This window comes from Enterococcus sp. DIV1375a (genome assembly GCF_051712205.1).
Taxonomy (GTDB): domain Bacteria; phylum Bacillota; class Bacilli; order Lactobacillales; family Enterococcaceae; genus Enterococcus; species Enterococcus faecalis.
Genome location: NZ_JBIOOM010000001.1, coordinates 613,701 through 671,371, shown reverse-complemented (window position 1 = coordinate 671,371; position 57,671 = coordinate 613,701). Strand labels below are relative to the sequence as shown.

The 57,671-nt window shown below is 37.1% G+C and carries 55 protein-coding genes and 1 other annotated feature (2 of these 56 cut by a window edge); of the genes, 16 read left to right on the top strand and 39 right to left on the bottom strand.

The features are described from left to right. Positions 1-1,340, top strand: partial view of a HelD family protein gene (locus IGJ63_RS03260; protein ID WP_002379191.1) — the 3' portion only. It extends 883 nt beyond the left edge of the window; the window shows 1,340 of its 2,223 coding nt (coding positions 884-2,223); its start codon lies beyond the left edge, outside the window; its stop codon occupies positions 1,338-1,340. Between the two features lie 120 nt (positions 1,341-1,460). Next, positions 1,461-2,066 (top strand): hypothetical protein, encoded by a 606-nt coding sequence (locus IGJ63_RS03255; RefSeq protein ID WP_282860372.1) that lies wholly within the window; start codon positions 1,461-1,463, stop codon positions 2,064-2,066. A gap of 58 nt (positions 2,067-2,124) precedes the next feature. On the opposite strand, the gene IGJ63_RS03250 is transcribed toward IGJ63_RS03255, so the two are convergent. The 9 genes from IGJ63_RS03250 to IGJ63_RS03210 form a co-directional block, all read right to left on the bottom strand. Beyond that, positions 2,125-2,400, bottom strand: coding sequence for a hypothetical protein (locus IGJ63_RS03250; RefSeq protein ID WP_002361374.1), 276 nt, complete (start codon positions 2,398-2,400; stop codon positions 2,125-2,127). A 99-nt stretch (positions 2,401-2,499) separates the two neighbouring features. After that, entirely contained in the window at positions 2,500-4,509 is a 2,010-nt protein-coding gene (gene metG / locus IGJ63_RS03245; protein WP_002355813.1) for a methionine--tRNA ligase, read from the bottom strand. A gap of 187 nt (positions 4,510-4,696) precedes the next feature. Then, complete coding sequence (locus IGJ63_RS03240; protein WP_002355812.1) at positions 4,697-6,088, bottom strand: amino acid permease; 1,392 nt, start codon at positions 6,086-6,088, stop codon at positions 4,697-4,699. Positions 6,089-6,128: 40 nt separating this feature from the next. Then, the gene (locus IGJ63_RS03235) at positions 6,129-6,992 is read right to left on the bottom strand and encodes a GRP family sugar transporter (protein WP_002355811.1); all 864 of its coding nucleotides are present in this window, start codon (positions 6,990-6,992) and stop codon (positions 6,129-6,131) included. A gap of 147 nt (positions 6,993-7,139) precedes the next feature. Further along, positions 7,140-8,165: a two-component system sensor histidine kinase SapS gene (gene sapS, locus IGJ63_RS03230; RefSeq protein ID WP_002361370.1), complete on the bottom strand. Its 1,026-nt coding sequence runs from the start codon at positions 8,163-8,165 to the stop codon at positions 7,140-7,142. A gap of 13 nt (positions 8,166-8,178) precedes the next feature. Continuing rightward, positions 8,179-8,853 (bottom strand): two-component system response regulator SapR, encoded by a 675-nt coding sequence (sapR, locus tag IGJ63_RS03225; protein ID WP_002358841.1) that lies wholly within the window; start codon positions 8,851-8,853, stop codon positions 8,179-8,181. Positions 8,854-8,941: 88 nt separating this feature from the next. Continuing rightward, positions 8,942-9,166 (bottom strand): hypothetical protein, encoded by a 225-nt coding sequence (locus IGJ63_RS03220; protein ID WP_002355808.1) that lies wholly within the window; start codon positions 9,164-9,166, stop codon positions 8,942-8,944. Positions 9,167-9,439: 273 nt separating this feature from the next. Further along, the gene (locus IGJ63_RS03215; RefSeq protein ID WP_010826431.1) at positions 9,440-10,312 is read right to left on the bottom strand and encodes a VOC family protein; all 873 of its coding nucleotides are present in this window, start codon (positions 10,310-10,312) and stop codon (positions 9,440-9,442) included. A 64-nt stretch (positions 10,313-10,376) separates the two neighbouring features. Further along, positions 10,377-11,207 carry a LysR family transcriptional regulator gene (locus tag IGJ63_RS03210; protein ID WP_002358839.1) on the bottom strand — a complete coding sequence of 277 codons (831 nt, stop codon included), beginning with the start codon at positions 11,205-11,207 and terminating at the stop codon, positions 10,377-10,379. A gap of 112 nt (positions 11,208-11,319) precedes the next feature. Here IGJ63_RS03210 and IGJ63_RS03205 point away from each other — a divergent pair, with 112 nt between their 5' ends. Next, positions 11,320-12,348, top strand: coding sequence for a YeiH family protein (locus IGJ63_RS03205; protein ID WP_284955300.1), 1,029 nt, complete (start codon positions 11,320-11,322; stop codon positions 12,346-12,348). A gap of 93 nt (positions 12,349-12,441) precedes the next feature. Continuing rightward, a complete protein-coding gene (locus tag IGJ63_RS03200) occupies positions 12,442-13,617 on the top strand; it encodes a SulP family inorganic anion transporter (protein WP_174090984.1) in 1,176 nt (391 codons plus the stop codon). 15 nt (positions 13,618-13,632) lie between these two features. Here the strand turns inward: IGJ63_RS03200 and IGJ63_RS03195 are convergent, their stop codons facing one another. From IGJ63_RS03195 to IGJ63_RS03185, 3 genes are all read right to left on the bottom strand, one after another. Then, positions 13,633-14,148 (bottom strand): GrpB family protein, encoded by a 516-nt coding sequence (locus IGJ63_RS03195; protein ID WP_174090985.1) that lies wholly within the window; start codon positions 14,146-14,148, stop codon positions 13,633-13,635. Between the two features lie 17 nt (positions 14,149-14,165). Then, entirely contained in the window at positions 14,166-14,660 is a 495-nt protein-coding gene (locus IGJ63_RS03190) for a GNAT family N-acetyltransferase (RefSeq protein ID WP_002394917.1), read from the bottom strand. Between the two features lie 67 nt (positions 14,661-14,727). Beyond that, the gene (locus tag IGJ63_RS03185) at positions 14,728-15,087 is read right to left on the bottom strand and encodes a DUF1304 domain-containing protein (protein WP_002358829.1); all 360 of its coding nucleotides are present in this window, start codon (positions 15,085-15,087) and stop codon (positions 14,728-14,730) included. Positions 15,088-15,154: 67 nt separating this feature from the next. Between IGJ63_RS03185 and IGJ63_RS03180 the strand changes: the two genes are divergently transcribed. After that, positions 15,155-15,535 carry an MmcQ/YjbR family DNA-binding protein gene (locus tag IGJ63_RS03180; protein WP_002385048.1) on the top strand — a complete coding sequence of 127 codons (381 nt, stop codon included), beginning with the start codon at positions 15,155-15,157 and terminating at the stop codon, positions 15,533-15,535. Positions 15,536-15,580: 45 nt separating this feature from the next. Here the strand turns inward: IGJ63_RS03180 and rplT are convergent, their stop codons facing one another. From rplT to opp1B, 8 genes are all read right to left on the bottom strand, one after another. Further along, positions 15,581-15,940, bottom strand: a complete 360-nt coding sequence (rplT, locus tag IGJ63_RS03175; RefSeq protein WP_002355799.1) for a 50S ribosomal protein L20 — start codon at positions 15,938-15,940, stop codon at positions 15,581-15,583. A 60-nt stretch (positions 15,941-16,000) separates the two neighbouring features. After that, positions 16,001-16,201: a 50S ribosomal protein L35 gene (rpmI, locus tag IGJ63_RS03170; protein WP_142959904.1), complete on the bottom strand. Its 201-nt coding sequence runs from the start codon at positions 16,199-16,201 to the stop codon at positions 16,001-16,003. Between the two features lie 113 nt (positions 16,202-16,314). After that, entirely contained in the window at positions 16,315-16,836 is a 522-nt protein-coding gene (gene infC, locus IGJ63_RS03165; RefSeq protein WP_002355797.1) for a translation initiation factor IF-3, read from the bottom strand. Positions 16,837-16,890: 54 nt separating this feature from the next. Continuing rightward, positions 16,891-17,021: a sequence feature (ribosomal protein L20 leader region), on the bottom strand. Between the two features lie 212 nt (positions 17,022-17,233). Continuing rightward, positions 17,234-18,304: an RNA-guided endonuclease TnpB family protein gene (locus IGJ63_RS03160; RefSeq protein ID WP_033596027.1), complete on the bottom strand. Its 1,071-nt coding sequence runs from the start codon at positions 18,302-18,304 to the stop codon at positions 17,234-17,236. Between the two features lie 40 nt (positions 18,305-18,344). Next, complete coding sequence (gene opp1F / locus IGJ63_RS03155) at positions 18,345-19,301, bottom strand: oligopeptide ABC transporter ATP-binding protein Opp1F (RefSeq protein ID WP_002361357.1); 957 nt, start codon at positions 19,299-19,301, stop codon at positions 18,345-18,347. Continuing rightward, the gene (gene opp1D, locus IGJ63_RS03150; protein ID WP_002355794.1) at positions 19,301-20,359 is read right to left on the bottom strand and encodes an oligopeptide ABC transporter ATP-binding protein Opp1D; all 1,059 of its coding nucleotides are present in this window, start codon (positions 20,357-20,359) and stop codon (positions 19,301-19,303) included. Before opp1D ends, opp1F begins: the two co-directional genes overlap by 1 nt. Before the next feature lie 9 nt (positions 20,360-20,368). Beyond that, positions 20,369-21,421 carry an oligopeptide ABC transporter permease Opp1C gene (opp1C, locus tag IGJ63_RS03145; protein WP_002355787.1) on the bottom strand — a complete coding sequence of 351 codons (1,053 nt, stop codon included), beginning with the start codon at positions 21,419-21,421 and terminating at the stop codon, positions 20,369-20,371. Next, on the bottom strand, positions 21,421-22,362 hold the full coding sequence (gene opp1B / locus IGJ63_RS03140; RefSeq protein ID WP_002381304.1) for an oligopeptide ABC transporter permease Opp1B: 942 nt from the start codon (positions 22,360-22,362) through the stop codon (positions 21,421-21,423). Before opp1B ends, opp1C begins: the two co-directional genes overlap by 1 nt. 90 nt (positions 22,363-22,452) lie before the next feature. Between opp1B and IGJ63_RS03135 the strand changes: the two genes are divergently transcribed. Beyond that, positions 22,453-22,803: a DUF3899 domain-containing protein gene (locus IGJ63_RS03135; protein ID WP_002355784.1), complete on the top strand. Its 351-nt coding sequence runs from the start codon at positions 22,453-22,455 to the stop codon at positions 22,801-22,803. A 78-nt stretch (positions 22,804-22,881) separates the two neighbouring features. Here the strand turns inward: IGJ63_RS03135 and opp1A are convergent, their stop codons facing one another. Beyond that, positions 22,882-24,552, bottom strand: a complete 1,671-nt coding sequence (gene opp1A, locus IGJ63_RS03130; protein ID WP_002381303.1) for an oligopeptide ABC transporter substrate-binding protein Opp1A — start codon at positions 24,550-24,552, stop codon at positions 22,882-22,884. 243 nt (positions 24,553-24,795) lie between these two features. Between opp1A and IGJ63_RS03125 the strand changes: the two genes are divergently transcribed. The 6 genes from IGJ63_RS03125 (at position 24,796) to fni (ending at position 30,845) form a co-directional block, all read left to right on the top strand. Further along, positions 24,796-25,869, top strand: coding sequence for an FUSC family protein (locus IGJ63_RS03125; RefSeq protein WP_002355782.1), 1,074 nt, complete (start codon positions 24,796-24,798; stop codon positions 25,867-25,869). Beyond that, the gene (locus tag IGJ63_RS03120; RefSeq protein WP_002355781.1) at positions 25,866-26,501 is read left to right on the top strand and encodes a pentapeptide repeat-containing protein; all 636 of its coding nucleotides are present in this window, start codon (positions 25,866-25,868) and stop codon (positions 26,499-26,501) included. The genes IGJ63_RS03125 and IGJ63_RS03120 overlap by 4 nt, the downstream gene beginning before the upstream one ends. A gap of 268 nt (positions 26,502-26,769) precedes the next feature. Continuing rightward, the gene (gene mvk, locus IGJ63_RS03115; RefSeq protein WP_284955303.1) at positions 26,770-27,714 is read left to right on the top strand and encodes a mevalonate kinase; all 945 of its coding nucleotides are present in this window, start codon (positions 26,770-26,772) and stop codon (positions 27,712-27,714) included. Next, a complete protein-coding gene (gene mvaD / locus IGJ63_RS03110) occupies positions 27,714-28,709 on the top strand; it encodes a diphosphomevalonate decarboxylase (protein WP_284955321.1) in 996 nt (331 codons plus the stop codon). Before mvk ends, mvaD begins: the two co-directional genes overlap by 1 nt. A 2-nt stretch (positions 28,710-28,711) precedes the next feature. Continuing rightward, the gene (locus IGJ63_RS03105; protein WP_284854263.1) at positions 28,712-29,818 is read left to right on the top strand and encodes a phosphomevalonate kinase; all 1,107 of its coding nucleotides are present in this window, start codon (positions 28,712-28,714) and stop codon (positions 29,816-29,818) included. Then, on the top strand, positions 29,802-30,845 hold the full coding sequence (gene fni / locus IGJ63_RS03100) for a type 2 isopentenyl-diphosphate Delta-isomerase (RefSeq protein ID WP_284955304.1): 1,044 nt from the start codon (positions 29,802-29,804) through the stop codon (positions 30,843-30,845). Before IGJ63_RS03105 ends, fni begins: the two co-directional genes overlap by 17 nt. A gap of 44 nt (positions 30,846-30,889) precedes the next feature. Here the strand turns inward: fni and adhE are convergent, their stop codons facing one another. The 5 genes from adhE to IGJ63_RS03075 all read right to left on the bottom strand — a co-directional run bounded on the left by adhE (position 30,890) and on the right by IGJ63_RS03075 (position 37,078). Beyond that, on the bottom strand, positions 30,890-33,487 hold the full coding sequence (gene adhE / locus IGJ63_RS03095; RefSeq protein WP_279446176.1) for a bifunctional acetaldehyde-CoA/alcohol dehydrogenase: 2,598 nt from the start codon (positions 33,485-33,487) through the stop codon (positions 30,890-30,892). A gap of 154 nt (positions 33,488-33,641) precedes the next feature. Continuing rightward, a complete protein-coding gene (locus tag IGJ63_RS03090) occupies positions 33,642-33,947 on the bottom strand; it encodes a post-transcriptional regulator (RefSeq protein ID WP_438745927.1) in 306 nt (101 codons plus the stop codon). A 261-nt stretch (positions 33,948-34,208) separates the two neighbouring features. Then, on the bottom strand, positions 34,209-34,607 hold the full coding sequence (gene yajC, locus IGJ63_RS03085; protein WP_025189494.1) for a preprotein translocase subunit YajC: 399 nt from the start codon (positions 34,605-34,607) through the stop codon (positions 34,209-34,211). Between the two features lie 60 nt (positions 34,608-34,667). Further along, positions 34,668-35,813, bottom strand: coding sequence for a tRNA guanosine(34) transglycosylase Tgt (gene tgt, locus IGJ63_RS03080; RefSeq protein WP_002355772.1), 1,146 nt, complete (start codon positions 35,811-35,813; stop codon positions 34,668-34,670). Between the two features lie 158 nt (positions 35,814-35,971). Beyond that, positions 35,972-37,078, bottom strand: coding sequence for an iron-containing alcohol dehydrogenase family protein (locus tag IGJ63_RS03075; RefSeq protein ID WP_002358821.1), 1,107 nt, complete (start codon positions 37,076-37,078; stop codon positions 35,972-35,974). 170 nt (positions 37,079-37,248) lie between these two features. On the opposite strand from IGJ63_RS03075, the gene IGJ63_RS03070 reads away from it, so the two are divergent. From IGJ63_RS03070 to IGJ63_RS03060, 3 genes are read left to right on the top strand one after another with little or no spacing between them, the layout of a single operon-like run. Continuing rightward, positions 37,249-38,712, top strand: a complete 1,464-nt coding sequence (locus IGJ63_RS03070; protein ID WP_002355770.1) for an ABC transporter substrate-binding protein/permease — start codon at positions 37,249-37,251, stop codon at positions 38,710-38,712. Then, positions 38,705-39,427: an amino acid ABC transporter ATP-binding protein gene (locus tag IGJ63_RS03065; protein WP_002355769.1), complete on the top strand. Its 723-nt coding sequence runs from the start codon at positions 38,705-38,707 to the stop codon at positions 39,425-39,427. The genes IGJ63_RS03070 and IGJ63_RS03065 overlap by 8 nt, the downstream gene beginning before the upstream one ends. Positions 39,428-39,442: 15 nt before the next feature. Continuing rightward, positions 39,443-40,597, top strand: coding sequence for a pyridoxal phosphate-dependent aminotransferase (locus IGJ63_RS03060; RefSeq protein ID WP_438745925.1), 1,155 nt, complete (start codon positions 39,443-39,445; stop codon positions 40,595-40,597). A 46-nt stretch (positions 40,598-40,643) separates the two neighbouring features. Here IGJ63_RS03060 and IGJ63_RS03055 read toward each other — a convergent pair whose 3' ends face one another. Genes IGJ63_RS03055 through IGJ63_RS03045 form a run of 3 tightly spaced genes read right to left on the bottom strand, consistent with a single transcriptional unit; the run spans position 40,644 to position 43,860 of the window. Next, positions 40,644-40,955: a hypothetical protein gene (locus tag IGJ63_RS03055; RefSeq protein ID WP_002355767.1), complete on the bottom strand. Its 312-nt coding sequence runs from the start codon at positions 40,953-40,955 to the stop codon at positions 40,644-40,646. A gap of 15 nt (positions 40,956-40,970) precedes the next feature. Beyond that, positions 40,971-41,831, bottom strand: coding sequence for a hypothetical protein (locus IGJ63_RS03050; RefSeq protein WP_002385041.1), 861 nt, complete (start codon positions 41,829-41,831; stop codon positions 40,971-40,973). Beyond that, on the bottom strand, positions 41,821-43,860 hold the full coding sequence (locus IGJ63_RS03045) for a cellulose biosynthesis cyclic di-GMP-binding regulatory protein BcsB (RefSeq protein WP_438746617.1): 2,040 nt from the start codon (positions 43,858-43,860) through the stop codon (positions 41,821-41,823). Before IGJ63_RS03045 ends, IGJ63_RS03050 begins: the two co-directional genes overlap by 11 nt. Before the next feature lie 73 nt (positions 43,861-43,933). Between IGJ63_RS03045 and IGJ63_RS03040 the strand changes: the two genes are divergently transcribed. After that, on the top strand, positions 43,934-45,112 hold the full coding sequence (locus IGJ63_RS03040) for an IS256-like element ISEf1 family transposase (protein WP_070363926.1): 1,179 nt from the start codon (positions 43,934-43,936) through the stop codon (positions 45,110-45,112). A 135-nt stretch (positions 45,113-45,247) separates the two neighbouring features. Here the strand turns inward: IGJ63_RS03040 and IGJ63_RS03035 are convergent, their stop codons facing one another. From IGJ63_RS03035 to polA, 10 genes are all read right to left on the bottom strand, one after another. Further along, entirely contained in the window at positions 45,248-46,510 is a 1,263-nt protein-coding gene (locus IGJ63_RS03035; protein ID WP_438745922.1) for a glycosyltransferase, read from the bottom strand. Further along, a complete protein-coding gene (locus IGJ63_RS03030; protein ID WP_002361342.1) occupies positions 46,507-48,090 on the bottom strand; it encodes a hypothetical protein in 1,584 nt (527 codons plus the stop codon). The genes IGJ63_RS03035 and IGJ63_RS03030 overlap by 4 nt, the downstream gene beginning before the upstream one ends. Next, positions 48,080-49,585, bottom strand: coding sequence for a glycan biosynthesis hexose transferase WsfD (gene wsfD / locus IGJ63_RS03025; RefSeq protein ID WP_438745921.1), 1,506 nt, complete (start codon positions 49,583-49,585; stop codon positions 48,080-48,082). Before wsfD ends, IGJ63_RS03030 begins: the two co-directional genes overlap by 11 nt. Before the next feature lie 13 nt (positions 49,586-49,598). Then, the gene (locus IGJ63_RS03020) at positions 49,599-50,807 is read right to left on the bottom strand and encodes a hypothetical protein (RefSeq protein ID WP_180758868.1); all 1,209 of its coding nucleotides are present in this window, start codon (positions 50,805-50,807) and stop codon (positions 49,599-49,601) included. 81 nt (positions 50,808-50,888) lie between these two features. Beyond that, complete coding sequence (gene dnaI, locus IGJ63_RS03015) at positions 50,889-51,818, bottom strand: primosomal protein DnaI (protein ID WP_002355760.1); 930 nt, start codon at positions 51,816-51,818, stop codon at positions 50,889-50,891. Continuing rightward, positions 51,818-53,227: a replication initiation and membrane attachment family protein gene (locus IGJ63_RS03010; protein WP_016614039.1), complete on the bottom strand. Its 1,410-nt coding sequence runs from the start codon at positions 53,225-53,227 to the stop codon at positions 51,818-51,820. The genes dnaI and IGJ63_RS03010 overlap by 1 nt, the downstream gene beginning before the upstream one ends. A gap of 15 nt (positions 53,228-53,242) precedes the next feature. Next, positions 53,243-53,725 carry a transcriptional regulator NrdR gene (gene nrdR, locus IGJ63_RS03005; RefSeq protein WP_002381296.1) on the bottom strand — a complete coding sequence of 161 codons (483 nt, stop codon included), beginning with the start codon at positions 53,723-53,725 and terminating at the stop codon, positions 53,243-53,245. Positions 53,726-53,904: 179 nt separating this feature from the next. After that, a complete protein-coding gene (gene coaE / locus IGJ63_RS03000) occupies positions 53,905-54,504 on the bottom strand; it encodes a dephospho-CoA kinase (RefSeq protein WP_002364728.1) in 600 nt (199 codons plus the stop codon). After that, entirely contained in the window at positions 54,501-55,343 is an 843-nt protein-coding gene (mutM, locus tag IGJ63_RS02995; protein WP_002355756.1) for a DNA-formamidopyrimidine glycosylase, read from the bottom strand. Before mutM ends, coaE begins: the two co-directional genes overlap by 4 nt. Before the next feature lie 99 nt (positions 55,344-55,442). Then, positions 55,443-57,671, bottom strand: partial view of a DNA polymerase I gene (gene polA / locus IGJ63_RS02990; RefSeq protein WP_002361339.1) — the 3' portion only. Its footprint extends 420 nt past the window's final position; the window shows 2,229 of its 2,649 coding nt (coding positions 421-2,649); its start codon lies beyond the right edge, outside the window; it ends in the stop codon at positions 55,443-55,445.

The following is a 57,671-nucleotide window of genomic DNA, read 5'->3' as shown; positions in this document are numbered from 1 at the left end:
ATTTGACTCTTTTACAATTTTTGCGCTTCACTACCAAAGAAGCATGGCCAATGGAAGAAGAAACGGACTATTTCGAACGCATTACTCGCTCTGAGGCAACGGAGCAAGAGCACGTTATTCGTTCAAAAGAATTTGCAACGTTTCTTTTAAGCAATCCTGAAAAAGCGGTTGTGCAGCCACATTTTTTCCGTCCTTTAACTTTTAAAAAGCAGACCTTATTTACTTCAGAAACAATTTTTAAACTTTATCAAGAAACACCAGCTGACTTGAGTATTCGCCAACGAATTTCAGCCACAAAAGAAAAATTAACCAGTCTTTGGACACGTTATCTATTAAAACAAGCCCATTCTAAAAAAATGTTGGATCAATTCCAAGATTTAACAGAAGCTGAACAAGTTCGTTATTTTGGCACAGTGATTACCGAAGATAATGAAAAACATCTGGCTGATTTTGCTTTAAAACGTTTGAAGAAAAAATATCGCTCTATCACTGCCGCTATCAAAAATGATGCTTGGCTAGATCAATGGGCCTTTTTTGAAACGTTTTATTCTTTATTCACTGAAAAATCGTATCAAAAAGAGACAGCTGTTTTCACAGCCGATGAAATTGTGGCCCTTATTTTGGTGAAACATGCATTTATTGAAAACCTCGCCAACCAGCAAATGGCTTTTATCCTAGTCGATGAAGTCCAAGATTATACAGAAGCCCAATTATTATTACTGCTGACACTTTTCCCTAAAGCTAGTTTTACTTTAGCTGGTGATGAAAATCAAGCCATTTTTAATACAGCCATTGAATTTTCTGAAGCTCATGATTTATTGGTTAACGAAACTAGCCGTTCTGTTGGAACGTATCAATTATTAAACAGTTACCGTTCAAGTAAAGAAATTACACGACTCTTCCAAACATTAGGCACTCAACCAGAGCAATTAACCATTGTGCCCATCCGGCATGATGGAGAAAAGCCGACATTTATTCCTTGTGACTCTGCGTCTGACTATCTTAAAGCAATCGTCACTTCCATTGCAACTTTTGATCCGAAAGAAAGCACCGCCATTATTACTAAAACATTTGCAGAAAAAGAACAATTAACAAAAGAACTTAGTGCTTCTCTTTCATTGGAAGAACATCCGTCACTGCAAGTTTTATCAATTGATATGGCAAAAGGTCTAGAATTTGATAATGTAATTCTTCATAACCCAAATGTTAATCGTTATTCCGACAATAAACGAGATAAAAAAATCCTGTATACTGCTATTTCTCGTGGAATGAAACGGGTCGTTTTACCTTATACCGGCACACTTTCTGAATGGTTTACACCTTACTTGGCAGCCCGGTAACTGAGACTTAAGGCGGATTTTATTTTTAGAAAAACCACTTATAATAGACGAGTAGGTACTGCTTTTTAATTAGCAGACCTACTCGTTTGTTGTCTCTTAAGTTGAGAGGAGCGTGAGAAGGTGAAACAATCACCTGATTTAGAAAATTTTTTAAAAACCTCTATCCAAAAAAATGTAACTATTGAGCGAAAACAACAAAAACAAACCATTTGGCACTGGCTACTGCTTATTTTATTTGGCTTGCTAACCTTTGGCTCACTGACACAGCAGTTACTCCTAATTGGCTTGTTTACACTTATTGCCGCTATTGTTAAAGGTCCCTTAATGCTCGTCTGGGGAACCATCTATTCGGCGTTAGTGGCTTTGTTTCCACCTTTTGCTTTAGTCCTATCTTTACTTTTTTTTATAATTAATTTAGGCACTGTTATGAAAAGTTGGCGGATTACTTTAACAAGTGCTTACTTTTATCTAATTCCTTTAGGTTTTAGTCTCTTGAAAACGACCGACTGGGTATCAACGCCTTATTTCCTGACAGGCTTGGCTTTGTTAAGTATTTTAGGGCTGCATTTTATATTAGAGTGGCTCTATAAAAATAATAGCTTAGGCCGTTTACTCACGTGGCAAATTATTAGTGTCCCTTTTTCACTCTTACTGATCATTTTACCAAGTCGCCTAACGAAAGGCCGTTTTGGTAAAAAACGAATACCTAAAAAAGTGAAACTCTAAAATAGAAAAGCCTAGGAAAAATCGCAAATGATTTTTTCTAGGCTTTTCTTCGATTCTTTTAATTTAAAAATTCGTTGATTTTCGATTTTAGGACGTCGATAAAACTGGAGAAAGAGAGTTCATTTGTTTGTGAATAAGTCCAATGAGCCAATAACAGAAAAACTAAAATAACCAGTATCGCAACCACTAAAAAGGTTCTAATTCTTGCCCTTCTTTTTCTACGTTGAACTGTTAGCCGTGCTTGTTCCCTTACTCTCATAGCTTCTAAATAATACGGACGCCATTTAGGATCATTTTTTCGTTGCTCATAAAATTTAAATTTATGATAAGCCATCAAACTTCCCCCACATCAAATCACTTTTCTTCTAGTATACAAAAAAAGTAGTAAAGATAAAAGGTTACAATTCACCTTTTATCTTTACTACTTATGCTTTTATGCGATTCCTGCACCATTTGGCATTTCTTTTGGTGCTTCAACAATTTGAAGTTTCCCTTCTGGTGATTCAGCTGAAAGAATCATTCCTTGGCTAATTTGACCACGCATTTTTCTTGGTTTTAAGTTAGCCACAATGACTACTTTTTTGCCAATTAGCGCAGCTGGATCTGGATAAAATTCAGCAATACCTGAAAGAATTTGACGATGGTTTTCATCTCCAGCATCTAAACGGAATTGCAATAATTTATCTGCTCCTTTGACTTTTTTACAGTCAATAACTTCGGCAACTTTTAATTCCACTTTATCGAAATCATCGTACTTAATTTGTTTTTCTTTCGTTGAAACCAACGTTGTTTCTTCTGGATTCCATTTAATATCCTCTTCTGTAGCACTTTCGCTTTGGGACATTTTCTTTTGAATATACGTTACTTCTGTTTCAATTTCTAAACGTGGGAAAATAGGTGTTCCTTTACTTGTTACTGTTACGTCTGTTGGGAACTCACCAAAATGAATATTTTCCATGTTCATTGTTTCTGGATCTAAGCCTAATTGTTCGAAAATTTTCCCTGGTGTTTCTGTCATGACTGGTTGCAATAAGATTGCCACAATTCGTAAGCTTTCCGCTAAATGGATCATGACACTTTCTAATTCATTGCGTTTCTCTTCTTCTTTAGCCAATACCCAAGGCGCTGTTTCATCAATATATTTATTGGCACGAGAAACTAGCGTCCAGATTTCTGCAATGGCCGTATTAAATTCCATTTTTTCCATTGCTTCATGATATTTTCCAATAACATTAGCCGCAGTTGTCGATAGTTCACTATCAAATGGGGTAACTTTTGAAGCATAGGCTGGTACTTTGCCATCACAATATTTATTAATCATCGCAATTGTTCGATTCAACAAGTTTCCTAAGTCATTAGCTAAATCATAATTTAAGCGAGAAACGAAATCTTCTGGTGTAAAGACGCCATCACTACCAAATGGAATTGCTCGTAATAAATAGTAACGTAACGCATCTAGACCGTAGCGTTCTACTAACATTTCAGGGTAAACAACATTTCCTTTAGATTTAGACATTTTCCCGTCTTTCATCAATAACCAACCATGTCCAAAGACTTTTTTCGGTAATGGTAAATCCAAGGCCATTAACATAATTGGCCAATAAATCGTATGGAAACGCACGATTTCTTTCCCAACCATTTGCACGTTCGCAGGCCAATATTTTTGGAATAATGAATCATCTTCTGAACCATAACCTAGTGCTGTAATATAGTTTGATAACGCATCAATCCATACGTAAACCACATGTTTTGGATCATTTTTTAATGGAATTCCCCAAGAGAAAGTCGTTCTTGAAACGGCTAAATCTTCCAATCCTGGTTTGATGAAGTTATTTAGCATCTCATTTTTACGAGATTCTGGTTGAATAAATTCTGGATGTTCTTCGTAATATTGTACCAAGCGATCCGCATATTTACTCATGCGGAAGAAATAGGATTCTTCTTTAACTAATTCGACTTCGTGACCACTTGGTGCTTTCCCACCAATGACATTGCCTTCATCGTCACGATATACTTCAGCTAATTGTGTTTCAGTGAAAAATTCTTCATCAGAAACTGAATACCAACCTTCATATTCTCCAAGGTAGATATCTCCTTGTTCTACTAAACGATCAAAAATTTGTTGCACGGCTGCCATGTGATAATCATCCGTTGTCCGAATAAATTTATCATAGCTGATATCTAATGTTTTCCATAATTTTTGAACATCTGCTGCCATTTTATCAACGTACTCTTTTGGTGTCACATTCAACTCAGCAGCTTTTTTTTCAATTTTTTGGCCGTGTTCATCCACACCTGTTAAATAAAATACATCAAAACCCATTAAACGCTTGTAACGGGCCATTGCATCGCAGGCGATTGTTGTATATGAATTCCCAATATGTAACTTCCCACTTGGGTAATAAATTGGGGTGGTAATATAAAATGTTTCTTTCTGTGACATACAGAAAAAACCTCCTTTAGTCATTTTCCTAAACCCTCAGGATTTACTCCTAAACAGTATACCATAATTAGACATTATTAAACTATATTTCTTGTCGGTTTTCTCTTGAAAATGAAGAAAATGCCAGAAAGAAAAGAGAGAAACACCTGTCTATTTGACAAGTATTCCTCTCTTTTTTCGTTCATTTTTATTCTTTTGTCTCGAAACGAACGATACTATGGTGTCGTCCATAAAAGAAATAAATAGCCAAACCAATCACTACGGCTATGCCAAATACTTGCCAAGTAGCTAAAGACAATTGGAACATCAAAGCCGCGCAAACCACGATTGAAATTAATGGTAGAACCGGCACAAGTGGTACTTTAAATTCACCTGCTTGCGGTTCTCCTTTCATTGTCCGTAATTTGATAATTCCTAAAGCGAGAAACATCAGATAAAAGAGTGTCACGATATTTGTAAGTTCAGCCAACATCTCCATTGGAACAATCCCAGCAAAAACCATTGCTAAAAATCCAGCTACATAGGTTGCATTCTTAGGTGTGTGCCGCTTCTCATCGATTTTGCTCATAAACTGCGGCAATAATCCATCTTTACTAATCGCATAAATCACACGGGCTAAACTGTACATCATCGCAATCGTCACTGTTAATAAGGTTAAAATAGCACCAACTGAAATGATTGTCGCGATTGCGCCATGATTAATGAAGCGCATCGCAAAAGCCACCGGATCCTTGACCCCTAAATCCGTAAATGGAACAATCCCAGTTAAAACTAACGTAACAACAATATATAACAATGTTGAAATAATAATGGAACCAATAATCCCTTTTGGAATATCTTTTTTCGGATTCTTCACTTCCTCCGCGGCCATGCTAACCGCATCAAACCCTAGAAAGGCAAAGAAAACTAAAGCAGCACCACTGAAAACGCCTGAAAAACCATAAGGAATAAATGGTTGCCAGTTCGTTGGTTTCACATAAAAGATTCCCACGAGAACAAATAATAAAATAATCCCAAACTTCACGAAAACCATTAAGTTATTTAAACGTAACGCTGTTTTCGCTTCTAAAGATACCCAAAAAGTTACGGCTACAACGACCAACATGGCAATCAAATCAATATATGTACCATTTGTTGGATTATAAGCGCCACTTAACGCTTGCGGCAAAGAAAAACCTAAGCTATCCAAAAAGCCATGAACATAGCCTGACCAACCTGAAGCAACGGATGAAACCGCCAAGAAAAACTCACAAATAATCATCCAACCAGTCATCCAAGCTACAATTTCTCCAAAGACCACATACATGTAGGCATACGGCCCACCAATGACCGGAATACGTGATGCAAATTCTGCATAGCATAAACCAGATAAAATAATCGCGGCTGCTGCTACCAGAAATGATAAGACGAGCCCTGGACCTGCATAGCGTTCCGCTGCGACACCTGTCACAACAAAAATCCCTGTTCCTACTACAGCCCCAATTCCTAGAAAAATTAAGTCCATCGTCTTAAGATTTTTTTTCATCCCACCACTGTCATTGACAGGCACAGTGATTTCTTTTTTTCTGAAAATAGACATGTGTTTACCCCCGTAAAAAAAATAAGCGTAAATAAACTATTTACGCTTTCATATACCCTAAAAGAATACCACCTAGAATAACAAAAATGCAACCAAAAATAACATAAAACATTTCTTTTTTTGATTTTCTTTCGCCTAAAAGGAAGATGCCCCCAAGAGTCGAAATAATAATCCCCATTTGTGATAAAGAGAAGCTAATAGCTAAGCCAATTTCACGCATTGTTAATAACATACAAATATTTCCTAAGCCCCAAAGCAGACCCGTCGTCATATTCATCCAAACAAAACGATCAACTTTGACTTTTTTGAAGGCAAAGAAACTAGCCCCCACTAACATACCAATACTTTGTGGCAAAATAATTCCCCACGGATCTAAACCAGTGGCATTAATAATGATGGTATAGACGCCATACCCAACTGTTGAGAAAATCAAGGCCCGAATCCCTTTATTAAAATCTAACATACTGTTTGAGGTTTTCGGTTGACTGTCATCATCTTGTCGAGCTGTTAAATACACCCCAAAAACTAAAAAGGCCAAAGCGATAAAGCCCACAACAAAGTCTTTTGTTTTTGTCCATTCATGGAAAAAAACAGCCCCTGCAACGGTATTAACAACTAACTGCATCCCAGTTGAAATTGGTAAGCCAACTGAAACGCCCATATATTTCATGCTATGAAATTGTTGATTCTGTCCCAAACTCCAGAATAAACCAGATATAAATCCAACAATTAATGTGGCTGTCGTCAACGTAGGCTGGATGACAAAAAAGACAACAATTGAAAATAGTAATGCGCCGATTGTCATACCTAACGTTTGTTGATTGGCGCTTCCACCAATTTTACCGCTGACTAAACCAATACTGCCCCACGCAATCATGGGCACTAAAGCGATAAGTAAACTCATAATATTCTCCTAACAAATTTATTTCATTTCATTCTAACAATAAAAACGTTTTCTAAACAACTAAGAAGAGTAAGAGAAGTTAGCAAGAAAGTTTTAATAAATAAAAAAAGGCCTATCACCTCTTTAATTTGCTGATAGACCTACTTTTTATTTCACTTCATTATAATAACTGAGGGAAGGGAAAAACAATGTCATCGTCGTACCTTGCCCTTCTGTCGATTCGACTGTTAAATCATGACCTAACTTTTTCGCTAAGCTATGGGCCAAATACAGGCCAAGACCAGTCGAATGCTGTTCGCTTTTTCGCCCGTTTTCACCAGTAAATCCTTTATCGAAAATGCGTCGTTGATCTTGTGTCGGAATGCCAATCCCAGAATCTTTTAAAGATAAATAAATACCTTGTTTATTTTTGGAAATTAGGACCGTAATCGTGCCGCCTTCTGGCGTATACTTGACTGCATTACTTAATAATTGGCGGAAAATAAAAATGACCCATTTTCGGTCGGTTAAAACCGCTTCATCTTCCCCTTCAATTGAGAATTGCAATCTTTTTTGGATAAAATAATTTGCTTGCGTACGAACAACAGATTGCACAATTTCTTTTAAAGAATATTCTTGGAGTAAATAATCTCGAGAAAAGCTGTCCAGTCTAGCATAATATAGGACTTGCTCGACATATTCATCAATTTTACCTAACTCATTTTCCAATAGATAATATTTTTTCTCTGGAATATCATCTTCGACAGATTGTACCAGTAACGTGATAGCCGCTAGGGGGACTTTGATTTCATGAACCCAAGAGTCAATGTAATCTTTTTGGTCCTGTTGGTTGTTAATTGCTTGCTGCATGGTTTGTTGGTGCTCTTGCAATAAACCGTTAATATACGTTTGGACAAGTAGTTCTTCTTCTTTTTCTGCTGTATTCAAATATTCTTGTAAAGAAGGCGGCTCTTTTTCCGTTGCCAACGAAAGCCACCACTTACGTTTTAAATAATAATCAATTGTTAAAAATAGCGATAAAAAAACACTTTGCAGTAAAAAGATATAGCCAACCACTGTCCAATCTAAGCGGACATTAGGAGCCAACCATAAAATAAAACAAGTTAAGAACAGAAAAAATAACCAACCAATTAGTAATAACCAGCGATCTTTTAAATACTTTAGAATGGTCATTGTCTACTCCTATCTAGGGCACCATATAACCGACGCCCACTTTGGTTTCAATATAGCCAGCAATCCCTGCTTGCTCAATTTTTTTTCGTAAACGATTGATATTTACCGTCAACGTATTGTCATCCACAAAACGTTCATCGTCCCATAAAGCGCGCAATAGTTTTTCACGTGTTAAAATTTTTCCGTGCTTTTTCATTAAAAGATACAGTAATCGGTATTCATTTTTACTTAAATCGATCATTTCACCTCTGATTTCCATTCGTCCATTGTCCACATTTAAAGTAATGCCATTATGTGAAAGCACTTCACTATCCGTATCGGAATAGTTATAAGAGCGACGCAACAAAGCATTGATTTTAGCAATTAAAACATCTATCTGGAACGGTTTTGTGACAAAATCATCCGCGCCCATGTTCATCGCCATAATCATATCCATATTGGTACTACGACTCGAAATAAAAATAATTGGTACTTTAGAAACTTCACGAATTTTTTGACACCAATAGTACCCATCGTACACAGGTAAATTAATATCCATCAAAACTAATTGGGGATTCTCCTCTTGAAAATCATCCAATACATCATTAAAATCGGTTGTTCCAATCGTTTCAAATTGCCATTTTTGTAATTCCTCGCTAATTAATTCTCGAATGGTTGTTTCATCTTCGACAATCATGATTTTAGCCATGCAATCCCACCTCTTTTATTTCTAAATTTTCATCTTTCTTATCCTAACAAACTTCATTCTTTTTGGATATAGGACTTTATGATGATTTTTACACTATTTCAAAAATAGGCGCTAATAATTCCCATTCTGATAACATGATGAATTTGCCAACGAAAGCAAAAATACCATCTAATAATAACACAGACATATTAATTCCTAATACAATAGAAGCTTTTTCGACAATTGGCATGGACTTTTTATTTTTCAAAATAAGATATAAAACAAAGTTCGTTCCATAAGTAAAAACTGTTAACAACACAATTAACTCAATCATTTTACCACTTCCTATTTTGGACTTTTCATTTTTCCTTCAATAATTTACTACTCTTAATTATAGCATAATCTTATAAAAAAATCGGCAGAGTCCTAACCATTAAGTAAACAACAAAATAGAAGTAGCCTCTTTGGAACTCGCAAGAATCGAGCCTTTTTTAAGAGTTGAAAGTCTTGATCCTTAAAAGACAAGTCCTTCAACTCTAATATGTTCCATGTATTGGAATTGATACCAACGTAACGAAGTGTAGTCGATCAGACAACCTCAGTTTTTCTAATGATTATATTTGTCATACACTTCTTTTAACTGGTTTAAATCTATTTTTTTCATTTGGTACAATTTTTTGGTCACTTCATTTGCTCTAGCTGGATTTGAGTCAGATAAATAACGTTTCAGTTCAGGATTGCCTGTTTGCCAACTGACCCCAAATTGATCTTCCATCCAGCCACACGGCCATTCTTTCCCTTTAGCAGTCACTTGTTGCCATAGCCGATCTATTTCCTCCTGATTTTCACAATCAATATAAATGGAGAAGGCCATGGTAAAATCAAAATCACGTTTATCTCGTGCATCCATTACTCGAAACGGTTGCTCCTGTAATGTGAAAAGTGCTTGCGCAATGTTCCCATCTTCATATTCAACTTTTTCAATTATTTCGCCTGGACCGAAAATCGCCAACCATTCTGATAGAGCTTTGGCTGCTTCGCCATATCTTTCATTAGCAAACATAAAGGTTGGTACAATTGTTTGTTCTTTTCCTGAAAAAGACACTTGCCAAGAGACACCAAATTTGTCCACTACCCAACCATATAAAGGACTAAAAGGATATTCCCCAAAAGGCATCAATATCTGTCCGTCTGCTGTTAAATTTTTCCACAACGTTTCTGTTTGTGATAATGTTTTACATTCAACAAAAAATGAACTAGCTGGCGTAAAGGAAAATTCTGGTCCGCCATTTAAACCAATGATTGTTTGGTTCGCCAAGGTAAATTCAATGGTCATTAATGATGTTCCATGAGGTTGATGCTCCTCATTAACGTAGTTCGTTTTACTTAGAATCGCACCTTTTTCAAAGATTGTTGTATAGAAGTTAGCAGCTTCTTCCGCTTGTGTGTCAAACCATAAACAAGGTGAAAATTTAGGCATTGTGGTTCCCTCCTTCGTTTTCTTTAGTGTAGTCAAAGATTGATAAATAAACAAAGAGAACGTTTTAGTATTTATTCATTTCCGTCTGATAGAATCGATAAATTGCTTGTTTTACTTCTTGAAGCAAGGAGGATTTTAAATGTCCCCGTGTCAAAAAATAAAAGGAACGCCAATACTTTTCACCTAACGTTTGGAAAGGAATTTTTTCAGTAATCGCCTTTCTTGAAAGCAACGATTGCCCCATGCCCAATTCCAACATTTTAACAATCATTTCATTATTTTTAACCGTCATGAGTGTTGGGCTTTGATTACTTTCTTCTAAATACTGTTGGGTATAATGAAAGACCCCAGAATCCTTTTCACGTACCAACCAATTCTGATTGGCAGGGTCCCCAGCTAAAACCAATTGATCCTGAATAATTTCTTCACGAGAGGCGCCTTTCGTAATTAATGGTTTTTCGATAAAGCCAAAATCAACTTGATGTTTTTCAACTTTTTCCACTACTTCTTCTGAATTGTTCATTTCTAAAACAAAATTGATTGTTGCATACTGTGTCTGTAAATGCTGCATCAGTTGCGGCAAATAATAAACTGCAAAAGTATTAGACGCAGCAATTCGGCAAGTTTCTTTAGGTAATCTCGCCTGATGAAGAGCTGTTAATGTTTCTTGCCAATCATCAGCTAAATTTAGCAAACGATTATACAAGACTTCTGCTTGCCTAGTAGGGACTACATCTTGTCGACCATTTCTTAAAAACAATGAACAGCCTAATTCTTCTTCTAATTGTTTGATTTGATTAGAAACGGCTGGTTGTGAGATATATAAGCAGGTAGCTGCTTTGGAAAAGTTCATTTGCTCATATACAATTTGAAACGTCTTTAATAATTTAAACATAGGTATCCTTTCGATAACTTTCTATTATAAATATTATTTTAACTATTTATTTCTCAAATGTAAAAAATTTCGTTATACTGGAAGTAATGAACAAGAAAGAGAGATTTTTTCAATGAAAAATTCAGAAAATGATTATATCCAATCTTTATTCCAAATTCTTCCCGGCTTGCTAACAGCTTTCCTTGTCGCCTGCCTTAGCAAGTTTCTTGCCATCTGGTTACCTAGCTTAGGCGCCGCAACGATAGCTATTTTACTAGGAATCTTTTTGGGAAATACCTTTGTTCGCGGTGCCAATTTAAATCGCGGAACCAAAGTAGCCGAAAGTAAATTACTAGAATTTTCTGTTGTTTTATTGGGAACCACCGTGACCTTTCAAACGATTGCCCAAATTGGCTTACAAGGTGTCGCATTTATTCTCATTCAAATGTCGCTGACCATTATTTTTGCCTATTTGATCGGTAAAAAACTGGCTTTTTCTGATAATATGTCTTTATTGATGGCTGGTGGTAATGCCGTTTGTGGGTCTTCTGCTATTGCTTCGATTGCTCCAGCAATTCAAGCAGACGAGGAAGAAAAAGGCCAAATTATTACTTTAGTAAACTTATTAGGAACCGTTTTAATGTTGACCTTACCCATTTTAAGTGGGATTCTCTATGGTACCAATTTGTTGGCTCGTAGCGCACTAATCGGAGGGACTTTACAATCAGTTGGTCAGGTTGTCGCCAGTGCCAATATGGTCAATGAGAACGCAGTTCAACTTGCGATGCTCTTTAAAATTATGCGGATTGTCCTACTCGTAGCAGTTGTCTATTTATTTGGACGTTTCAAGCAAAGTAAGACGGCAAAATCAGAGGCTGAGTTGGTAGAAGTCACCAAAAAAAGTAGTGCCCTACCTTGGTATGTAGTTGGCTTTTTCATTGCCTGTGTCTTTAATAGTTTGATTCATTTCCCCGTCGTAATCAGTGAGACTGCTCATTTCTTTAGTTCTTGGTTTGAAATTACTGCCTTGGCAGCAATCGGGTTACGACTCGATTTTAAAAAGTTTTTCCAAGAAGGCAAACGTTTCTTAATCTATGGTTTATCAGTAGGAACTGTTCAAGTCGTCCTAGCCATTTTGTTGTTGGCACTGTTACAGTTCTAATAAAAAAGTTTGACGTTAACACGTCAAACTTTTTTATTTCAGCTTATTCATGCTATTATGAATAAGGTTTTATTAACTTAAAGGAGTTTTTCGATGTTATTTAGTATTAAAAAAAGCGAATGGTTAGGCAATGAACGAAATGATCTCTTTGCCGGTCTCGTTTCTTCTGTCGCCATTTTACCAGAAGTAATCGGGTTTGCGATTATTGCTGGTGTTCACCCGCTTTCTGCAGTGTTTGCTTCAGCTGTTACTTTACTTGTGATTACTTTTACGGGCGGCCGTCCGGCAATGGTCTCGGCGTCTGCTGGTTCAATGGCCTTAGTCCTTGCAGGCTTAATTCAAGCACACGGTTTGTCATACATGCTTGCTGCGACTATTTTAACAGGCTTTCTACAATTTATTTTAGGTTATTTAGGTATCCATAAATTAATGCGCTTTATTCCCAAGACAGTGATGTACGGATTCGTCAATGCGTTAGCCATTTTAATTTTCATGGCGCAAGTACAACAATTGCCTCATCAAACACTGTGGTCCTACGGTATGATTATCTGTAGTATCTTACTTATTTATCTATTACCTAAGTTTATTACAATTGTGCCTCCTGCTTTAATTGTTATTTTATTCATGACTATCCTGTCCTATTTTTTAAAAGGTCATTTGCAAACGGTAGGTGATCTTGGTGAAATGAGTCAGTTTCATCCAGCGATCCGTTGGCCTAATGTACCCGTCAACTTAGAAACGTTGTGTATTATTTTACCTAGCTCTGTTGCCTTAGCAATGGTCGGGTTAATTGAATCTTTATTGACGATCCCCATTGTGGACAAAATGACAGCGAGCCAAAGTGATAGCCAACGAGAAGTTAAGGCGCAAGGATTCGCTAATATAATTACCGGCTTTTTGGGTGGCCAAGCCGGCTGTGCGATGATCGGGCAAGCGGTCATTAATGTTAAATCTGGAGGACGAAAACGGCTTTCTACTTTGATTTCAGGTATTACCCTCCTTCTATTCATTTTTGTTTTTAAATCCGTGATGGTAGCCATTCCTACAGCTGCATTGATTGGGATCATGATGACAGTGGCAGTCGACACCTTTGATTGGGAAAGTTTACAGCTTTTCCGAACTTTTGAAATTACTGAAATTGTTATTTTACTCGTGACAGTGGGTGTGATCGTCTATACGCATAATTTAGCGATTGGAATTATTCTAGGTGTTCTTTTAAGTGGTCTTCTTTATCATTTTTTCAAAAAAGAACCAAAAAAAAGTTGCTAGCTTTAGCAACTTTTTTTATTTTTCCCAATATTTCTTCAACGCTTCTTTTTCTATTTTCTTAATGAACGCATCTTTGCCATCCATATATTTATCAATGCTATCGGGGTGTGCTTGGGCCAATTGCTTTTTTAGTGTACCATAGGTTGTAACAATTGCCGGATTTTCTCGTAAATAATTTCGAAAAGCAAGATGGCGCAAAATTTCTTGCGTATTGTCAAACTGATAAATATGCACATGATGTGTTCTTTTTATCGGGCCTTTTCGTAAATAACGACGTCCTGATAGCCCAAATTCCCCCATATATTCATAACCGATTCTTTCAAATTCCCATTGTAACAGGTCTACTTTTTCAATTTCTTCAACAATGACCAAAAAATCAATAATTGGTTTGGCTGCTAAATTAGGCACAGATGTGCTACCGATATGTTCAACTTTAAGACAATTTTCCTTTAGAATCTGTTTCAACGCTTGGGCTTCTTCTTCAAACTGTTCCACCCAGGCTGGTTGGTATTCAGTAACGATTACCCGCATGATTTCTTCCCTCTTTTCTATATCCGTTTCATATGTAAAATAGGAAACGGATTTCCTTGAGGATCTTCCTTTGATTCACCAATTACTTGAAACCCTTGAGATTGATAGAACTTCACAGCCCCTTCATTTTGTTTATTGGCATCAACAAAGACAATTGATTCTTGCTCTATTAACTTTTGGATAATTTCTCCACCATAGCCTTTACGAAAATAGACCGGGTCAATAAATAACATTTCCAACGTTTGTTGATTTGTTCCACTAAAGCCCACACATTTCTGTTCTTCATTTAACCACATACTTAATTGAACTTGTTGAAAATAATCAGGTAAAACCACTTCGATTTTATCAATATCTGCCTGACTCAAAAACAAATGGGTAGCTTCTACTGAAGAACGCCATAGAGAAATTAATTGAGGATAATCAGTTTTTTTTACTTCTTTTTGGTTCAGCATTTTTAATTCCTCCCTATCTAATAAACAAAGTATACCACATTTTGTCTCTCTCAATTCCATAAAAAATAGTCAAATCAACCGTGTTTTTTCTGTCGATTTGACTGTCTCTCTCTATTAACTCTGATGGCTAAACAAGTAAACTAATCAAAGCCACGATAGCTAAACCGCCTTGTGTTAAAATGATTTTTTTATCACTAGTTAAGCTACCGTACGCCGCCACTAAAATAATATAAATCAATAAAAATTTTGTCATCTCCATCGTTGCTTGCGCAAAATAGACACTATAAATAAGTCCTGCACCGATTAGTCCATTATAGATTCCTTGATTTTTAAACAATGTAGTCACTGATTTTCTTTGTAACTCTTGCTTATCCATTTTAAAAACACGGCTTGTTGTCTCAGATGTTGGTACAATCGTTTCTAAATACATAATGTAGAAAAATTCTACAGCCACCAAGGTTACTAAAATTGTTGAAATTAATGTCATCTGCTCCCTCCTCCCATTCCTTTGAACGAAGTAATTTTATGTAATTTTTGCTATGATGTAAATAGATATGCCTAGCCTTAACGAAAGGAAGAAACCTATGACTTTTCAAGAAACTATTAGCGCCTATATCCAAGAACGTTATCAGATAACGCCCGATTTTCCTTTTAAAAAACATCCAGACTATCTCGTCTTTCGTCATCCTAGAAATGCGAAATGGTTTGCTTTAATTATGCCACTGGATGCACAACTGCTCGGCGCTACCGAGAATAAGCAGCTCACTATTTTAACCGTTAAACTTGCGCCTGAATTGATTGCCTTATTAAAGAACCAACCTGGCTATTTTCCTGCCTATCATATGAATAAAGAACATTGGTTAAGTCTTTCTGAAGAAATTCCGCTCTCACAAGTTTTTTCATTTATAGATGAAAGTTACCAACGGAGTTATTAAAAAAACACCCTACTCAAGGAGTAGGGTGTGAAAGATTATTTAAGCTTATTTGCTTAAAGCGTCTTTTGCTTGTTCAGCTAACGCTGTAAATGCTGCTGCATCGTTAACGGCTAAGTCAGCTAACATTTTGCGGTTGATATCAATCTCTGCCAATTTCAAACCGTGCATTAATTTAGAATAGCTTAAGCCATTCATGCGAGCTGCCGCGTTGATACGTGCAATCCATAATTTACGGAAGTCACGTTTCTTTTGACGACGGTCTCTGAATGCATAGTAATAAGAGTTCATTACTTGTTCTTTTGCTGATTTAAATAAAGTATGTTTTGATCCGTAGTAGCCTTTCGCTAACTTAAGGACTTTTTTACGACGTTTACGGGTTACTGTTCCACCTTTAACACGTGCCATGTTGAATTCCTCCTAATATCTTGTTTCTCTTGACGGTAATCTAAAAGTCACCGAGTTGTTTTATTTCATTCTTGCTAATTGTTGGCGGATACGTTTGTAATCGCCTTTTGCAACCATGCTTGCTTTACGCAATTGACGGCGTTGTTTTTTAGTTTTACCGTGGAAACGGTGAGATGTAAAGGCACGGCCACGTTTTAAGCCGCCTCCACCAGTACGTTTTACACGTTTTGCTAATCCGCGGTGTGTTTTTTGTTTTGCCATGACTAATTTTCCTCCTCAAAATCTTTGCTTCAAGTGAAAGACTCTAACAGTCACAACTGTCGAATATCCTTCTTGTAGAAATTACCAAAAGTCCGAATGCTCGGTCTCTTCGTTTACTTGTCGTTTTTCGGTGCCAGCGTTAGAAACATGCTGCGTCCGTCCATTTTCGCTTTTTGTTCCACTGTGGCGATGTCCGCAGTTTCTTCAGCTAAGCGATCAAGAACTTTCTGACCAATCTCTTTATGGGTAATGGCACGGCCTTTGAAACGGATAGAAGCTTTCACTTTGTCTCCTTTTTCTAAGAACTTACGCGCATTACGAAGTTTTGTATTGAAGTCATTTACGTCAATTGTTGGACTTAAACGAACTTCTTTGACGTTGATCACTTTTTGTTTCTTGCGAGCTTCACGCTCTTTCTTTTGTTGTTCGAAACGGAATTTTCCATAATCCATAATTCGCGCAACTGGTGGTTTCGCTCCTGGCGCTACAAGTACTAAATCCAAGTTTGCAGATTCAGCGATTTGTAATGCTTCTGCTTTGGTTTTTACACCTAATTGTTCACCATCTTGTCCGATCAAACGTAACTCGCGTGCACGAATGCCGTCGTTAACCATCATATCCTTTGCTATGGTCATTCACCTCCAAAATTTTTAAGAGAAAATCCTAACGGAAGTCTGCTTTGTTTGCTAAATGCAATAAAAAAACAGGTTCCTATCCAGAACCCGCCAACAGTCTGCCTTACTTAAAAAATAAGGAATACTTTATCTAGCCCAGCGATATACTCAACTAAGGCGAGAAGCGGGTGCTTCTGCTTTCATTTCTCAACTTCACTAGTTTACCTTAGTTTATCCTAGTTGTCAATATATTTCCTCAAAAAAAACGAATCTAGCACTAGATTCGTTTGAATTCGTATTTTGATCATTAATAATTAGTGGACTGTCTCAATGTGACTTCCTAGAAACAAATGGTTCAACACATGGTGTACATTTTCTATCCCCTAGGCGATCCCTGTAGTCCCTACAGTTCTTCTATTTATAAGGTTTCTCGTTTAGACAAGCCACGTTCTAAGATTTTTTGGCTTCTAAGATACTCTGAATTTTCTGTACTTTCAGAAAAAGACAACTCTGTTTCTATCTCCTCTGACTCAATACAAATGAGTTCTTTGCCATACCATTGTGCTTTATACAACAGTTTAGCTAAAAATAAAGACCAAGCCAGTTCAGAACGATCATGTTTTGGTGGCCGCTCACTACTGTGATGGGCTTTTTCAATACAAATAACATCGTAACTTGAAACCAATTCCGTTGTAATTTTGTTTAAAATATCCGTTCGTTGGTTGGCTATTTTTTCGCGAATTTTTGCGACTTTTATTTTTTGTTTTTGATAATTTTTTGCTTGCGAAAGATCAACACCTTTTTCTAAAGCAATCATTTTACGCTTGTTTAATTTTCGTTCTTCTTGACGTAGTTTTTGCTTTAAATGCTTTGAACAATAGCTTTTTTCGAAGCTTTCACCATTCGAAAGCAGCGCAAATTTTTCCCTACTGCTACAAATTCCCACCATTTTTTGTTGCTTTGTTTTCGTTTCAATCGGTGCTTCACACAAAATGGAAACATAATAATTGTGACTCGCACTCATAGAAATAGTTACAGATTTTATCTCCCCCAGCGGTTGGCGGTGTACCTTCATTTTAATTAAAGATTTCAATTTAGGTACTTTCAAATAACGATTATCCAAAATTTTGACCGTGCCATGTTGATTGTTCGTAGTGTAGGAATGCACCGTTTCTTTCTTTTTCTTTTTTGGAAAGCCCATCCCTTTTTCCCGATAAAAATTTTTAAAGGCTCGATCCAAATAAACTTGTGCATTTGCCAAGGCTAAACTATCAACTTCTCTGAGGACAGGGTATTGTTTCTTATATTTAGCTGGCGTTGGCATTTTAAACGTTTGTTGAGGATTTTTTCGCATCTCTTTGTAGATATCAATCCGGTCTTGTAACATTAAATTATACACCAAGCGAACACAAGAAAATGTTTTTTGAATAAACTCTTCTTGTTTTGAGGTTGGATAAAGTCTGTATTTATAAGCTTTCAGAGCCTTCATCTCATAACCACCCTACCAAGATAGTTAGAAAAGAAGCTGGTTATAAACCAGCTTTTCTTTTCTTCTCTTCAATTTTTTCACGGTACATTGCAACTTCGTCTTCAGCACAATAAACATAGTGTCCATTGAGAATTTCACGGAGCTCACGATCTTTCCCATCTGCCGCTGCAGGCTGGTAAACGATCCGTTTACGTGTGCGTTCATAGTCTGGATCTGGTAATGGAATCGCAGAAAGTAAACTTTCTGTATAAGGATGAACACCGAAATTATAGACATCATCACTTGTGCCCATTTCCAATAATTTCCCACTGTGCATTACGCCAATTCGGTCACTGATATGTTTTACCATCGATAAGTCATGTGCGATAAACAAGTAAGTTAAGCCTTGTTCTTTTTGTAAATCTTGTAATAAGTTTACTACTTGGGCTTGAATCGACACATCCAAAGCCGAAATTGGCTCATCACAGATAATAAAACGTGGATTAACCGCTAAAGCACGAGCAATCCCAATCCGTTGACGTTGCCCCCCAGAAAACTCATGAGGATAACGCGTACTGTGACTTGGATTTAAGCCCACCGTTTTTAAAAGTTCATTGACTTTTTCTTCCCGCTCTTTTGGTGTTTTAGCTAATCCATTGACATCGATTCCTTCAGCAATAATATCATTGACTTTCATTCTTGGATTCAATGAAGCATATGGATCTTGGAAGATCATTTGAACATCGCGGCGGAATGCTTGCATGTCCGCTTTTGATTTAATTTTGCTAATGTCTTTTCCATCGAAAAGAATTTCACCAGCAGTTGGATCATATAAACGAATGACACTGCGACCAGTTGTTGATTTTCCACTTCCTGATTCGCCAACTAATCCAAAGGTTTCGCCTTCAAAAATATGAAAACTAATGTCATCAATGGCTTTTACTTCGTCTTTACGACCAACATTGAAATACTGTTTCAAACCAGTGACTTCTAATAGGACTTTTTTCTCTTCTGCCATTAATTACTACCTCCTGGATTTTTTTGACGCTCTGCATAAATTGCCCAACGACGAACAATCTCTGCTGGAGGCGTAACTTTTGGTGCTTGTGGTGCTAATAACCACGTTGCTGCTTTGTGGGTTGGTGATACTTCAAAATAAGGTGGTTCTTTTTCTGTATCAATTTTTAAAGCAAACTCATTCCGTGGATAGAAGGCATCTCCAGTTGGTGGATCTAATAAATCTGGAGGTGAACCTGGAATCGCATAAAGTTTGTCTTCTGTTCCTTCCATCGTTGGCATTGACCCTAAAAGTCCCCAAGTATATGGATGTTGTGGATTATAGAAAATTTCTTCTGCTGTTCCCACTTCAACCAGACGTCCACCGTACATGACAGCGACACGGTCAGCCACGTTTGCTACTACCCCTAAATCATGGGTAATGAAAATAATCGAAGTGCTAATTTTTTCTTGTAAATCTTTTAATAACTCTAAAATTTGTGCTTGGATGGTTACATCCAACGCTGTAGTTGGTTCATCTGCAATTAGAACTTCTGGATAACAAATTAAAGCAATTGCAATGACAATCCGTTGACGTTGTCCACCAGAAAATTGGTGCGGATAGTTTTTCAAACGTTTTTCAGCATTAGGAATGCCGACTAATTTTAGTAATTCTAATGCTTGCGCTAAGCCTTCTTTTTTTGAGACTTTATTATGTTTGATTAATGATTCCGCCACTTGTTTGCCAATTGGCATCGTTGGGTCTAATGAAGTCATCGGATCTTGGAAAATCATTGCGATTTCTTTACCACGAATGGCTTGCATTTGTTTTTCTGTTTTATGAACAATATCTTGTCCTTTAAACAAAATTTCCCCGTTATCAATATTGGCATTACTGCTCAACAAACGCATAATACTGCGGGTTGTAACAGATTTACCACTCCCTGATTCACCTACGATGGCTAACGTTTCACCTTTATAAAGATCAAAACTCACACCACGAATGGCGTTGACTTTACCTGCAAATGTATCAAAGGAGATTCTTAAGTCTTTAACTTCTAATACTTTTTCCATAGTCATTCACCACTCTTACTCTTTCATCTTAGGATCAAATGCGTCACGTAAACCATCAGCTAACAAGTTGAAACAAATCATGATAACTGAAAGTGTTGCCGCTGGAATCCACATTAAATATGGAAGGAAACGGAAAGTTTTGTATCCTTCGTTTAACAAGGTTCCTAAAGATGCGGTTGGTGGACGTAAGCCTAACCCAATAAAACTTAGGAACGCTTCAAAGAAAATTGCCGATGGGATACTGAACATCATTTGGACAATAATGACACTTGAGATATTCGGTAAAATATGTTTAATAGCAATTTTCCAACGAGATTCGCCCAATGTTTCTGCTGCCATGACAAACTCTTGGTCTTTTAGTTTCATGGTCTGGGCTCGCACAATCCTGGCCATTGATATCCAGTTTGTAATAACCATGGCTAAAACAATCGAAACAATCCCTGGATCAAAGACTGTTAGCATCAAGATCATAACAACTAAGTTAGGAATACCAGAAAGAACTTCTAAGATACGTTGCATTACTGTATCGACACGACCGCCGACTAACCCGGAAATCAGTCCATACGTTACCCCAATCGTAATATCTAGAATCGCCGCGATAAACGCAATTAATAAGGAAATACGTGTTCCCATAAATAAACGACTTAGGACATCACGACCTAAACCATCTGTTCCTAGATAAAAGTTTACGTTATCTGGAACGTTTGCTTGTGCATATTTATCAACTAATTGACCAGCAACTGTTGTTTTACCATTTAAACCATTCACGCTTTCCAAGCCAGGAATTCGTGGTGGTAAGTTAATGTAAGAAACATTTTGTTTCGTTGGGTTATGTGGTGAAACCCAAATGGTAATAATAGAGATAAAGATAATAACTGCTAAGAAACTCATTGAGATAACTGCAGCTTTATTCTTTTTCAAACGACGCCATGAGTCTTGTAAGAAACTTAAAGACGGTGTGGCAATACGCTCTCTTTCTTTTAGAGTTGAAGTGTTTAGAGGCTGAAACTCATCTGCCGGAATATCTTTAATCGCTTGTGGTAGATTATTTTTATTGACTGTTTCCATTAGCCTTTTGCACCTCCTGATACGCGAATTCTTGGATCAATTAAACCATAAAGTAAGTCAACAATCAGAATTACAACAACTAACATTGTTGAATACAAAATAGTTACTGCCATAATTGTTGGATAGTCGTTTGTCATAATTGATTTTACAAACTGTTCCCCAATTCCAGGGATGGCAAAAATATTTTCTACTACTAAAGAACCTGTCATTAAACCAACGGCTAAAGGTCCTAATAAGGTAATCAATGGAATTAAACTGTTTCTTAACCCATGGCGGAATGCAACTTGCCAGCGACTCAAGCCTTTTGCTTTGGCTAATTCGACATAATCACTATGCAAGACCTCTACCATCTCGGTTCGAATAAACCTAGCCGAATCGGCCATTGGACTCATTGCCAAGGCAATAGTTGGCAAGATTGTGTATGCAAAACCATTCCACATAGCAATTGGTAAGATTCTTAATTTCATTGCAAAAATGTATTGTAATAATACCGCGAAAACAAAGTTTGGAATAGAACGACCTAAAATGGCTAACAATGTTGCCAACGTATCTACCCAAGTATTTTGACGCATCGCTGCGATAATCCCCAATAAAATACCGACTAACGTACCAAAGATAATCGCTTGTCCTCCCAGTTGAAGGGACGGCCCAATTCGACCAGCTAATAACTTAGCAACAGGTTGGTTTTTAAATTGGAATGAAATACCAAAGTCTCCCGTTACCAGGTTCTTTAAGTAAATTCCGTATTGAACAATCACTGGTTTATCTAAGCCAGATTGTTTATTCAACATAGCGATTGTTTCTGGACTAAGTTTTTCTTGGTTGGTATAAGGCGTACCTGGTAATAATTGCATTAAGAAAAACGTAATCGTTGCGATTAACCACAAAGTGATAATCATGAAAAAGATCCGTTTAAGAAAATATTTTCCAAAACTATTCAATAATGACACCTCCGAGATTTTTTTGACTTCCTCAGTTATTTTCGTTAAAGTAATGACTAGATAGACCACAATAATAGATAGGGTGAACACATGAAAACTTTTAAATGGCCAATTATTACAGCCGTTATTTCCAGTATCGGCATTTTTCTTTACTTATTAATAAGTAAAGAACCTATCACTACCTCCTCATTATCAGATACCTTCTTTATCGTTTCGCTTTTCTTTTTAATTATCGGCATTGCTTTATGGATTATGTCCTCTGGCTTTTTCGATAACTTTCAGCGCTCAATGAAAAACGCGTTTCGTTTTAAAAAGAAAAATGAACCGAAAGAGTTTATCCCGCTTTCAGTCATTGGCGATGCACATCGCTCTTTCTGGCTAAAAACTGGGGGCATCTTACTGATTCTGTCTTTAGGCTTTCTACTATTTTACTTGGTCTAAGACAAGATAGCAAGAGGACCGTTGCCTTTTATTCCATGGCAAAGGTCCTTTTTTGTTTGCTATCGATCTTTTGTCGGGTTATTCTGAAATGTATGCCCATTTGTAGTCATACGTTGCGCCAGCAGGATGAACTGCGACATCTTTGACTTTTTCAGCACGTAAATGCGCTTCTGATTTTTGGAATAATGGTACCACACCCATGTCTCCCATAATCGTTTTCTCTGCATTTAACATATCATCCCAACGTTTTTCAGGATCTGTCGCATCTGCACTACTTGCAGCTTTCACGAACTTGTCAAACTCTGGATTGTTATAACGTCCACGGTTATATGAGTTATCTGAAGCAAATAAGTCTAAGAAACTACTTGGATCAGCATAGTCAGCACTCCAACCACCGATTACTGCATCAAAGTCGCCTTTGTTTGAACGATCTAAACGAACGGAGAATGGAACCGGACTAACCGTTACCTTCACACCATCTAAAGCATCTTGAATTGACCCTTGAACAAATTCAACTGTTTTCTTAGAAGAATCTGCATCTGAAGAAAGAATATCCATTGTTAAGGTTGAAATCCCCAATTCTTTTTTCGCTTTTTCCCAGTATTCTTTAGCTTTTTTCGTATCATATTCAATTTGACTACCTGCTTCCTTAGCAAAGTCTTTGCCGCCACTTGGGTCTTTTGCCATATCTGCTGGTACTAAACCGTTTGGCTCGATAGAACCATCCCCTAAGATTGATTCAACTAACGCTTTACGGTCGATTGAGTAAGAAATTGCTTTACGTAAGTTCGCATTTCTAAATGGTGATTTTTCATCACGTTGATTTAGTTCCATATATTGTGTTGATGCTTCTTTTTGACTAACAAAAGCTGGGTCATTGGCCATTTGTTGGGCTAATTCACCAGAAAGAACGACATCGTCTGTTTGTCCATCTTGGAACAAGTTCAACGCAGTTGGTGATTCTTTCACGACATTCACATCTACTGAGTCCAGTTTCACTGTGTCTTTATCCCAATATTGATCGTTTTTCTTGAATGACCATTTTGTATCTGTACCAGGACCATCAAAGCCGTCTAAGACGAATGGACCATTGTAGACAGCACTTTCGCTGTTTGATGCATAATTTTTACCATATTTTTCCACAATATCTTGACGTTGCGGGAAGAATGATGGGAAAGCTAATAAGTAATCAAAGTATGGTGTTGCTTTTTCTAGAGTGATTTCTAATTCTGTATCACTGACTGCTTTAATTCCTAATTCTGATTTATCTTTTTCCCCTTTAGCAATGGCATCACCATTTTTTACAGAGGCATACAGATAAGCATATTCAGAAGCTGTCGCTGGATCAACTGTTCGTTGCCATCCGTAAACATAGTCATTAGCAGTCACTGGTTTACCGTCTGACCATTTTGCATCTTTATTTAATTTAATTTTGTATGTTAGTCCATCTTCAGAAACTTCTGCTTTTTCCGCTGCACCTGCAGGTTGGACTTTGTTATCTTTGTCTAAACGATAAATTCCTTCATATACATTATTTAATGCAATAAAACTAATTCTGTCTGTTGCTAGTGATAAATCAGCTGTTGGCATTTCTTGTTGTTCTGTGACACGTAAAACTTGTTCGCCACTTGCCTTACCGCCACCAGACGCGCTTGAGCTATCTGACGTTCCGCCGCCTCCACAAGCCGCTAAAGTTGTTACGCTAAATAATGTAATCACACCGAATGTTAATGACTTTTTCAATTTCATAGTGTTGCCTCCTAAAATAATACAATCTGTATTTTCTGAAAAATCAGAATTTAATAATTATTTATTGCTATGGAATATATCTTACATTTTTCATATTAAAATTGCAAGTCAAAATGTTAACTTTTTTTAATTTTTCTTCTCTTCCTATCAGAAACCACTCTTTTTCTTCCTGTCTTTTATTGCAATTCTTTTGTCAGTTTTCTAAACATTATGGTAAATTAGGAAGTAAAGGAGTGACAAAATATGAAAAATTCTACGTTTTTAAAGGATTTGTTTGCTATTGATAAAGCAAATGACGAATTATTTCGGTTAGTTGGTGTCGCAATTTGTATGGCAATTCCATTATTAATTGGTTATTTTTCCAATAATTTACTCATTGGGACCTTTGGCTCGATGGGCATTTATACGTTTATTTATTATCAGCCGCTTCCTTTGCCCCAATTATTGCGCAGACTGAATATTGTTGGCTTTTTTATTGTTCTGGGCAACAGCTTAGGAATGCTAAGTCACCATGTACCTTGGTTGATTCCCATTACAATTGCCATCGTCGCTTTTCTTGCACGCTTACTTTTTAGATTGTATGGCATTGAGAAGCCTGGTGCTTTGTTAGTTATCATGTCAACCGCAATGGGAACAAGCAACAATTTTCCTTTACATAAGATTCCCATCATGGCCAGTTTTGTTCTTTTAGGAGTAGTGACCGGCATTATCATGGGCATTGTGCTTCATTTCATCGACAAGCGCCCCTACGTTTTTCAAAAACGGATGTCTCTTCAAGAACGACTTTATATCGATCCCGCTTCTTTATTAGATGCTTTGCATTATGCGGCCATTTTATTTTTAGCGGCTTATTTAAGCCAATCGCTTCATTTAGTCAACGCCTATTGGATGACGTTTACTTGCGCAGCCATTTTACAAGGGGAAAATTTACATTCTGTGATGCAGCGAAATGTTCAACGGATTCTAGGCACGAGTCTCGGTTTGTTGCTTTCTGCAATTTTATTAATGATTCCCTTTACACCTTTACAAACAATCGGTATCATTAGTATTCTATATGCAGCTTTTGAAGGATTCATTAACAGAAACTATGCGATTGCCAGCTTTTTTATTACCCCGATGTCCTTATTATTATCAAATCTTGCACGACAGCAAGTCATTAGTAATCTTTTAAACTATCGATTAGTCGGGATTGTGTTAGGTAGTTTACTTGGTTTTGCCGGCGCTTATGTTTTCACAACTGCGCTACGTTTCTATAATCGGGCCTACTCAATTGATGAAACCTTTGAAAATCAACAAGAAGAAAGAGGCGTTTTATGAAAATAACTTATCCCTTGCCACCAAATCTACCAGAACAACTTCCTCTATTAACGAACTGTCAATTAGAAGATGAGGCAATCTTAGAAAATCATTTGTATCAGCAGATTGATTTACCGAATCAAGAAGTTCGTAACTTAGTCTTTCGGGATGCTGTTTTCGATCATCTTTCATTAGCAAATGGCCAGTTTGCTTCTTTTGATTGTAGTAATGTGCGTTTTGAAGCTTGCGATTTTTCTAACGTCGAATGGCTGTCTGGCAGTTTTCATCGAGTGACTTTCCTTCGTTGCAATTTGACAGGAACGAATTTTGCAGATAGCTATTTAAAAGATTGTCTATTTGAAGATTGCAAAGCCGATTATGCTTCTTTTCGTTTTGCAAATTTTAATCTTGTTCACTTTAATCAGACACGTTTAGTCGAAAGTGAATTTTTCGAGGTCACCTGGAAGAAACTCCTGCTAGAAGCTTGCGATTTAACCGAAAGTAATTGGCTAAATACTTCTTTAAAAGGATTGGATTTTTCCCAAAACACCTTTGAACGCTTGACTTTCTCACCAAACTATTTATCAGGTCTTAAAGTCACCCCTGAACAAGCCATTTATTTGGCAAGTGCCCTTGGTTTGGTGATTACCTAATAAAATTTTAAAAAATAGCCGAATAACTGGTTCTGTCGGTTCTTTCTTATTAAATTGTTATTAATTTTTTGGAAAAACCAACGGAACCATTTTACTTGTGCCTTTTTTTTAGGTAAACTATCTTAGGTTAAGCAATCTCTTTTTTTGGAACAAGAGAAACTTTTGGAATCATTTCCTATAAATCATGAAGAGATTATGACAAACGTTCTTCTAATCCAAGAACGTCTTTTGTCCTATACTCGATTCTACTCAAAAGGAATGTCAGTGAATGAATAAAAAAAAACAAGGCCTCGGTCAAGCGACGGGAAAAATCATTTTAATGGGGGAACACGCCGTTGTTTACGGCGAACCAGCAATCGCCTTTCCTTTTCAAGCGACAGAAATCACAGCCGTCTTTACCCCGGCAAAAACTATGCAGATTGATTGTGCATATTTTACAGGATTGCTTGAAGACGTGCCCCAAGAGCTAGCAAATATCAAGGAAGTTGTTCAGCAAACCTTACATTTTTTAAAGGAAGATACAGTTAAAGGCACTTTGACCTTAACAAGTACGATTCCCGCTGAACGAGGAATGGGTTCAAGCGCAGCAACCGCTGTGGCCATCGTTCGAAGCCTTTTTGATTATTTTGATTACGCTTATACATATCAAGAATTGTTTGAGCTTGTTTCCTTAAGTGAGAAAATTGCTCATGGCAATCCTAGTGGTATCGATGCCGCAGCAACAAGCGGCGCTGATCCCTTATTTTTTACTAGAGGATTTCCGCCCACACATTTCTCGATGAATTTATCTAATGCCTACTTAGTAGTAGCTGATACGGGAATTAAAGGTCAAACACGTGAAGCAGTGAAAGACATTGCGCAGCTAGCTCAAAATAATCCCACAGCAATCGCTGAAACAATGAAACAATTAGGTTCTTTTACTAAAGAAGCAAAGCAGGCGATTTTACAAGATGATAAACAAAAATTAGGTCAGCTAATGACGTTAGCGCAAGAGCAACTCCAGCAATTAACCGTCAGCAACGATATGCTGGATCGACTAGTGGCTCTCTCTCTAGAACATGGCGCTCTAGGAGCAAAATTAACCGGCGGCGGTCGCGGTGGCTGTATGATTGCCTTAACAGATAATAAAAAGACCGCACAAACCATTGCACAGACTTTAGAAGAAAATGGCGCTGTTGCTACATGGATTCAATCATTAGAGGTGAAAAAGTAATGCTTTCAGGAAAAGCACGAGCGCATACAAATATTGCTCTGATTAAATATTGGGGAAAAGCCAATGAAGAATACATTTTACCAATGAATAGTAGTTTATCATTAACATTAGATGCCTTTTACACAGAAACAACTGTGACATTTGATGCCCATTATTCAGAAGATGTATTTATTTTAGATGGTATCTTGCAAAACGAAAAACAAACAAAAAAAGTCAAAGAATTTTTGAACCTTGTTCGTCAACAAGCCGATTGTACTTGGTTTGCAAAAGTAGAAAGTCAAAATTTTGTGCCTACTGCAGCTGGTTTGGCTTCTTCAGCGAGTGGTCTAGCTGCTTTAGCAGGGGCCTGTAACGTAGCCTTAGGATTAAATCTTTCAGCAAAAGACTTATCACGTTTAGCGCGACGTGGTTCAGGTTCTGCTTGTCGTAGTATTTTTGGTGGTTTTGCTCAATGGAACAAAGGCCACTCTGATGAAACGTCGTTTGCTGAAAATATTCCAGCCAATAATTGGGAAAACGAATTGGCCATGCTCTTTATCTTAATTAATGATGGAGAAAAAGATGTTTCTAGCCGTGATGGAATGAAACGAACAGTAGAAACTTCTAGCTTTTATCAAGGTTGGTTGGACAATGTGGAAAAAGATTTATCCCAAGTTCATGAAGCAATTAAAACAAAAGACTTCCCTCGTTTAGGAGAAGTCATTGAAGCCAATGGGTTAAGGATGCATGGAACCACCTTAGGCGCTGTCCCTCCATTTACTTACTGGTCCCCAGGCAGCTTACAAGCGATGGCTTTAGTTCGCCAAGCACGGGCCAAAGGAATTCCTTGCTACTTTACAATGGATGCAGGTCCGAATGTCAAGGTTTTAGTCGAAAAGAAAAACTTAGAAGCATTAAAAACATTTTTAAGTGAACATTTTTCAAAAGAGCAGTTAGTCCCAGCTTTTGCTGGTCCCGGAATTGAATTGTTTGAAACGAAAGGAATGGATAAATAAGCATGATTGAAGTTACTACGCCAGGAAAGTTATTTATTGCAGGAGAATATGCCGTTGTTGAACCTGGCCACCCTGCCATTATCGTTGCTGTGGATCAATTCGTAACTGTAACTGTCGAAGAAACAACAGATGAAGGCAGTATTCAATCTGCACAATACAGCTCTTTACCTATTCGTTGGACACGCCGAAATGGTGAGCTCTTATTAGATATTCGCGAAAATCCTTTTCATTATGTTTTAGCGGCGATTCATCTAACTGAAAAATATGCGCAAGAGCAAAACAAAGAATTGTCATTTTATCATTTAAAAGTGACGAGTGAATTAGATAGTTCAAATGGACGAAAATATGGTCTTGGTTCAAGCGGTGCAGTAACCGTTGGAACTGTCAAAGCCTTGAATATTTTTTATGACTTAGGTTTGGAAAATGAGGAAATTTTCAAATTATCAGCATTAGCTCACTTAGCCGTTCAAGGAAATGGTTCTTGCGGAGATATCGCCGCCAGCTGTTACGGGGGCTGGATTGCCTTTTCAACCTTCGATCATGATTGGGTCAATCAAAAAGTAGCCACTGAAACATTAACTGATTTGTTAGCAATGGACTGGCCTGAATTAATGATTTTTCCGTTAAAAGTACCGAAACAACTACGTTTACTAATTGGTTGGACAGGTAGCCCTGCGTCCACTTCAGACTTAGTTGATCGAGTCCATCAATCAAAAGAAGAAAAACAAGCGGCTTATGAGCAGTTCTTAATGAAAAGTCGGCTTTGTGTCGAAACAATGATTAATGGCTTTAACACAGGAAAAATTTCTGTTATTCAAAAACAAATTACTAAAAATCGCCAATTGCTCGCTGAATTATCTTCACTGACTGGTGTGGTAATCGAAACAGAAGCCTTGAAAAATCTTTGTGATTTGGCTGAATCTTATACAGGAGCTGCGAAATCTTCTGGCGCTGGCGGGGGCGATTGTGGGATTGTAATTTTCCGCCAAAAATCTGGGATTTTACCATTAATGACTGCTTGGGAAAAAGACGGAATTACTCCATTGCCACTTCACGTCTATACCTATGGTCAAAAGGAGTGTAAGGAGAAGCATGAATCGAAAAGATGAACATCTATCATTAGCTAAAGCGTTCCACAAAGAAAAAAGTAATGACTTTGATCGTGTGCGTTTTGTTCACCAATCGTTTGCTGAATCCGCTGTTAACGAAGTGGATATTTCCACTTCGTTTCTTTCTTTTCAGCTTCCCCAACCTTTTTATGTCAATGCAATGACAGGTGGTAGTCAGCGTGCAAAAGAAATTAATCAGCAATTAGGCATTATTGCCAAAGAAACTGGCCTTTTAGTTGCGACAGGATCTGTCTCGGCAGCGTTAAAAGATGCTAGTTTAGCGGATACGTATCAAATTATGCGAAAAGAAAACCCAGATGGACTCATTTTTGCCAATATTGGTGCAGGCTTGGGTGTGGAAGAAGCAAAGCGAGCGCTTGATTTATTTCAAGCGAATGCCTTACAAATCCATGTAAATGTGCCCCAAGAATTGGTCATGCCTGAAGGAGATCGTGATTTTACTAATTGGCTAACCAAGATTGAAGCTATCGTACAGGCCGTAGAAGTGCCTGTCATTGTCAAAGAGGTTGGCTTTGGCATGAGCCAAGAAACCTTAGAAAAACTTACCTCTATCGGCGTTCAAGCAGCGGATGTGAGCGGCCAAGGCGGAACGAGTTTTACACAAATTGAAAATGCCCGGCGGAAGAAACGAGAACTTTCTTTCTTAGATGATTGGGGGCAATCAACGGTCATCTCTCTTCTGGAATCACAAAATTGGCAAAAGAAACTAACTATTCTCGGCTCTGGCGGTGTGCGTAACTCTCTTGATATTGTCAAAGGACTCGCTTTAGGTGCCAAAAGCATGGGAGTTGCTGGGACTATCTTAGCTTCCCTTATGAGTAAAAATGGTTTAGAAAATACCTTAGCCCTTGTACAGCAATGGCAAGAAGAAGTGAAAATGCTTTATACTCTTTTAGGTAAAAAGACGACAGAAGAATTAACGAGTACCGTACTTATCCTCGATCCAGTTTTAGTTAATTGGTGTCATAACCGTGGTATCGACAGCACTGTTTTCGCAAAACGTTAAAGAGACCAGAACATTAATGTTCTGGTCTCTTTATTTGAGTTCTTTTATCCTACATAAGCATCTAAGATAATTTGTTTTAGTTCACTAATTAATGGTTCTTTCGGATTTGCAGTTGTACATTGGTCTTCATATGCAAGTTCTGCCATACGATCAACCGTTGTGTCTAATGTTTCTTGTGAGACACCTTGGGCTTTCAAGTTCATGTCAATTCCGACTGATTTACCTAAGTCTGCTACTGCTGTTGCTAAAGCTTCTACTAATTCTGCGGTGGTATTTCCTTTTAAGCCTAAGAATTTTGCAATGTCTGCATAATCAGTATCGGCGCGGAAGTAATCATATTTAGGGAACATTGCGTGTTTTGATGGATCTTTCGCATTGTAACGAATAATATGTGGTAATAAAATCGCATTTGTACGACCATGTGGAATGCCATATTCCCCACCAATTTTATGAGCAATAGAGTGACAAATACCTAAGAATGCATTAGCAAATGCCATCCCTGCCATGGTTGATGCATTATGCATTTTTTCGCGAGATTCCATATCTGGACGTTTCACTGAATTTTCTAAATGATCGAAAACTAACTTGATTGCTTGTAAACTTAAACCACGTGTGTAATCTGAAGCCATCACGGAAACATAAGATTCAATAGCATGTGTTAAAACATCCATACCTGTATCTGCAGTGACTGAAGCTGGCACAGACATTACGAACTGTGGATCAACAATCGCTACATCTGGTGTTAACGCATAGTCTGCTAACGGATATTTCACGTGTGTTTCACTATCAGTAATAACGGCAAATGGTGTAACTTCTGAACCAGTTCCTGAAGTAGTTGGGATACAAACAAATTGTGTTTTTTCTGGTTTGGCAATTTTATATGTCCGTTTGCGGATATCTAAGAATTTTTGTTTTGCACCAAAGAACTCTGTATCTGGGTGTTCATAGAACATCCACATGCCTTTCGCCGCGTCCATTGCAGAACCGCCACCCAAGGCAATCACTGTATCTGGTTGGAAATCAACCATCATTTTGGTACCTGCATAAACAGTATTGGTTGATGGGTTTGGTTCAACATCAGAAAATACTTCGATTTTCACATCATTTTTACGTTTTTGTAGCTCTTTACGTACGATATCTGCATAGCCAAATTGAACCATACCTGGGTCACAAACTAACATGACACGTTCAACATTTTCCATTTTTTGTAGATATTGTAAAGAATTTTTTTCAAAGAAAATTTTTGGAGGTAATTTAAACCATTGCATATTATTTCTCCGTTTCGCTACCGTTTTAATATTAATTAAGTTAATGGCTGATACGTTTTTAGAAACAGAGTTTTTCCCGTATGAACCACAACCAAGTGTTAAGGATGGAATCATTTCGTTATAAATGTTACCAATACCACCTTCTGCTGATGGAGTATTCACTAAAATACGACAAGCTTTCATACGTAAACCAAAAGCAACTTGTAACTCTTCATCTTCTGTATGAATTACTGCTGTATGTCCTAAACCACCTAAGTTTAACATCGCTTCACATAGTTCAAAAGCATGCTCTGCATTGTTTGATTTCATCATTGCTAAAACTGGCGATAATTTTTCTCTTGATAATGGATATTCTGGACCTGCACCTTCTAATTCAGCGACTAAAATTTTTGTGCCTTTTGGTACGCTAATTCCTGCTAATTCAGCAATTTTTTCTGCAGAGTTACCGACAATCGCTGGATTTACTGCGTATTTGCCTTCATTCATCACTGCATCTTCTAGTTTTTGTAATTCATTCGGTTTCACGAAGTAAACGTTATGTGCTTCAAACTCAGCTTTGACAGAAGCATAAATTTCTTTATCCACAATGACCGCTTGCTCAGAAGCACAAATCATTCCATTATCAAATGATTTTGAAACAATTAAATCATTAACCGCACGTTTTACTTTAGCCGTTTTTTCAATATAAGCTGGTACGTTCCCAGGACCAACGCCTAGTGCTGGTTTACCTGTTGAGTATGCAGATTTTACCATGCCTGCGCCACCAGTTGCTAAAACAATGGCAATCCCTGGATGATTCATCAAAGCAGATGTTGCATCAATCGATGGTTGTTCAATCCATTGAATACAATTTTCTGGTGCACCTGCTGCAATCGCCGCATCCCGTACAATACGTGCCGCTTCTGCCGAACATTTTTGTGCGCTAGGATGGAAAGCAAAAACAATTGGATTTCTTGTTTTTAAGGCGATTAGTGATTTAAAAATAGTTGTTGACGTTGGGTTTGTTGTTGGTGTGACCCCACATACCACGCCAACTGGCTCAGCAATTTCCATTAAACCGGTTTGTTCGTCTTTGTTAATTACACCCACTGTTTTATCATGTTTAATATTATTCCAAATGTATTCAGATGCATACATATTTTTGATTGCTTTATCTTCATAGATTCCACGGCCAGTTTCTTCGACAGCCATTTTTGCTAAAGGCATATGTTGGTCTAACGCCGCCATCGCCATTTGATGGACAATGTGATCTACTTGTTCTTGTGTAAAATCTTCCATTGCTTTTAAAGCGACATTCGCTTTTATTGCTAATTCATCAATCATTGATGAAACATCAACTGTTTCTGTCTTTTCTTTTTTTACTGTTTTAACCATGTTCATCCTCCTAAGAGTTTCATTTTAAAAAACTTTGTTAACTATTTCACATTCACATCATACAACATAAAATGAATCTTGTAAATAGTTTTTGTGATATTTTTCACAGCTATTTATAATTTTTTTATCTCAAAAAAAAGACCTATTCTTTTTTCTAGAATAAGTCTTCAATATCATGCCAGTCCCTTAAAGGATTTTTTGATGTCTGTGCCAATAATTGTTGATAGTCAAAAAATTCATTCGGCTTAACCTTCTGAATGTCTTTGCGACAGTCTTTGACAGATAAATAGGTTTGTTTTTTCCAACGATAGGTGAGTAAATAAGTCAATAAATCTTCTTCGTTGATGGAAGAATAACCTAGTTCACGAAAATTTTGGCACTTCTTTTTAATACTTTTATTGAGCATTTTTTGTTGTAACCAACTTAATTTTTCCTTTGTCATGGGCTCTTCTCCTTCCAACCAAGCGAAAGATTGCTCACTTTTTAACTATCTTCCAACACTATAAAAAGGAACCTTTTTTGTAAACTTAATAGTTAAAAAGGACTTAGGACGTAAGTCCAAATGACCTACCTTCCTAGTCCTACATTTTAAGATAAACGACACGAGCGGAATAGGAATTATCTCTTCTTATTGGCTTTCTCGTGTGACTACTGGTCACAGTTTCGCCTTTGAAAAGCCTGTTCCGCTCTCTTTAACCATTAAATGAATCAGTTAATTCGTTTAGTCTTTCTTTTCTTTTGAAGGATCTGATGTTTCAGGAACTTCAGTTACTTCTTCTGTGACTGTCTCTTCAACTTCTGTAACTGGTACACTAGTTACTGCTGAATCATTTGTAACAGCAGTTCCAGGTGTTACAGTTCGAATTGCTGCACGGTCAAATTCTAAGACAATACCTTCGCAATCGATTAAAACTGTTTTTTCGTTGATTTCACTTAAAACACCATGTAAACCACCAATTGTGACAACACTATCGCCAATTTTCATTGCGTTTAGTTGTTTTTGACGTTCTTGCTGTTGTTTCTTTTGAGAACGTGTCATGAAAAACATCATTCCTCCTAAAAGGACTAATGTAAAAATCATTGTAAATCCGCCACCCATTTGTTTCACCTCACTCTGCATTATTCACACTACTAACTGTATCAAAAAAATGCTTGAAGAACTAGTTTTTTCCTCTAATTTTTAGAAACTTTTTGCATTCGCTTTATTAAAGCCATATTCTTCAAAAAACGCTTGTCGGAATTCTAATAAATTGTCGTCCATAATTGCTTGACGGACATTTTTCATTAAGTCTAACAAGAAGTATAAATTATGATACGATGTTAAACGGATTCCGAATGTTTCATCACATTTAATCAAATGACGAATATAGGCCCGTGTATAATTACGACAAACATAACAATCACATTTCTCATCAAGCGGCCGAAAATCTCTTGCATATTGGGCATTTTTAACAACCAAGCGACCTTGTGAAGTCATACAAGTACCATTGCGCGCAATACGTGTTGGCAACACACAATCAAACATGTCAATCCCACGAATCACTCCATCAATTAATGAATCAGGGGCACCCACACCCATTAAGTAACGTGGTTTATTTTCAGGAATTAACGGTGTCGTAAAGTCTAAGACTCGGTTCATTTCTTCCTTAGACTCACCAACAGATAAGCCACCAATCGAATAGCCAGGAAAATCCATACTCACTAAATCTTTGGCACTTTGACGACGTAAATCTTCAAATCCCGCACCTTGAACAATACCGAATAATCCCTGTCTATCAGGATTCGCATGGGCTTTTAAGCCACGCTCAGCCCAACGAGAAGTCCGTTCAATCGAACGTTTGACATACTCATAGCTTTCATCAAATGGTGGACATTCATCAAAGCTCATCATAATATCTGATCCTAATTTATTTTGAATATTGATCGCTTTTTCTGGAGAAAGGAACATTTTTGAACCATTTAAATGATTTCTAAAATGCACACCTTCTTCTTCGATTTTCCGCATATCACTTAATGAAAAGACTTGGAAGCCACCTGAATCAGTTAAAATAGGTTGATCCCAGTTCATAAATTTGTGTAAACCGCCTGCTTCTTCGACTAAATCTTCACCTGGGCGTAACCATAAATGGTAAGTATTACTTAAAATAACACCGGCACCCATTTCTTTTAATTCTTCTGGTGACATTGTTTTAACTGTCGCAAGTGTACCTACCGGCATAAACATTGGTGTTGGAAATGTGCCGTGAGGAGTAATTAATTCACCTAAACGCGCACCTGTGTGTTTATCTTTTTTGATTAAACGATAACGAATGGCTGGTTCCGTCATTCATTTCCCTACTTTCTACTATAATTTGTCCTCCCATCATCATACTTTTTTTTTATTGAATTTGCAAGGATTTCTCAAGGTTTCTTTTTTCAAAAAAGGGTCCTTAAAAAACAGCAACTAGTTCAAATAATTCAAATGAACTAGTTGCTGTTTGGCACTTATTTTGTCGCTGTATATTTTTCTAAATCTTGCATCGCTGTTTTCACAATTTCAGGGGTAATTTTTTGTTTCATATAATGAATCGTTTCGCCTTCTATACAAGCACGTTCTGCCACTTCTTGATACTCGGCTTCAGTTAAGTCCATCTCCATTTCTTTTAAAGAAATAGGCAAACCTAGTTGGTGATAGAAAGGAATCAATTCAGCGATTTCTTGCCATTTCTCTTCAATGGCTAATTGAACAAACACACCATACGCCACTTTGTTTCCATGCAATTGTCGATGGCTAGCTGGCAGCAAAGTTAGGGCATCATGAATGGAATGGGCACCTGCTGTCCGACCATAATCATCGCCAAAGCCACCCACCATTCCACCAATAATTAAATTTGTTTCGATGACATCAATAAACGATTGATTTAATTGTTGCTCTTCCATCGCTTTTAAAGCATTGATACTTTCATTTAACAAAATATCGCGACATTTTTCCGCGGCAAAATGAGAAACTTGAATAGGTAACACTTGGACGTCTAACTGCGAAATAATCGCATCTGCTTCATACCATTTAGCTAATGTATCCCCAATACCTGCCACCATTAAGGACCGAGGCGAATGCAATAACACTCTTGGTTCTACCAACACCAAAGCGTTTGCTTGTGGAAAAACGTCATACCGTTCCATTGCTCCATCTTCTCGATACATTACACTCAATGGCGTGCACGGTGCACAAGTAGCTGCTAAAGTGGGCAAAATAATGACCGGTAACGCCATTTTGTGTGCTAAGGCTTTGCCCAAGTCGGCCACTTTTCCTCCACCGACAGCGACGATGGCCTCTAAATGATTGTCCAGCACTTGCGCTTCTAACTCTTGCACACGTTGATCTGTACAAACACCTCCATAGTTTTCAAAGACAGCTGTTACTTTTTGAAACGTCGGAAAATACGGTTTTGCCGCTTGCCATGACTCAGTCCCGTGTAAAATGAATACACGATGAATATTTCTGCATAATAGTTGTCCTTCTAATAATTCCCACGAACCAATTTCGCAAAGATACTCTTGTGGTGTCCCTCTCACAATTAATGATTGTTCCATCTTGAAAATCCCCTTCATTTTTGACTTTTGAAAATTTTTTTGAAAAAGTTGTATTTTTTCAACTCTACTACTTTTCCTTTTACATATTCTATGATATGATAAACCACATCATAACACAATAAATTTTTATACATTTATTCGCTTTTTTTGAATATTTATAAAAATAATACAAAAAGGAGTTTACGCAAATGACCAAATGTAAAAAATGGCTACAGACGATTTTACCAATTTTATTCTTGTTGCTCTCATTATTACCTATTAAAGAAACTTTTGCAGCCGAAAACGATCCAGTCTATGACAAAATCATCCAAAAGGGAGAACTAGTTGTCGGCTTATCCGCAGACTATGCCCCTTATGAATTTCATGCAAAAGTAGATGGTGAAGATAAAATTGTCGGTTTTGATATTTCTATTGCTCAAAAAATTGCCGACGATTTAGGCGTTAAATTAAAAATCGAAGAACTAGGCTTCGATGCTCTGTTAGGGGCCTTAAAAACTGGCAAGATTGACATGGTCATCTCAGGCATGTCGCCAACGCCTGAACGATTAAAAGAAGTAGCTTTTTCTCAACCATATATGAACGTTCAACAAAGAGTCATTGTTCGGAAAGAAGATAAAGATAAATTTCATTCCACTAAAGATTTCGAAGGCGTTCGTGCAGGTGCCCAAAAGCAAACGACACAAGAAGAATTAATTAAAACCGAATTAACCGGTGCTGTCCCTACTTCTCTTCAAAAAATTCCAGATTTAATTATGAATCTAAAAAATAATAAATTAGATGCAGTCGTTATGGAAGAACCGGTTGGCGAAGCCTATGTTTCTCAAAATGAGGATTTAGCTTTTGCTGATGTTACCTTTGAAAAAGGCTCAAAAGATACTGCCGTTGCTTTTCCTAAAGATGCGCCCGTTTTGACGGAGAAAGTAAATGCCTCTATTAAACAAATTAATGATCAAAAATTAATGGACGGTTATAAAAAAGAAGCCAATCAATTAATGTTCCAAAAAGATCAAAGCTTTTTACAAAAGTATGGAAAGTTCTACCTTAACGGTGCAGGCTATACCATTTTCCTAGCTTTCATTGGTGTTTTGTTTGGTGCCATTTTAGGGGCATTACTTGCCTTAATGAAGTTAGCCAATTCCAAAATTTTACGTGGCATTGCCATTGCTTATATTGAATATGTTCGTGGCACTCCTTTGCTTGTTCAAATTTTTATTGTCTATTTCGGGACAGGCGTTCTTGGTTTGGACTTATCAAAAGTAGCAGCTGGTTGTATTGCTCTTTCTTTAAACAGTGGTGCATATGTAGCAGAAATTATTCGTGCTGGTATTCAGGCGGTTAATAAAGGACAATTGGAAGCTGCTCGTTCTTTGGGAATGAATCAAAACCAAGCAATGCGATACATCATTTTCCCACAAGCTATTAAAAATATTTTACCAGCGTTAGGCAATGAATTTGTTACAGTAATTAAAGAATCTTCCGTTGTTTCAGTCATTGGTGTTTCGGAACTAATTTTCCAAGCTGGCAACGTTCAAGGAGCAAGTTTTAAACCCTTCTTACCTTACTTAATTGTATCGTTGATTTATTTCGTCCTAACCTTTACTATCTCACGTCTATTAGGTGTTGCTGAAAGGAGAATGAGTACTAGTGATTAACATTAAAAACTTACAGAAAACATTCGGAAAAAATGAAGTACTTAAAGGAATTGACTTAGAAATTGAAGCTGGTGAAGTTGTCGTAATTATTGGCCCTTCTGGTAGTGGTAAAAGTACTTTTTTACGTTGCTTGAACTTATTAGAAACACCAACTGGTGGCAGCGTTGAATTTGAAGGAAAAAATTTATTAGATAAAAATACCAACATTGATCAACTTCGTCAAAAAATGGGAATGGTATTCCAAAATTTCAATCTTTTCCCGCATAAAAATGTCTTGGAAAACTTAACGATTAGTCCTGTTAAAGTAAAAAAAGAAGCCGCTGCCGAAGCCACAGAACATGCTCTTTCTTTACTGGAACAAGTTGGTTTATCAGATAAAAAAGAAAATTATCCCGCTCAACTTTCTGGTGGGCAACAACAACGGGTAGCGATTGCTCGTGCTTTAGCCATGCGCCCTGACGTAATGCTGTTCGATGAACCAACTTCTGCCTTAGACCCTGAAATGGTGGGCGAAGTGCTATCCGTTATGAAAAATTTAGCTATTGAAGGGATGACAATGGTAGTGGTTACCCACGAAATGGGCTTCGCAAAAGAAGTCGCGGACCGTGTCATTTTTATGGATGCAGGAATCATTCAAGAAGAAGGCACACCTGAAGAAATTTTTGATGCGCCACAAAACCCAAGAACACAAGATTTTCTAAGAAAAGTTTTATAAAAAGGAGCACCTGGTATGGATCGCAAGAATATCGCAACACGTTACCAACAACCTACTGAAAATTTACTCATGGATATTGCAACATTGGCGAAAAAGACCCCAAATTTAATCGATTTATCGATTGGTGACCCTGACTTAATTACCGATGAGCGGATTATCGAACAAGCAGCTAACGATGCCAAAAATGGGCATACAAAATATACCGCTTCTGATGGTAGCGAGGCATTCATTGAGGCGGTCATTCAGTTTTATCAGTCACATTATCAATTATCTTTTCAACCGAATCAAGTCCGGGCCACAGTTGGCGCTCTGCACGGAATGTACCTTGCCTTACAAGTGATTCTAAATCCTGGAGATGAAGTGATTATTCATGAACCTTATTTCTCTCCTTATAAAGACCAAGTCCTTTTAGCAGATAGCGTTCCGGTCTTTTTACCAACCTATGAAAAAGATGGTTTCCAAATTGATGTAGCTCTTTTGAAAGAAAAAATCACGCCTAAAACCAAAGCGATTATTCTTAATTCACCGAATAACCCGACAGGCGCTGTTTTCTCTGAAGAAACTTTCAGAGAAATTGCACAGGTAGCGATTGAACACAACTTATACATTCTTTCAGATGAAGTTTATGAAGCCTTTTGTTTCCAAGAAACGTTTACTCCCATGGCTACGTTTGCTCCAGAAAATACTATCACTTTTGGTAGCTTTTCAAAAGCCTTTGCAATGACTGGTTGGCGTATTGGTTATATGATTGCCCCAGACTATATTAACGAAGTAGCCAAATTAATTAATGAAGGCGTTACGTATTCTGCGCCTACGTTGTCACAGCAAGCAGGAATCTATGCGTTACAACATTTTGACGAATTTGTAGACCCAATCGTTGAAGTGTTCCAAACACGTTTAGAGTATGTGGCCCAACGAGTAGCAAAGATTCCTTTCCTTTCGCTTCATCCAGTCAAAGGAAGTATTTACGCCTTCATTAACATTCAAAAAACCGGACTAACTTCCGTTCCTTTTGTGGAAAAGCTTTTAAAAGAGACACAAGTATTAGTGATTCCTGGAAAAGCATTTGGTGAAACAACAGGCGATGAGTACATTCGTTTAGCCGCAACACAAAGTTTAGATTTATTAAAGGAAGCGTTCGATCGAATTGAAAGAATGACCTTTGAATAAAAAAGCTTCTGCATTAGCTACTAATCATAGCTAATGCAGAAGCTTTTTAGATTTCTTCTATCAATTCAATCGCTTGCCCACCAACATGCGGTGGAATCGACATAGTCATCGGTGGCAAGCCCACGACTGTGAAACGGACTTTGGTCCCTTTTTTCAAGTGAGACAGTGGGATACTTTCCTCTAACTGTTCAACAAGTATGTTTAAAATTACCCCATGAGAAAATAAGGGCACAATAGATTCTGGATCACTTTCTGCTTGAATATTTTCTAAATGTAATCGCATTGACAATGGCTGTGTCTCATTTAACACACCAGCCTCTGCTAATTTCCCTGTAAAAACAGCAAGTTTTTCAGTCATTTGTTTGCCTCCTTTTTAAACATCATATTGAAGAGAATTAATTCCATCCCCTAAAAATTCTGAAGCGTTGTTAAATTCGGCAGGATCATATTTGGTATAGGAAACTTGTAATGTCAAAGTAATATTCCTTAAGGTTTCAGAATGGGCAAATTTCTCTTGAGCTTGTTGTTTGAATTCTTTTCTAGTAGTGTATCCGTCATCCCCATCGCGGAAAATTAATAACGCCCAAGTCGGCGGTGTGCCGTCGATAAAGTATGGTAAGAAGCGATCATCCGTTGTCTCTTTAATCGCCGCTGTCACGATTTGTAGCAATTCATTCTTTTGTTCAGGACTTAATAAATTACGAATGCTTTCCCAATAGGCCACTCGGATCACGACTAAATATAACGGCGCTTCATAACGTGTAGAAATGTCAGAAAATAAATCGAATCCTTCCTCGTACATTTTTGCTGTTCTTAAATTAGTTACTGCATCTAACGCATTTAACCGTGAAGTTTCTTTACGTAAGCGAATATTTTCTTCTTCAATCGTACGAATTTGATAAGTCACTGCATAGATTGTTAAACAGTAGAGCGGCGGCATGATTAGCCAAAATAATGAGCCATAGCTAAACAAATCATGATAGACATACTGATATACAACATAAGTCAATTGTAGAAAAATAAATATAAGCGAAAATGTTAACCCCGCTGTAATTCCTACAAAATAGGTAACGATAATTAAGATAACTGAAATTAATAGACAACTTAAGTCCACAAAGAAATCATTCGTTCCTAAGGCCATAAAGATGGTTGTGCCTACAACCAAAACAATTCCTACTAACAAAGTTAAATCCAAAAGTAAGGTCACTCGTTTTTGATTCACTCTATTCCCCACCTTTCAAATTCTTCTTCACGATGAAGAACGCACTTAATCCAATAATGGTCATACCAATTAAGAAGACAAATAGATAAATCATTAATTTATGATTATTGACAATTCGTTTACCTAATGATTCGTTGCTAACGTTGCTTACACGTTTTTTGAAACGATAATCATAGCGACGATAGTTCGGATCGACCACAATGGCATCTCCTTTGTACATAGAAGTATTCTTCTCTGTATTCACTTGTGTAGAGGCTAAAAAGACACCTTGTGATTTAGCTCCCGTTAAGATTAACGCCGCGGCTTTCGCATTATATGGAGAAAACATTAACTGCGCCGTACCGATTTGTTTACCATAATCTTTTTCGATACTCAGTTTCTCGTTTGAAACAAAACGTGTGAAGTCCTTATCATAATGGAAATACAACTGATCGTTTAACTTACGAATCATCGGATTATCCTTAGGCGTACCAAAAATAATCAAGTTATGATTTTCTAATGCCGCATTTTTAGGCGCTTTTTTATAATACGTAATCTCACCGACATTACTTTCGGCATAATTACCAATTAAGTTAAATAAATTGGTCAACACTTTAAAATAGTTGTCGTCCATTTTTTCTGGTAATAAAATCGCTAAATCAGCAAAAGAACGGCTTCTGATAAAAATGTTCGGATAGTTGTTAAATAATATGTCATTCAGTTCTTCTGTTTGAATAAACGCATTCGAATTATTTTCAATAAAGGCCCATGGAGTCTGACCATTTCGTAAAACTTCTGGTGATTTAACATTCAAATCAAAAGCAACTTTTAAAACAAAACTATCAGCAATTTCTAAGTTCTTTGGAAATTCGAGATTTAATTCATCACCGTTTGCACGAGCAGCGCTTAATTTCTTGCTGCCAATTGGTTTATCATTGGCGTAAACCGTCACTAAAGAAGAATCAAAATCTAAGTTTTCAGCGTATTTAAAATGTAAATGCACGCGACTTCCATTGGCATTGTTTCGATCCACTGGTAAATTGACAAAGTACGTTTGTTCTTGGTGATAAGCCCCTTCTAGTTTGTCCCCCGTTGAGGTTAATGGATAATTTCCATCAAATTCTAAAGTTGAACTAAACGTATCGGTATTCTCATCAAATGTTGTCTCTTCTTTATCTGTTTGGGTCATTAATTCATAGTTTGCTAAATAACGTCCCGCACGAACAAGTAAGTCCTCATCTTTAGAAGTAGCTACTAAAACATGCTTATCTGGTTGATTGAAAAATTTTAAGACAGCCTGGTCCTCCACGCGTTTGCTATCAATTTGACTTTTATACTGATCTGGTAATTTATCATAGCTGGCAATAATCAACTGATAGGGTGCAGACTGTTCTTTGTTCAAAGAAGCCATTGGCAACAATTCTTCTGAGGTAGTAATCAAACGAGCAGCACCAGCTAACGCATGGGTCGCTGCAGCTAATTCTTTTTCCGATGCATTTTCTGGTGTCAAAATAACACTGTGTTTATTCGCAATCGTGTCTGCACCCACAAAATGATTATAAAAAGAATGAATTGTATTCTCTGGTAATTGTAAATCGTATTGGAAGTTTACGTTAGATCCTTCATACATCGTTAACCAATTTGCCGGAGTTTCAATTAAATTATACATATCGTTTCCTGCCTGATTAATAATTTGGCCCTCAACAGTCAATGTATTTGTCTCTTTAATCAGTTCCAAAGGGATTTCAATCGTCTTTTGTTGAATACCAGTCGTATTTTCAGGACGCCAAGAATAAAACTTCACACCATTAACCGCCACAGTTAAATCTGAGGTCTGATTATTTTTTAATTGTGTGATTTGGTAGGTCATATTGAATGATGCTTTTTTTACGTCCCAATAATCAATTTTTGTAAAATACATGGTGCTACGGACAGAAGTACCTGTTAAAGAGATTGTTTTATTTTGAAAAGGTTGTGTAAAGGTATGGTTGTCTTGTTCTTTGTTTTCGGCGTATACGGTCGGACTTGGAGAGTGTAAAATATTTTGTGTAAATGAAAAAATCCATACAAAAAAGGAAGTCGCTTCTGTAGAATAAAGTTAACGACAACCAATTCACAGAAAAGAGGACTTCCCTATGAATGATTTTACTACAGAAATTGTGCAAACTCTAGTCACTAAAGGCGATTTAAATGAATTATTCCGTTCGCACTTAGAAAAAGCGATAAACACACTCCTACGGACTGAATTAACGGCTTTTTTAGATTACGAAAAATATGATCGCACTGGTTTTAATTCAGGTAATTCGAGAAACGGTTCTTACTTTCGATCAATCAAAACCGAATATGGTGAATTAACATTGGAAATACCTAGAGATCGTAATGGTGAGTTTAAACAACAAACTTTACCAGCCTACAAAAGAACAAACGATACATTGGAAACCACTATTATCCATTTATTCGAAAAAGGTGTTACGATGTCTGAAATTGCTGATTTGATCGAAAAAATGTACGGTCATCACTATACTCCACAAACCATGTCCAACATGACTAAAGTTCTGACTGAAGAAGTAAATGCCTTTAAATCCAGAGCCTTAAATGATAAGTATGTCGCTATTTTTATGGACGCTACTTACATTCCACTAAAACGTCAAACCGTATCCAAAGAAGCGATTTATATTGCCATTGGTATACGAGAAGACGGCACTAAAGAAGTACTGAGTTATGCGATTGCTCCAACTGAATCAACATACGTTTGGAATGAGCTGCTACAGGATATTAACTCCAGAGGAGTTCAAGAAGTCTTGCTTTTTATTACGGACGGCTTAAAAGGCATGAAAGATACTATCCATCAAATTTATCCTAAAGCAAAATATCAGTATTGTTGTATCCATGTATCTCGTAATATCGCTCATAAAGTACGTGTCAAAGACCGAAAAGAAATCTGTGATGACTTTAAGGCTGTTTATCAAGCTAACTCAAAAGAAGAAGCGAATACCTTCTTATCCGGCATGATTGAGAAATGGAAGAAAAACTATCCTAAAGTGACGCAGTCACTCATAGAAAACCAAGACTTATTAACTTTTTATGATTTTCCACCTAGCATTCGTAGAACCATTTACTCAACCAATCTAATCGAGTCTTTCAATAAGCAAATTAAAAGATACAGCCGTAGAAAAGAGCAGTTTCAAAATGAAGAATCACTAGAACGCTTTCTAGTCAGCATTTTTGATACATACAATCAAAAATTTCTAAACAGAAGCCATAAAGGTTTTCAACAGGTAACCGATACATTAGTTTCAATGTTTACTGAGTAACTAATTATTTTGCAGGAGGACAATTTATTTACACAAAATTATTGACGCTCCCCGGACTTGCGACACCAATCAGAATTGCCAGAAAGAACAACCCTATTAAAGTGACTGTTTTTTGTTTCATTGCACGTTTCCTCCTTATTTAAATCGTTCAGTTTTGTACCATTTTGTTTGTGTTTGTTTATGAAAAACATTTTCTTTAATATACATCACCATGCCATAAGCGGCGACTACTAGCCACATCTGACTGTATGTAATATACATCAAGGCAATAATTAAGATATTCTCTAAAATCATTTCGCCTTTTTCGGTCGTAATACTGACAAAAGTACTGAAAATAAATAACAAAATCACTAACAACCACAAGGAATTGCTAAATCCTTGCAGGGTCGTTGTTAAGTAACCAGACATTGATAAAACTAACATGATGTCTGACAAAACGAGCGATGTCATTAAGAGAAAATAAATGGACAAGAAATATAAAATATCAAAACGGATCCGACTTGCTTTAGGATTAAACAATAACTTAGCATTTTTAACAATAACATAAATATTGCCTTTGACCCATCGCGTCCGTTGTCGGAACCAAACTGACAAAGTTTGCGGCTCTTGCTCCCACGTCACTGCTTTTGGTTGAAACTTAATTTTATAGCCCATCATATAGATGCGAAAACTGATTTCTGTATCTTCGGCTAACGCTTTGTCATCCCAGCCGCCAATGGCTTCAATAATACTGCGACGAACAATGAAATTTGTGCCAGGAATCGTGCATAACTTAAATAATTGAAAACGACCAGCTTGTGCCATCCATTGAAAGGCCAGTGTTTCGATATTAATAAAGCGTGTCAACAAGCTTGCATTGCGATTTCTCGTTCTAAATTTACCAATAACCGCGCCGTATTCCTCACTAGCGATTAACTCCCCGACTAAATAACGAAGTGCATTCGGTTCAGGCGTATTGTCCGCATCATAAATGGCAATCACGTCCCCCTTGGCTTGCTTGAAACCAATGTTTAAGGCATTAGACTTACCTTTCCCACCTGTTATATTGTCTGTATTAATAATCTGCAAATTTCGATTAACCGCCTTTTTTTGGACGTTCGCTAAAAGCTCAGCACTATTATCACTTGAGTTGTCATTAATCACAATAATTTCATAGCGATCTTGCGGATAATTAAAATTCAATAACGCTTCAACTGTCCGCACAATGACAATTCCTTCATTATGGGCCGGCACCATAATTGAAACAAACGGCGCGTCTTCGTCCTCTACAGGTGGCGGTGCGACAGGATCTGTTTTTAAATAATAAACATAGCCAAAAATAACTAAGAGAATATTTACAATTAGTAGACTCCAAATAATGATAGTTGCTGTTAACATTACAATGTCAGCAATGGTCATTTGTCTTCCTCCTTATTAATATATTTCGACCGATAATTCTTTCGTCCAATCATAAACAAAATAATCAGGATGATTAAAGTCAGTGTAACAACGCCAACTAAAATATTATTTGTGATGCTGAAAAAGAATGAAAATAACCCTGTAAATCGTTGTTTTTCAACTGTTGAGGCCCCTGTATCAGCCAAACCATTGACAATTTGATTGTTTAAGAAGAACCGATTATTCCGAAATTCGATTTTCTGCGTTTGTGTTTGAACAGTGAAATGTTGATCCGCTTCTGAAACACTAAACACAATTGGTGCTTCCTTGACTTCTTGAATTAGGTGATCCACTTCTTTTTTAGAATTTGGAAATGAAAAACTAATGGTGGTCGGCATTGGAAATCGATAGTCATTTGGATTATCTTTATCCGTCCATTCAATCCCCGATAAATAATCATACGGTAGATCAAACAAAGCATTCTTATAAGTGATTGATTCTCCCGTTTGGTTCCGATAAAAAACGCGTTCAATCGGCGGATTTTCTCTTAGAATCACTGTATCACTAATTGCTAGACCATCCTCTTGGTATTGAAGGTCTTGATTCCAGTATCCTGGAGCAGAAATACCTACTGGATAGACATGTCTGTCGACCAATAAACTAATCTGCTGCTCCATCAATTGTTTCAAGGCACGTTGGTCATTTAAATCAACATTATTAACGACCGGTGTTTCTAAGAAAATAACCCCCGTCGAAGCAAATGCTCGTAACGCATTCGTAAATAGTTTATAAGGTAAAATCGTATTGTTTTGTGAAACGCTCGTACTGGATAAAATATAAGGATATGTGGTTTTAACTAATTCTTCTTGCAAATAGGTTGCCACAGACATATCTCTTAACGGGTTAAAATCAGAAATCGTCAAAAACGGCCGTGACATTTTTTCACTTTCCAGCCATTGACTAATCACGTCCAAGCTTTCTAAAAAAACAGCGCCTTTGCGTTCAAACATTGGTAGAAAAGCATGCCCATTCTCAATTACACCAAATGGATATTCTTCTGGTGCTAATTCTTGTGTTTTTAATCGACCAACTGTCTGACCTTGCGTATTTTCCAGCACAACTGATTGATCTTGAAAAGGCAATACTTGAGAAAAGCGGTTTTTTTCATCTTCTAACCGATATTGACGATGACTTAATTCTTTCCATGTACCGCTAAAATATTGTTTTTCATCGTCACGCATGTTTCGACCAATGTGTAATTGTTTACCTTTAAAATGAACTCGATCTGCTAGAAAATCAGAGGCAATAACGCCGGCTTGTTCAGGCCAATTCACCATAGAAATCAAACTGTCATAGCCATCATTTAGCAATTCGCCAGGTACATAATCTGATACCGCCACACTCTGAACTTCTACTCCAAAACTCGTCAACACTCGTTGTAAAGCATCCACATCATTTTCTTTTTTCCCAGCAATATTCAAGCTGTCATAGACAAGTAAGACATGTTTACTTGGTGCAGCCAGCGCCGGTTTGGCAAAGCCACAAAAAACGAAAAAGAGTAAGAAACACACCCAGCCAATAAGATATTGTTTATTTTTCAATTCCCTCTACCTCCCCAATGACTTGTGGTGTTGTATCTTGCCACATTCGTTTACCAATAACATCAGAAACAATTTGTAACAAGAGAAAATCTAAAAATACTGAGACTAAAAACAAATGACGTACTAAGTCACTATCCCCATCAATAATAATTGTTGAAATGAAAACAACTAATAAATTAAGATAAATCCCTGTCATTAAAAAGAAGCGAAAAACTAATCTGGGTTCGTTTCTCTTGATTCCTCTGTATAAACCAACGCCATATAAACCAAACAGAATCACGCCTAATAATAGATAGAAAGCAAAGTTTTTAGGAAAAAAACTGGCTTTAATACGGTTATACACCATAAAAAATTTAGATTGTTCCAGCGGTGCACGCCCCGTCGTTTTCTCAAAATTCCCCACATTATTAGGCTTTACTAAGTAAACATTTGGGACCGCTGAATTCAGTCCTTGCCATAATTCAGATGGATAATTTAAATAATTCAATAACACCCATCCAAAACTCGTTTTATCAAAAAAATCTTTTTTCATTTGTTCAGAAGTTGGTGATACAGGACTGTATTCTTCAAAGTAGGAACGTCCCTTTTGCAACCCATATTGCGGGTTGATTCCGCCCTCTGACATCCGTTTATCTGGAATTACACCGCGCGTCATACTGTGGTAGACATCACGTTCATAGATATCGTTAGGAACGATAAAAGCCGCTAACGTTGTAAAACCAATCAACGCAATTAAAAAGGCCGTCATTGACAATCGTTGATAACGTTGTGACAAGTAGACAAAAAATCCTAATCCAGCAATAATTACGCCAATAATCAGCAAATATTCTTGGCGTGTTGTTCCTATTAAAAGTACTACTGCTTGTGCCAAGATAACTAAAACTATTCTTCTGAGCCAAGTTCGTGGTTTCGTCACCCGATAAAAATAGACTGAAAATGCTAAGACACTCACAGAAAGTAAAAAACTCGTCGCTTCTGTATAAAAGGAATTAAAATAAATCGTATAGGAGGTATCCCCCAAGATGAAAATAACCAACAAGGAGATAAGATAACTTTTTTTCAAAGATACGCCTTCGGTTAAGCCTCGTACCAGAATATAAATTGACACTAAAAAACAACTAAGATAAACGAAACCTAAGAAACGAATATCGAAAAGTGTTTGACTATAAAAAAGTTTATTAAGCCAAATGGCAATGGTGATGAAAAATTGTTGAGTGGAAACAAAGTGCGTCGTTGTTTCATTAAAATAACGCATAATTGAAAAGTCCTTAACAAAATAGGCCACATTGTCGTAGCTATCACCATTGACACGATAAAGACTATTTGAATTTAACACACGAAAATACTCGCCATTATCTCCCAAGCCATTAATGGGATAAACAAATAACAAAATGCTTGTCACTAACCCAATCCCTAAAACGGCCAAAAGACTTGGAGAAATATAACGACTCAACCATTCAAAAGCCGAGTTCATGTATTTTTTGATCTTTTCCATGCTTTCACCTCATCTAGAAATCATAGGCCAAAAGAGCCATTAAGTTATTATAGGAATAGACTTGTTTCGTAACTTTATCACCAAATCCTCCATAAATCGGACTGCTTGAATCCATAATTTGAAAATTATTAAGTACTGTAATTGCCGCACGATACAACTCTTTGTCATTTTCGGCAACACCAATTAAAGCCGCTATCGCATAACTGGCTGCAGATTGATTTTTATCCACAGGTGATCCATTTAAATCATACGAGTTAAAAAGCGTTCCTTGCTGAACTTGTTTTCGTACAAAATCAATACTAGTCTGTTTCGCCATACCCACTTCACTTAAATGAACAATTGTTAATAAAGATTCAATAATATTAAGTGTTCCGTTGTTTTCGTATTTATTTGTTTGATGATTAAACTTCGTTTGATAAAGAGGTAAATCATCAGAAATATAGCCATCGTCTATTAATTGGTAATGATATTGCAAATAGTCTGCTGAAATCCCAAATTCTTTGTATAAATAACCCAGCGTAATTAAGTCAATATAAAACAAAGAAGTTTCTGAAGACTGTTGTTTTGATTTACTATCGTAAAAATCAATTAGAATATTATCTTTCATAGAGGTTTTCATAAAACTCTTGCCTAATTTTTTAATTTCTTGATCATACTGATCTGTGTTAAAATGCCCCCCTGCTTCAATTAATGAACGAATGATCCGTAAATCATCAATCGAGGCATTGACATTGTACTTATTGCCTTGCTCGTCAATTCGGTAACTAAATTGGACACCGTCGTAAAATGTGTCTTTCGTCTGCTTGTAAAAATTATCAAAACGTCCCTGCGTATCAAAAGCTAAATTACGCAAATATAGACCCGAAGACTCACTTAGCAACTCATGTCCTGTGGCGACATCTTTGCGTTCAGCATCTGGTAAATAATTGGTTAAAAAGCCGCCGTCTGTTTTGAGCCGGGTTTCAATAAAAAACTTCAACAAATCTTTGCGTTCAGCGGTTTCTTTTGTGTGAAATTCATGTTTTGTTAAAAAATGTTGTTTGTCTGTCGACATTAAGCGTTGAATTTTTGGATTCACTTTTTCCACCTCTACTTTATAGGATTTTTCTCTAAACAAAAGAAAATATCCTCCCAGAAGCACCACGAATACCCCAATAAAAATCCAAAGTTTTCTCTTCATTGTTACGCCTCTTTTCCTCACTTCTTTATTGTCAGTGTACACAAAAGTACTTGTTTTTGCGAAACTTACGCTACATCTTCAAGCGCAAGAAAAAAAGCAATCCATAAAAATAAAAGGATTGCTTTAACCGTTTCGTCGATCATTTCCTGTCATCGTAATCTCTTTTGACAGATAACGCACACGTTCCATAATTCGTCTGGCTTTTAGCGGCTCTTGTTCTCCTCGTTGCGTCACGGTTAAATGCTCTTCTAAAGCTTTTAAATCTAGATTGGAAGAGAAAAAAGTAACTAATTGTTCTTGCATTCGGTATTGCAAGATTACGCTTAAAACGTCGTCACGAATCCAACTAGTCATGGATTCCGCACCAATGTCATCAATCATTAATATAGGGGATTTTTTTACTGCATCGAGCTTTTCACCAACTTGATCGCGACCAATGGCTTGCTTCATTTCTACTGTAAATGTTGGAAAATGAACAATTGTCGTAGTAAATCCACGTTCTGCTAAAGCATTAGCCATCGCACCTAATAAGAAAGATTTTCCTACACCGAAGGGGCCTTGTAAATAGAGCCCTTTATGAAACTCTTTTGGTGTCGCAGGATATTCTCTTAAAAATTGCATTGCTTCTGCTAACGCTTTGGCTCGACCTTGAGAAGATGGATCGAAATCTCGTAAATTTGCTTCTCGGACATCTTTTGGCATGTCCATTGCCCTTACTCGATTGCGAATTTCTTCTTCCTTCTGACGGGCGATTAAATCAGCCGTTGGGACATACGTTACATCAATGTAATGAAAATTCAACATTAATCTTGGCTCATAGCCTGGAGCAATCATTGCCGGATCGTTTAATTGAAATTTCTTTTTTTCTTGAACAAATTCATACAGCTTAGCATAACTTTTACGAATATCTTCATCGGTTAAACGCTCTCGGTTTGCTTGTATAAAGGCTTGAACATCTTGATCTTTCAATACTTCGTTAACCAGCTCTTCATATCGTTCATTGATGTCACGCTTCTGGATAATTTTTGACATTTCTTTTCCTACGTCTTCCATCATTGGTCACCTCCTTGGTTTAAAAATTCTTGAATTTGTCGATCTAACTCGGCTTGTTCTTCTGGGGAAAGTTTTGTTTCATCGTTTGGCTGATCGGCCCATTCTGGCAATCGCTCTTGTCGAACAGTTTGGCGTTTCCCTGAATAATTTTGTTGTCGCTGTTTTTGTTTGGTTTGGCTTTGTTTTGCCAATTCTCTGACATGTTCAATTGCTTTTTCTGGTGAATGAATGCCACTTTGTCCCCATTCATTCGCAATTCGATTCACATACTCCGCTTTTAAAGTCGGTTGTTGTTGAATATTGTAAACATAGTTAATCAAAATATTAATCACACTAGTCGGTAAGCCTGATTTGGCAACCAAATATTTCACTAATGAACGTTCTTGTGGTGTCGTATAGCCGCCTCGACTATTTTTTAAAGCTTCTAAATATTGAATAGGCGGATTCTTTTCACTATCCATAATCATTTGAATATCCAGTTCAGAAAAACCATTCATTTTTAATGCGTTATATCGATACGTTTGTTGCTCTTCCACCGTCAATTGTGCTTGCTTGTTTGTCACTACGTTTGTTGATTGTGGTTTTTTATCAGGATCAAACGCTTGATGAATCGTTCGCACTAATTCCTTAGGCAAAATTCGACTTGTATAATAGTCAAATGATTTCGAAGCAAAGTCTACCATATCTAACTCATTGATGCCATATAATTGATGAAAAACATAGACTTCTTCTTGAAAACTAGCCTCATCTTCAGGCAGTTGTAAGCCTAAACGGTGCAAACCTTCCACAAAATAGTGCCAATCAAAAGAATCCGTTGATACAGAAATTTTCTTCGATTTTTCTTGTTGAGAAAAAGTTTCTTGAATCGTTGTCAATCGGTTCGCTTCGGAAACAATTTGTTCTTCTTTAAAGGCATAAACCTCTTGAAAGCTAGCGGAAACATTTTGATAGCCCTCTGTTTTAGTAGGATGCGGTTGGAACTTTTGCACTAATTGATCAAATTTCCGTTGTCCAACCCGATTAAATAACACTAAAGCTAACACTTCATCTTTAAAAAAACGAGCGGCTGTTTCAGGTGCTTTTAAATAATATAAATAACAATCTCCTAATTCCCGATCTGTTTTTTTATACGTTTCTAGCAACCCAATGCCTTCTAATTTGTAGCAAGCTTCTTCTAATTGTTGGCAACTCAAGTCCAGCAAACTAATTAAATCTGCATGAAACAGCGAGCCATTCTCCTCTGAGTCTGTTGTTTCAGATAACAAAAGCCAATATAAACTAAACGCATTGGCGCCGACAATTGGTTGATATAAAAAGGTTAAAACCTCTTTCTCTTGATCAGAAAGCGGTGAATCAATAACCGCTTGAAAAATATTTTTTGGTTGGATTCTTTGCCGATTTCCTTTCAAAGAAAGACCTCCTTTTTAATTTTCTGAGTCAGGAGAAGAAGATTTTGCTTTGTCGACAATGTCCTGTAACTCTTTCAAAAACACGCTCATATCTTTGAATTGTCGATAAACACTCGCAAAGCGGATGTAGGCAATTTCATCTAGATTGACTAAATCTTCCATCACATATTCACCGATAAGCGTTGTAGAGACTTCATTTTCCCCTAAACTACGCACTCGATTTTCAACATTATCGACAATTTGAACCATTTGTTCCATAGCAACGGGTCTTTTTTCCGCAGAGCGAATGAGCCCACGCAAAATTTTATCACGATTAAATTCTTCACGATCCCCATTTTTCTTGATTACAAGTAATGGCGCCGCTTCAATTCTTTCAAATGTAGTGAACCGATAACTGCAATTTTCACATTCACGACGACGGCGAATTGCACGTCCATCATCTGCTTGACGGCTATCAATAACACGGGAATTATTATGATGACATCTTGGACAACGCATAACGTTCACCTCTTCTATTCTGTATAATTTTTGTTGCCTATATTATAACATGAAATTGCGCTATTACTAGGTCTTTAGAACTGGTTCTTAGTTGAATCTTTGCCATTCTTTAATAAAAACAAAGACTTTCATTGTTTTTTCTGAAATTTTCAAAACATTTTACGCCATTTAAAAAATATTCACTTCTTTCCAGTTTGTTTCTCTAGCCACTTCTTCACTTGCTGTTCCGTTTCTTCTCTAGTTCCTTGGTTATCAAACACGATATCTGCTCGTTCTTTTTTCATTTCAATCGGCCATTGGCTAGCAATTCGTTGTTGCGCTTCTTCTTCTGTTAATTGGTTTCGGGCCATCAGACGCTCTTTTTGAATCTTTTCTGGTACATATACCACAGCAACTTGATCCATAATCGCCTCATAATGAGCTTCATAAAGCAGAGGAATATCAACAATAACCAGGGAGGCTTTCTTTTTAGCTTCTTCAATTTGACGTAAAATTTCTTTTCTTAAAAAAGGTTTCAGCGTTTCATTTAACAGCTCTCTTTTTTGAGGACTAGCGAAAATTAATTGTCCTAACTTTTTCCGATCCAATTCACCAGTTGTTAATACTATTTCTGGTCCGAAAGTTTCAACGATTGCGGCTAAGGCTGGTTGCCCTTTTGCAACAATTTCTCGGGCGATAATGTCGCCGTCAACAATTGGATAACCCGCTTTTTTAAAAAGAGCAACAACCGTACTTTTACCTGTCGCAATCCCTCCTGTAATGCCTAAAACTTTTGTCATTTCAATCGACGACCTTTCAATTGTTGGCATTGTGGACAATAATGCGTACCACGTTGTGCCACTTTTGTTTTAACAATTGGCGTACCACAACGATTGCAAGGTAAGCCTGTTTGCCCATAGACATTCAACGCTACTTGAAAAGTCCCTGCTTCTCCTAACGCGTTTAGATAGGTGCGGATGGTGGTTCCACCTGCTTCAACAGCGCGTGCCAAGACGTCAATGATTGCTTGATACAACGTAGCAACTTCCGCAGGTTTTAAGGAATCTGCTGGTTGTTCTGGATGGATTTGCGCTTGCCAAAGTGCTTCATCTACATAAATATTCCCCAAGCCCGTCACTAGCTTTTGATCTAACAGCAATGGCTTAATTGCTTTATGATGCTTTTTCAAGCCTTGTTGAAAAGTAGCTAATTGGAAAACGTCTGGTGTTGGCTCTGGGCCCAAAGCTAAAATCCCTTTATATTGATGACCTTGATTCTTAGGAACCAATGTCATACGGCCAAATTTCCGTACATCTAAATAACGTAATTGCGTGCCATCTGTAAAAGTAAACATTACATGGGTATGTTTGGCAATTTCATCATCAGCCTGATGAAACTCATATTTTCCTTCCATCCGTAAGTGAGAAATCATATCATTATCAGACAATTTAAAAATCAGAAATTTTCCTCTTCGCTCAATCCCTTCAATCGTTTGACCAGCTAATTGACCTTGAAATACATCAACTTCTGGTGATTCAATAATTCTTGGCCAAAAAACAATGACTTCTTGAATGGTTTTTCCTACAACAAGTTTTTCAAGTCCTTTTCGCACTGTTTCTACTTCTGGTAATTCTGGCATTATTTTTGCTCCTTTATATAAAGAGGTCTGAACGCTTAGATATCAACGTCCAGATCCTACTTATCCTTATTTTATTCATCGTTCTTAATGGGTAAGCTATTATTTTGCTTCATACCATGTTTTTCCCCAACTGCTATCGGTGATAAGTGGCACATGTAAGGAAACTGCGTGCTCCATCACTTCTTTGACGAGTTGATTTAATTGTTCTAATTCTGATTCTGGTACTTCAAAAACTAATTCATCGTGCACTTGTAATAACATTGTCGCTTGTAATTTTTCTTCTTTTAAACGACGCGCCATTTCAATCATCGCAATTTTTAAAATATCTGCGGCACTTCCCTGAATCGGTGTATTAATCGCTGTACGTTCAGCGAACGAACGTAGATTAAAGTTTCTTGAATTAATATCACTTAAATAACGACGGCGATGATACAATGTTTCCACATAGCCTTTGTCTTTGGCATCGCGGACAATCTCTTCCATATACTGTTTCACGCCTGGATATTTTTCAAAATAGGTGTCAATATATTGTTGCGCTTGCTTTCTAGTAATGCCTAAGTTTTGGGACAAGCCATAATCACTGATACCATAGACAATTCCAAAATTCACCGCTTTAGCTTGACGACGCATGTTAGGTGTGACATCTTCTGCTTTTTCAACACCGAAAACTCGCATTGCAGTGCTGGCATGGATATCTTGCCCTTCCACAAACGCTTCTTTTAAATGCTCATCATTAGAAATATGCGCGAGCACACGTAACTCAATTTGAGAGTAATCAGAAGAGAAAATCAACCAATTATCCTCTCTTGGTACGAAGGCTTCTCTAATTTTTCGGCCTTCTTCTAAACGGATAGGAATGTTTTGTAAATTAGGATCTACTGAGCTTAATCGTCCTGTTTGTGTCAGTGTTTGTACATACCGAGTATGAATTTTATTATCTGGCTGAATTACTTTTAAGAGTCCTTCAACATAGGTCGATTGAATTTTGGCAATTTGACGATAAGTTAAAATATCGGCCACAATTGGTGCTTGTTCTTTTAGTTGTTCTAAAACATCTACCGCTGTTGAATAGCCAGTTTTCGTCTTTTTGATCACAGGTAAGCCCATTTTTTCAAATAAAATAACGCCTAATTGTTTAGGTGAATTCAAATTAAATTCTTCGCCAGCTTCTGCATAGATTTTTTCTTCGATTTCTTTCAAGCGTTCTGAAAATTCTACTTGCATTTCTTTTAAGCGCGTGGCATCAACACGGATACCAGTTATTTCCATATCGCCTAAAATACGAGAAAGTGGTAATTCCATTTTATAGAATAAATCAGCTTGATTTTTTTCTGTTAATTCGCTATCTAATTTGCTTGTTAAAAATTGAATTGCTTTAATCTTACGTGCTAAATGACCAAAGAAAACTTCTTCGTCCTCTGGCAAGCCTTTTTTGGCCCCTTTTCCATAAATGGCTTCATCAGATTGAATCGCATCATATCCGTAATGTTGTGCTACGCCTTCAATATCCGCGTTATTGTCATTGGTATCAAGTAAATAAGCAGCCAATAAAACATCAAAGGCAATCCCTGTCATTTTTCCTACATAGCGATTTAGTGCAACGTACGTCCGTTTTGCATCATAGACATTTTTTTTACGTGTCTCATCCATCAACCAATCGATAAATGGCTGACTTTCAAAAACAGCTAAATTATTCGTGGTATAAATCTTCTTGTCGTTGCCCCAAGCAAGGCCGACAATCGGTGACGTATGATAGTTATCTTCCATCATCTCAACATAAAGAGCCATATCGTCTGTAAACATTTCATTGGTTAACTGATCTTCAACTACTTCAAATAAAATATCTTCCATTTCAACAGGTTCTTCTGTAATGTCCAACTTAGCTAAAAATTGTTTAAAGTCCATTTCTTTATAAAAAGGAACCAATTTTTCTAAGTTTTTCCCTTCATATGCCAAGTCTTCCACATTGACTTCGACTGGTGCATTGACTTCAATTGTCGCTAAACGTTTAGAAAGAAAGGCTTGCTCTTTATCATTAATCAAGTTTTCTTTCATTTTGCTTTTTTTCATTTCATCGATATTCTCATAAACCCCTTCAACTGAGCCATATTGTTTTAACAGCTTAATCGCGGTTTTCTCACCGATTTTCGTTACACCTGGAATGTTATCCGACGTGTCGCCAGCCAACCCTTTCATATCAATAATTTGCTTAGGCGTTAACCCATCATATTTTTCAGCAATATGCTCAGGTGTATATGATTCAATATCGCTAACTCCTTTAACAGTGATATCTACTTTGACAGTGTCCGTCGCTAATTGTGTCAAATC

Bases quoted from the DNA above. Each gene is read 5' to 3' on its own strand.
- IGJ63_RS03250 (WP_002361374.1), bottom strand. From the start codon at position 2,400: ATGGCTTATCATAAATTTAAATTTTATGAGCAACGAAAAAATGATCCT.
- metG (WP_002355813.1), bottom strand. From the start codon at position 4,509: ATGTCACAGAAAGAAACATTTTATATTACCACCCCAATTTATTACCCA.
- IGJ63_RS03240 (WP_002355812.1), bottom strand. From the start codon at position 6,088: ATGTCTATTTTCAGAAAAAAAGAAATCACTGTGCCTGTCAATGACAGT.
- IGJ63_RS03235 (WP_002355811.1), bottom strand. From the start codon at position 6,992: ATGAGTTTACTTATCGCTTTAGTGCCCATGATTGCGTGGGGCAGTATT.
- sapS (WP_002361370.1), bottom strand. From the start codon at position 8,165: ATGACCATTCTAAAGTATTTAAAAGATCGCTGGTTATTACTAATTGGT.
- sapR (WP_002358841.1), bottom strand. From the start codon at position 8,853: ATGGCTAAAATCATGATTGTCGAAGATGAAACAACCATTCGAGAATTA.
- IGJ63_RS03220 (WP_002355808.1), bottom strand. From the start codon at position 9,166: ATGATTGAGTTAATTGTGTTGTTAACAGTTTTTACTTATGGAACGAAC.
- IGJ63_RS03215 (WP_010826431.1), bottom strand. From the start codon at position 10,312: ATGCCTAAATTTTCACCTTGTTTATGGTTTGACACACAAGCGGAAGAA.
- IGJ63_RS03210 (WP_002358839.1), bottom strand. From the start codon at position 11,207: ATGTTTAAATTATTAAAGACGTTTCAAATTGTATATGAGCAAATGAAC.
- IGJ63_RS03205 (WP_284955300.1), top strand. From the start codon at position 11,320: ATGAAAAATTCAGAAAATGATTATATCCAATCTTTATTCCAAATTCTT.
- IGJ63_RS03200 (WP_174090984.1), top strand. From the start codon at position 12,442: ATGTTATTTAGTATTAAAAAAAGCGAATGGTTAGGCAATGAACGAAAT.
- IGJ63_RS03195 (WP_174090985.1), bottom strand. From the start codon at position 14,148: ATGCGGGTAATCGTTACTGAATACCAACCAGCCTGGGTGGAACAGTTT.
- IGJ63_RS03190 (WP_002394917.1), bottom strand. From the start codon at position 14,660: ATGGAATTGAGAGAGACAAAATGTGGTATACTTTGTTTATTAGATAGG.
- IGJ63_RS03185 (WP_002358829.1), bottom strand. From the start codon at position 15,087: ATGACATTAATTTCAACAATTTTAGTAACCTTGGTGGCTGTAGAATTT.
- IGJ63_RS03180 (WP_002385048.1), top strand. From the start codon at position 15,155: ATGCCTAGCCTTAACGAAAGGAAGAAACCTATGACTTTTCAAGAAACT.
- rplT (WP_002355799.1), bottom strand. From the start codon at position 15,940: ATGGCACGTGTTAAAGGTGGAACAGTAACCCGTAAACGTCGTAAAAAA.
- rpmI (WP_142959904.1), bottom strand. From the start codon at position 16,201: ATGGCAAAACAAAAAACACACCGCGGATTAGCAAAACGTGTAAAACGT.
- infC (WP_002355797.1), bottom strand. From the start codon at position 16,836: ATGACCATAGCAAAGGATATGATGGTTAACGACGGCATTCGTGCACGC.
- IGJ63_RS03160 (WP_033596027.1), bottom strand. From the start codon at position 18,304: ATGAAGGCTCTGAAAGCTTATAAATACAGACTTTATCCAACCTCAAAA.
- opp1F (WP_002361357.1), bottom strand. From the start codon at position 19,301: ATGGCAGAAGAGAAAAAAGTCCTATTAGAAGTCACTGGTTTGAAACAG.
- opp1D (WP_002355794.1), bottom strand. From the start codon at position 20,359: ATGACTATGGAAAAAGTATTAGAAGTTAAAGACTTAAGAATCTCCTTT.
- opp1C (WP_002355787.1), bottom strand. From the start codon at position 21,421: ATGGAAACAGTCAATAAAAATAATCTACCACAAGCGATTAAAGATATT.
- IGJ63_RS03135 (WP_002355784.1), top strand. From the start codon at position 22,453: ATGAAAACTTTTAAATGGCCAATTATTACAGCCGTTATTTCCAGTATC.
- opp1A (WP_002381303.1), bottom strand. From the start codon at position 24,552: ATGAAATTGAAAAAGTCATTAACATTCGGTGTGATTACATTATTTAGC.
- IGJ63_RS03125 (WP_002355782.1), top strand. From the start codon at position 24,796: ATGAAAAATTCTACGTTTTTAAAGGATTTGTTTGCTATTGATAAAGCA.
- IGJ63_RS03120 (WP_002355781.1), top strand. From the start codon at position 25,866: ATGAAAATAACTTATCCCTTGCCACCAAATCTACCAGAACAACTTCCT.
- mvk (WP_284955303.1), top strand. From the start codon at position 26,770: ATGAATAAAAAAAAACAAGGCCTCGGTCAAGCGACGGGAAAAATCATT.
- mvaD (WP_284955321.1), top strand. From the start codon at position 27,714: ATGCTTTCAGGAAAAGCACGAGCGCATACAAATATTGCTCTGATTAAA.
- IGJ63_RS03105 (WP_284854263.1), top strand. From the start codon at position 28,712: ATGATTGAAGTTACTACGCCAGGAAAGTTATTTATTGCAGGAGAATAT.
- fni (WP_284955304.1), top strand. From the start codon at position 29,802: ATGAATCGAAAAGATGAACATCTATCATTAGCTAAAGCGTTCCACAAA.
- adhE (WP_279446176.1), bottom strand. From the start codon at position 33,487: ATGGTTAAAACAGTAAAAAAAGAAAAGACAGAAACAGTTGATGTTTCA.
- yajC (WP_025189494.1), bottom strand. From the start codon at position 34,607: ATGCAGAGTGAGGTGAAACAAATGGGTGGCGGATTTACAATGATTTTT.
- tgt (WP_002355772.1), bottom strand. From the start codon at position 35,813: ATGACGGAACCAGCCATTCGTTATCGTTTAATCAAAAAAGATAAACAC.
- IGJ63_RS03075 (WP_002358821.1), bottom strand. From the start codon at position 37,078: ATGAAGGGGATTTTCAAGATGGAACAATCATTAATTGTGAGAGGGACA.
- IGJ63_RS03070 (WP_002355770.1), top strand. From the start codon at position 37,249: ATGACCAAATGTAAAAAATGGCTACAGACGATTTTACCAATTTTATTC.
- IGJ63_RS03060 (WP_438745925.1), top strand. From the start codon at position 39,443: ATGGATCGCAAGAATATCGCAACACGTTACCAACAACCTACTGAAAAT.
- IGJ63_RS03055 (WP_002355767.1), bottom strand. From the start codon at position 40,955: ATGACTGAAAAACTTGCTGTTTTTACAGGGAAATTAGCAGAGGCTGGT.
- IGJ63_RS03040 (WP_070363926.1), top strand. From the start codon at position 43,934: ATGAATGATTTTACTACAGAAATTGTGCAAACTCTAGTCACTAAAGGC.
- IGJ63_RS03035 (WP_438745922.1), bottom strand. From the start codon at position 46,510: ATGACCATTGCTGACATTGTAATGTTAACAGCAACTATCATTATTTGG.
- wsfD (WP_438745921.1), bottom strand. From the start codon at position 49,585: ATGGAAAAGATCAAAAAATACATGAACTCGGCTTTTGAATGGTTGAGT.
- dnaI (WP_002355760.1), bottom strand. From the start codon at position 51,818: ATGGAAGACGTAGGAAAAGAAATGTCAAAAATTATCCAGAAGCGTGAC.
- nrdR (WP_002381296.1), bottom strand. From the start codon at position 53,725: ATGCGTTGTCCAAGATGTCATCATAATAATTCCCGTGTTATTGATAGC.
- coaE (WP_002364728.1), bottom strand. From the start codon at position 54,504: ATGACAAAAGTTTTAGGCATTACAGGAGGGATTGCGACAGGTAAAAGT.
- mutM (WP_002355756.1), bottom strand. From the start codon at position 55,343: ATGCCAGAATTACCAGAAGTAGAAACAGTGCGAAAAGGACTTGAAAAA.